This is a genomic window from Empedobacter sp. 225-1, from assembly GCF_030328185.1.
Classification (GTDB): domain Bacteria; phylum Bacteroidota; class Bacteroidia; order Flavobacteriales; family Weeksellaceae; genus Empedobacter; species Empedobacter stercoris.
The window spans coordinates 1-41,478 of sequence record NZ_JACALO010000030.1; the positions used below are offsets into that span (position 1 = coordinate 1).

Below are 41,478 nucleotides of genomic sequence, written 5' to 3' on the forward strand. Positions count from 1 at the left end.
AATGAGCCCGATACAATATCGAACTCATTTTTATAATTATTAATTTTTAATCTGTCCAAACTTTTGGGGGCAGTCTATATTGAAGTGGCTTTATATATCCATTGATTTTTATTAGCTAATTCTTATAGGATATCCTGATATTCCTTCAATTACAATTTTTGGATTTTGTTTTAACAAAACGATTAATTGTCTTAATTTTTCTGCATTTGTATCAGAATTAAACATATCATCGTGCATCAAAATTACCAAATGATTTTTTTCAAATGTTTTATTTTGATCCAAACGGTTTACAATACCATTGTAGATATTTTCGGGAGAAGTTAAGCCCTCTTGGTTGCGGTTCCATTCATAATCCCAACCATAAATATAATATTGATTTTTGGCGATTAAATCAGCAGTTGGAATTGCATTTTTCATAGGGTCGTCTCTTTTACGTTTATTCAAACGCCACGTATTGCGTGCAGGCAAACGAACCCAGCGCGAATGTATGTCCAAAACCACTTCATTTTTGCGAATATCTTCATAAACTTGTTCCGGTATGCTGTAAAAAGTTTTGTATTTGTTTCGTGCATGAGAAAAAGTATGATTGGCAATTTCTACATTCGGATTTGCTTTATAATCTTCTACATTTTGTTTCAAATCTTTTGTAAAAGCATTAAAACCAACCAAGAAAACAGTTCCTTTTACATTTTCTTCTGTTAATATTTTATTGATATTTTTACTTCCTTTGTAAGGACCATCATCAAATGTTAAATAAACATATTGTTTTGTCGAATCAACTTTTTGCAGTTTTTCAGCTTTAACAATTGTGTCTAATTGTAACAAAGAAGAGTCAATTTTTACGGTATAAATAGAATCGACATCATCTTGCAAAATTTCTTTCGGTTCAGAAATTGAAGTTTGATTTTGAACGGAATGATTTTCGTTTTTACACGAAAAAATGACAAGTAAAAAGGCGATTACGAAAACATTTTTTAGATGTTTATTTGTTTTGAACATTGGTTATTTAGGTTTTTTGCGAAATTAATAATTTAATGTGATTTGAATGTTAAATAATTGATGTTATTTATAAGATTATTTAGTATTTACGGTTTTTAATTGTTGTAGATATTGTTTAATTATTTGATTTACACCATCTTCATCATTTGAAGGAGCGCTAAAATTTGCAATTGCCTTAATAGAAGGATGTGCATTTTCCATAGCAAAACTATATTTTGCCAAATTTAGCATTTCGTAATCATTCATAAAATCGCCAAAAACAATGATTTCTTCAGACGAAATATGTAATTTATTCATCAATGCTCGTAATGCGACACCTTTATTTGATTTTTTGTTCATAACATCTAACCAAACATCACCTGAAACAACTACTTTAAGGCCATGTTTTTCAAAATTGATTAATCTTGGAAAAACATGATGTTCTGTTCCTCCTTGATGATTTACCGCTATTTTAATGAATTGTTCGTTTTCGATTTGTGTTAAATCTTCAACCCAAACATTTTTGTCGTAAAAATTTTTAAAATATTCTAAAAACGTTTCATCTTTCGATTCAACATAAGCGGCATTTTTTCCTGCTAAAACAAGATGAGCACCATCAATTTTTCGAACTTCTTCAATGATTTCTTTTATTATAGATTTATCCAATTCATCAACAAAAACTTCTTGACCTTTATACGTTACATAAGTACCGTTTTCGGCAATAACCGCTAATTCATCTTTTATATGCTCAAAATAGTTGATTATGCTATAATATTGGCGTCCACTTGCAGGCACAAATAGGATGTTATTTTGTTTTAATTCTTCATAGATTGTATAGAATTCAGGATTTAATGAATGATCTGAACGTAATAAAGTTCCATCCATATCAGTCACTATTAATTTTATATTTTGCATTGATTTTATTGAATAAAAAAGGCCTCTTAGTTGAGGCCTTAAAGATAGTTATAAATTCTTGTTTTGTTCTTCTGCATCGCCAACCATATTTCGAATAACACCAGGATTTGAATGTTTTTTCTTCATTCTCAAATTTAAGAATTCAACCAAAACTGAGAATCCCATTGCGAAATAAATGTATCCTTTCGAAATGTGTTGATCAAATCCTTCTGCTAATAGCGAAACACCGATTAACAATAAGAATGATAATGCTAACATCTTAACTGTTGGATGATCATTTACAAATTTAGAAACAGCGCTTGCCGACAACATCATTACAGCTACTGCGATGACAACTGCAGCAATCATTACTTCGATATGTTCTGCCATACCAACTGCTGTAATCACCGAGTCTAAAGAGAAGACAATGTCTAAAATTAAGATTTGAATAATTGTACCAGCAAAAGAATGTACTTTTACTTTTCCTTCGTTTTCTTCTACGCCTTCTATTTTGTGATGAATTTCAACGGTTGATTTATAAATTAAGAATAGACCTCCAATTAATAGGATCAAATCACGCCCAGAAATTGCTAATTTCTCTACCCATTCAATTGATGTTATTCCAATCCAATCGCCAATATTAAATAACGGTGTCGTAAGACTCATCACCCAACTTAGCGAAAACAATAAGATAACACGTGTAAACATGGCTAAGAATAAACCAAGTTGTTGTGCTTTTTTCTGTTGATGTGCAGGTAATTTTCCTGATAAAATAGAGATAAAAACAATATTATCGATTCCTAAAACAATCTCTAACATCGTTAATGTAAACAATGCAATTAATGCATCGGGTTGTAAAAAAATACTAAAATCCATTGATAATTTTTTAAAAAAAAACGAAAATACAACGAGATTGATATTTAATTTTATGTAAATAATTATTTAATGTTAATTTAATGTTAATTTAATGTTAATTTAATGTTAATTTAATGTTAATTTAATATTGACTTCATAATAGAGTTTTATTAGTAAATAATTCATTCAAAAAGCTATTTACAATCAAGAATTTAATTCTACTTTTGCCAAAAAGCTAAAGATGATTTCAAACGTGCAGTTCCGATTACAATTTCTTGTCTTATTGTGGGGATTTACAGGTGTTTTCGGTAAACTTGTAACCATGAATGCTTTGCCTATGGTTTGGTATCGCGTTTTAATTGCCGCAATTGCAGTTTTTGTTTACATGAAATTTAAGAAATCTGATTTTCAAGTTTCTAAAAAAGAGTTGTTAACACTATTGGGAATTGGAGGTATTGTAGGTATACATTGGTTTACGTTTTATTTATCTATTAAGCTTTCAAATATTTCTATTGCATTGAGCACACTATCAATGGGCGCACTTTTTAGTGCAGTATTAGAACCTATTTTTTTCAGAAGACGAATTAATCTCCTCGAAATTATCTTAGCAATTATTGTTTCAGCCTGTGTTGCTGTTATTTTTAATGCATCACCAGATGATTATAAATTAGGGATTATCATAGGTATTTTATGTAGTTTTTTATCCGCATTATTTGCTGTTCTTAATTCGAGATTACCAAAAAGCATAAAACCTACAAAAGTTACATTTTTTGAAATGGTTGGAGGACTCATCACACTTTCTTTGATTATGGTACTGTTACAACCAGATGCAATTACGGAAGTTATAAATGTAAGTTGGTCAAACTTAGGATGGTTAATATTACTTGGAGTTATTTTTACAGCATTTGCACAAATTGAATCTGTCGCTTTATTGAAACATGTAAGTGCTTTTACCATGATGTTAAACGTAAATTTGGAACCTGTTTACGGCATCTTTTTAGCAAGTCTTATTTTTGGGGATTCAGAACTTATGACACCTGTCTTTTATATTGCTACAGGAGTAATGGTACTTTCTATCGTTATGAATGGAATCTTAAAAGCAAAGTTTTTTAAATAATTTGTTGTCATAAAGACGTAATTGTTTTAAGAAATGGTTATCATTTAATACATTTGTTTTAATTGAAAAGTAAACCATAAAAAATGATAAACTCTATTATAACAGGTGTCGGACACTATGTGCCAGAACGTGTAGTTACAAACTTTGATTTAGCTGAGGTAATGGACACCAATGATGAATGGATTCAGGAACGTACAGGTATAGTTGAAAGAAGACATATCGAAACTGGCTCTAAAATTTCATCTACAGATTTAGGTGTAATTGCGGCTAAAAATGCATTAGAAGATGCAGGAATCACAGCACAAGATATCGACTTTATTTTATTTGCAACTTTATCGCCAGATTATTACTTCCCAGGAAATGGAGTGTTGGTTCAGAAAGAATTAGGATGTCGAACAATTGGTGCGATGGATATTCGTAACCAATGTTCTGGTTTTGTGTATGCCTTGTCTACAGCAAATGCTTTTATAAAAGCAGGTATTTATAAAAATATTTTAGTAATTGGAGCAGAAGTTCATTCATTTGGTTTAGATTATTCTGATGAAGGACGAGGAGTTTCTGTTATTTTTGGCGATGGAGCAGGAGCGGTAGTTGTTTCGGCTTCAGAAGAAGAAGGTCGTGGAATTTTATCAACAAACTTACATTCAGAAGGAGAATTTGCGGAAGAATTAGCCGTTACTTTCCCAGGAACTAAAACAGGTTGGTCAGACGAATTGTTGAAAGATAATCACGGATTAACAAAAAAAGAGATTTACCCGTACATGAACGGAAATTACGTTTTCAAACATGCGGTAACTCGTTTTCCAGAATCAATTGTAGAAGCATTAACTGCTGCAAATAAAAAGCCAGAAGATTTAGATTTATTTATTCCACATCAAGCCAATTTGCGTATTTCTCAGTTTGTTCAAAAACAATTAGGATTACCTGACGAAAAAGTCTACAACAACATTATGCGCTACGGGAATACAACAGCAGCATCTATTCCGATTGCATTAAGTGAAGCGAAAAAAGAAGGTAAGATCAAGAAAGGAGACTTGGTGATGATGACTGCTTTTGGAGCAGGATTTACATGGGGATCTGTGTTAATAAACTGGTAATTATTCGATAGAAATTAAAATTAATTTAGATGATATACAAAACCCTTCGCTATAAAGTGAAGGGTTTTGTACTTCTGTAAAATCATTATCAATTCTTTAAAAAATAGGATACATATTGTTTTAAAAACTTTTATATTATTTATAATAGACTAAATTGATAAAATTCATTACAATTTTATAACGCAAATATATTCGGGATTAGTTATATTTGTGGAGTTTAAAAAATTATAATAACAAAATCAAAATAAAACTATATGAGTTCTTATGATGTAGCCGTAATTGGTGCTGGACCTGGAGGATATGTTGCTGCAATTCGTTGCGCACAATTAGGATTTAAAACAGCAATTATCGAGAAAGAAAGTTTAGGTGGTACTTGTCTTAATGTTGGATGTATCCCATCAAAGGCTTTATTAGATTCTTCTCATCACTATTACGATGCAGTAAATCACTTTAAAGAGCACGGAATCGAAATTGAAGCTCCAAAAGTAAACTTCACTCAAATGATTGCTCGCAAAGCAGGTGTTGTAGATACAAACGTAGCTGGTATCAAATACTTGATGAGTAAAAATAACATTGATGTGTTAGAAGGTACAGGTGCTTTTAAAGATGCAACTCATATTGTTGTAACTGCTAAAGACGGTTCTACTCAAGAAATCGAAGCAATAAATACAATTATCGCAACAGGATCAGTTTCATCTGAATTACCATTTGCGCCAACAGATAAAACTCGTATCATTACTTCTACAGAAGCGTTGGCTTTAACAGAAGTTCCTAAACACTTAATCGTAATTGGTGGTGGTGTTATCGGATTAGAGTTAGGTTCTGTTTATTTACGTTTAGGTTCTCAAGTAACAGTTGTTGAATATGCAGACCGTGTTATTCCAGGTATGGACGGTGCTTTGTCTAAAGAATTGACAAAAGTATTGAAAAAACAAGGAATGAAATTCCACACTTCTACAGGTGTAACTTCAGTTGTAAATAATGGAAACGATGTAACATTAAAAGCGGCTTCTAAAAAAGGAGAAGAAATTGAAATTAACGGAGATTATGCTTTAGTTGCAGTTGGTCGTCGTGCTTTCACTGGTTCTTTAGGTTTAGAAAATGTAGGAATCGAAGTAGATGAAAGAGGACGTATCAAAACAAACGATCATTTACAAACAAACGTTTCTAACGTTTACGCAATTGGAGACGTTGTTGCCGGTGCAATGTTAGCACACAAAGCAGAAGAAGAAGGTGTATTGGTTGCTGAGCAATTGGCAGGTCAAAGACCTCATATCAACTATAACTTAATTCCTGGCGTTGTGTATACATGGCCAGAAGTTGCTGGAGTTGGAAAAACAGAGGAGCAATTAAAAGAAGAAGGAGTAGAGTACAAAGTTGGTTCTTTCCCATTCAAAGCTTTAGGTCGTGCACGTGCTTCTATGGATACGGATGGATTTGCTAAAATTTTAGCAGACAAAAATACAGACGAAATCCTAGGAATGCATATTATTGGTGCTCGTGCTGCTGATTTAATTGCAGAAGGAGTTACAGCAATGGAATTCCGTGCTTCAGCAGAAGACTTAACAAGAATGTCTCATGCACACCCAACATTTGCAGAAGCGATTAAAGAAGCTGCTTTAGCTGCTACAGACAATCGTGCAATTCACGCTTAATCAATAGATTTAAGATAAATTCAAAAAGCTGTTCGTAAGAACAGCTTTTTTTATTATTTTTAAAATTAAATACAAATCAAAATGGATCATATAAGTACACTATTCAAAGAACATTGGGACACCATTTTAATTACGGTTTTATCAATTGTGATTTTTCTTCTTGTTTTAAACAATAAACGCAAGAATCCAAGAAGATAGGTTAAAAATAAAGTGGATTTGGAAATATAAATTGGTAATTCAATTCGTTGATAATTTTATCCGACGAGATGATTTTACCTTTTTTTATTTCAGAATTTATTATTTTTTGATGTTGTTGATAATTCAAAATTTCTTCTTTTGTAGGATGTTTTGGTGCAACAATATTATAAATAGATGAAGTTTTATTTTGTTGAATTAATTGTGCTATAATTCGACAAACATCTTCAAAATGAACATGATTAACAACTTGATTCAAATGAGGACGTTCAAAAGTTAAATAGTTTGATAAACGGCGATTATCGCCCATCAAACCTCCTAATCTTAGGATATTAAGCTGCGGAAATTGCATTTGCAATTTGTTTTCAATAAATAAATAAGGTTGATTTAGCTTATCTTTTTCCAACGTATTTTCGCTGATAATTTTTTCTACATCTGGATAAATTCCAGTACTACTTATCAAAAAAAGTGGTCGACTATATGTTCCGATAAACTGAATAATTTGATTAAATCTAATTCTCAACTCATCTGTAGTATTGCGTTTTCCAAAAGGAATGGTAATAATAATAAACTCGAATATACTGGTATCGATACGTTGTAATGATGTTTGATCGAAATTGATCGAAAGGCAATTTGGAGCATCAGACTGTCGTTTGGTTGAAGTAATTTGATAGTGTTTTGCAAGATGTTCTTCTAAGCGACTTCCCAACCAACCTTTTCCAATAATTAATCCTTTCTTCATATTTTCAAAACATTCGATAAATATAAATATAATAAATACTATTTACAATGATTAATTATGTTATAAATTAAATTTATTTATGATATTTTTAACAAAACTTAAATTATGTCGAACAAAACAATTTTAAAAATTGCATTTGTACCCATTTGGTTACTGTTTATATTGTTTGCTATTCAATATATATTTGGATTAATTAGCGAACCAAATACACTGCATGTTGTTATAGGTGTCGTATTGTTAAGTATTTTAATTTTTACAACTTTAATTATTTTCAAAAAAATCTATTTTACGAATGAATAAAAATTTAATCAAATTAATTGCAGGAGGAACACTTTCATTATTTTTATTAGTTGTTGCAATAGCTTGTACAGAACGCATTGATGCTGGTCACGAAGGTTTACTTGTCAAAATGTACGGATCAGACAAAGGTGTGCAAGATGTTGCTTTAGTAACGGGTCGAGTTTGGTATAATCCTTTGACAGAACAAGTGTTCGAAATTCCAACTTATGTGCAGACTATCAATTATGAAGCATTCACAGTTAATGCAAAAGATGGTTCTGTTTTTACGGTTGACCCTACAATTTCGCTTAAAGTTATAGATGGAGAATCGCCAAAAATTTTCAAAAAATATCGTCGTAATATTAACGAAGTTTTACAGAATACTTTAGTTAATCATATCAAAGATGTTTACCGTATCGAGTTTAATAAATTTACTACAGATCAAATTATTAGCAGCCGCGAAGCTTTTGAAAATGGAGTTCAGCAAAAAATGAATGCATTTTTGAAACAAGAAGGATTTATTTTAGAACAATTGACAAGTGGAATTCAATATCCTGAAGCAATTACAAAAGCCATTAATGCTAAGAATGCCGCGATACAAGAAGCACAACGTGTAGAAAACGAATTAAAAGTTGCGGAAGCAAATGCTAAAAAATTAATTGTACAAGCCGAAGCTGAAGCAAGAGCAAATGAATTGAGAAAAGTTTCTTTAAATCAATTATTGATTCAACAACAATTTATAGAAAAGTGGGATGGAAAAACAGCTATTTATGGAAACGCTCCTTCGTTTTTCAAAGCAGTTAATTAACATTATCTACATAATTATTATTCAAAAAGAGATTTATTAAACCAAATCTCTTTTTATTTTTGCTTAATGTTAGAAATTCTTTACCAAGACGACTATATTATTGCCATTAATAAGCCAAGTGGTTTATTGGTTCATAAATCTTTTTATGCGCGAGATGCTTCTGTTTTTGCAGTTCAAGAGTTGCGCAACCAAATAGGAGGGCAACACGTTTATCCCATTCATCGTTTAGATCGCAAAACATCTGGCGTACTTTTATTTGCTTTAGATAAAGAAAGTCTAAAAATTATGAATGACCGTTTTGCCACACGTGCGGTCGAAAAAAAATATTTGGCGATATTACGTGGTTGGGCACCAGAAGAGCTAACAATAGATTATGATTTAACCAATGATGATGGTGTAAAACAAAACGCAATTACTTACTTTCATCGCTTGCAAACAGCTGAAATTGAATTGGCTTTCAATAATCATCCAACTTCTCGTTATTGTCTGGTTGAAGCAATTCCAGAAACTGGTCGAATGCATCAATTGCGAAAACATTTTCGGCACATTTTTCATCCTATTTTAGGAAGTCGTCCACATGGCTGTAATAAACAGAATAAATTGTGGTTAGAGAATTTTGGATTGAAAGGAATGATGCTTCATGCCCATGAGTTAGTGTTTAATCATCCTGTTTCAAATAAAAAAATCACGCTTCATGCGAAAGTTAATGAGGAATTTACTAAAGTTGGAGAAATATTGAAATTGGATTTGAAAAAATACCTATAATTAGGGAGTGTTAAATTATTGAAATTGAGTGTTATATTTTGTAAATTAGGTAATTAAAATCTACAAGCTTATGAAACATTACATTTACTCACTTTTTACATTTTTATTCTTCTTTAATTGCACCGAGAACAAGTCAGAAGTTAAACAGCTTACAACGTTAGAACTTTCTGAAACATCAGAATTTAAAGATGCTTCTGAGGATAAAAAACAATTATTTTATGAAATTAAAGCATTTCAAAAAGATTTACAAAGTAAAGAATCAATTAAATTTCCAGACTATTTAGATTGTCCAAAACGTGTTGAAGAATTAGACTTGAGCACAAAAAATACGACGATTAGAACAGATGTAGAATCAAATTCTTTTCGTTTGTCAACAAATTTGGTAAAGGATAATTTTGAATTAATTTACAATGAATTGGATTTAAATATTATTAATGAAGTGATAAAAGCAATTCCTGAAACAGAAATATTAGCGAATGACTTTGTTTCGACAAATGTAAAAATTGGAGATTGTGATTACCACACTTCAATTTCGATGAAGGGAAAAGAAGTCGCATTTGATATTAAATCAACGACTGAAAAAAATGAATGCAAAAAAGATCAAAAATGGAAATTTGTCTCAAACGGAGAAATTTTAGTTTTAGATCATCGAAAAATGTTATAATAAAAAAAAAGAAGTTCAAATTTTGAACTTCTTTTTTTTATTTTAGTGCGAATGTACATGCATAGAAACGGTTAAATAAGCCAATAAAAATCCAATTATAATTGAGCCAAATTTTTGTAGATTAAATTTGTGTCCTTCGTTACTTTCGAATAAAATGACCGTTGAAATATGTAAAAATATTCCAGAAACAATTGCGCTCATTTCTAATGAATAGTTCGAAATAATGGTGTGTTTTCCTAAGAAATAACCTATTGGAGCGGCTAATGCAAACAAAGACATAAAGAGAAAACGTTTTGCGTTAGATTCTGTATGTTGACACAATGCGCTAAATAAAATCATCGAAACAGGAATATTATGTACAAAAATTGCCCACATAAAATCATGCGAAGCTGCATTTGCAACGGGAATTCCTTCGATAATAGAGTGAAGAAATAATCCTCCGAAAATTCCGAATGGAAACTGCTCTTTTTTATGCAAATGTATATGCCCGTGCTCGACACCCTTGCTAATTGTTTCTAAAATATATTGCACAACAACTCCTAACAAAACAAACAAACCAATCGAATGATGACTATGATGATCTGAGGGATGTCCGTAAACTTGAGGTAATATTTCTAAAACGGTCATCGCTAAGAAATAAGCACCACTAAAGGTGAGCAGTAATTTTGAGTTGTGTTTGTTTTTGAGTAAAATTCGAGAGAATATCACACCAATTAAAACACTTGAAATTAAGATTAAACTTTCTTTCATTTGTTTAATACTAAAATTAATCGGTCGGATGTTTGTTCATCAAAATCATCCAAATTGTAATTCCCAAAAGCTTTGTCTAATACAAAACCTTCAGTTTCATATATTTTTTTGAAATCATTGAAATAAATCAATCGAACATATTCTTCGAAATGAAAAGTTTCGCCTTTATCTTCAAAATCAATTTCTTTTTTAATAAATCCATTTTCAATTGACTTTGTGATTTTAAATAAAATTCCGTCAATTACTTTTTCCTCATAGGGAATCATGTGTGAAACAACTTTTTCTGCATTCAGATAATCCAACACAAAAATTCCATGCGATTTAATTTGTTGTTTTACGGCTTCAAAAACGCTAAAATTATCTTCATATTTCTCGAAGTAACCAAAACTTGTAAATAAATTGAAAACAGCATCAAACTCGTTTGGATGATACACTTCGCGCATATCGTGTACTTCAAATTTTAAGTGTTCATTTTCATATTGTTTTGCAAAAGAAATACTTGCTTCGGCTAAATCTATTCCCAAAACATCAAATCCTAATTTATTCAACGTAATCGAATGTCGGCCTTTTCCACAAGCTAAATCCAACAGTTTTGCATGTTGCGGAAGTTGTAAGTAATGGGTGATTTTTTTGATAAAATCTTCTGCTTCTGTTAAGCTTCTGTTTTTGTATAAAATATGATAATATGGCGAGTTAAACCATTTTACAAACCATTGTAAATCCATTGTTGTTATTTTTGGCAATTTTGACAAGTTCCTGTAATGACACAATTACAATCTTGCATAGAGAAACCTTCGGGTAAATTAATTTTTATTTCTTCTTTCAAACAAATTAATTGATTGCAAGTTGTACAGCGAAAATGAAAATGATCGTGATGATGTTGGGTGTGTTCACAACTTGTTTTGCACATCGCAAAATAGTTTACACCATCATCGCCAACAACTTTATGCATCATTCCATCATCGCAAAAATTATTTAGAATACGATAAATTGTCGCTCTATCCATTTTTCCTTGCAATTGTGTCTCAATTTGTTCTTGATTCAATGCAGTAGAACACGAATTGAACAAATCAATAACCGCTTGTTTGGTTGGTGTATTTCGTCGTTTCATCTCTTAATGCAAATATGTTGCAATAATACAAAGAAAGTTAGAAAATAAAAAATCCTATTCATGCCGAATAGGATTTTATTTTGAATAGTTCCGAAACGAATTCAGTTAACGATTTATGTCAACGATTTATATCGCTTTACATTTCTCTTTCAACCAAGTTGTTTCTTTCTCATCTAAGAATGGAGAAATTTTTTCGAATACAAATTGGTGATAGTTATTTAACCACTCAATTTCTTGAGTAGTCATCAAATTGTTATCAATTAATTTTGTATCAATCGGAGAAACAGTAAGAATTTCAAACTTCAAGAAATCCCCAAACTGAGTTGACATCGCTGGTTGAACAACCATTAAGTTTTCGATACGAATTCCGTATTCACCATCGCGGTACAAACCAGGTTCGTTCGAAAGAACCATTCCTACTTTTAGAGGAGTTAAATTCTCTTCTAATCGAATACTTTGCGGCCCCTCGTGTACACATAAGAAATGTCCAACGCCATGACCTGTTCCGTGTCCGTAATTAAAACCATTTTCCCAAAGCGCTTTACGTGATAAAACATCTAACAAAGAACCACGAGAATTAACAGGAAAAACAGCTTCTGATAAAGCAATATTTCCTTTTAAAACCAATGTATAATCAATTTTTTGTTGAGCAGTTGGCTCACCTAACATCAATGTACGTGTGATATCTGTTGTTCCTTCTAAAAATTGTGCGCCCGAATCAATCAATAACATTTCCTCTTTTCCTAATGTATAAGCAGATTCTGGAGTTGCAGAATAATGATTCATCGCACCATGATCAGCGTAACCACAAATCGTTCCGAAACTTGCACCTTTAAAGTTTTCTTGTTGAGCTCTTAATTCGATTAATTTATCTGCAACCGTAACTTCATTGATATTTTGTTCGATATTTTCTTCTAACCACATGAAAAATTTCGTCAATGCAACACCATCTTTTACCATTGCTTGGCGGAAACCATCTAATTCAACTTCGTTTTTTTGTGATTTTAGATGTGTTACAATTGATGAAGCTAATTTGATCGTTGATGATGAAGGTATAGCTTCGTATAACGATTGATTAACTCGATTTCCATCTACCAATACATGCGATTTTTCGTTTTGTTTCTTTAAATAATCGTAAACCGCTAAATAAGGTTGAATTGTAATTCCTTCATTTGCTAAAGCAGTTTTTGTTTCTGGAGTTACTTTTGCTTCATCTATAAATAAATACGCATTTTCTGTATCCACAGCGGCATATGAAATTGTCAATGGATTATAGTTAACATCATTTCCACGAATATTAAATAACCACGCAATTTCATCCAACGAATTCATGATATATACATTGGTATTTGCTTTTTTCATCTCATTGCGCACTTCCGAAATTTTTTCTGAAGCAGATTTTCCAGCAAATTTTACATCATAAATATAGAATGGATTCTCTGGTAAAGCAGGACGATCTTGCCAAGCTAAATCAATTAAATCAATATTTTTAACTGAAAGTTGATTGAATGAAAACTCGTTATAATTTTCTGCAAAAGCATTGTGTGCAAACATCTGTGGATTAAGACCTACAGTTTCACCTGCTTTTAATTGAGAAATAATCCATTCATTAATTGAAGGAGTTTCAGGCATTTTCATTTTCATCAATTCGAAAGTGGTATCTTTCAATTGATCTTCTGCTTGAATAAAATATCTTGAATCTGTCCAAACAGCAGCTTTTTCTAACGTGACAACTGCCGTACCAGCCGAACCATTGAAACCTGAAATCCATTCACGTTCTTTCCAACGATTTGGTAAATATTCGCTTCCGTGAGGATCTGTACCTGGAATAATAGTTGCACTTACACCATTTTGTTTCATAACTTCTCTCAAGGCTGAAAGACGATCAGTGATTTTTTCCATTTTATATCGTTCTAAAATTTGACTTTTTTACGGGCGAAAGGTACGAAGAATGAAAAATAAAATCTCGATTGTTTTAAAATCTTGAAGCAAGAAAGTTTAGAAAATTGAAAATCGATTATTCCTTTCTCAATTTCCTTTATTTCCCGTACTTTTGTAAAAATTTTATTTCCTTGGAAAATTTCAGAATGATTGCGAAAACCTTTTTTGGTTTCGAAGAAATATTGGCGCAAGAATTAAGAGCGTTGGGTGCAGCAGATGTAAAAGTTCAAAACCGAATGGTTGAATTTAATGGCGATTTAGGTTTTATGTATAAAGCCAATTATAGCCTGCGTACAGCATTACGTATACAAAAACCAATTCTTACATTTTCAGCGAAAAATGATCATCAATTGTACGAGAAATTCAAGAAATTCCATTGGGAAAATTATTTGAATGTCGATCAAACTTTTATGATTGATCCAACTGTTTTTTCAGATTATTTTACACATTCGCATTATGCAGCGTTAAAAGTAAAAGATGCTATTGTAGATCGTTTTAAAGAAAAGGATGGTCGTCGTCCGAGTATCGATAAAGACTTTCCTGATGTACGTTTCAACTTACATATTTCGCACGACAAAATTACATTGTCTTTAGATTCTTCGGGAGATTCTCTGCACAAACGCGGTTATCGTGAAGAAACTGGACCAGCACCAATTAATGAAGTTTTAGCAGCAGGTTTGTTGTTAAAAGCGGGTTATGATGGAAAAGGAAATTACCTTGATCCGATGTGTGGTTCGGGAACTTTGTTAATCGAAGCAGCGATGATTGCAAATCATATTCCACCACAAATTCATCGTAAGCATTTTGCTTTTCAGAATTGGCCAGATTATGACGAAACATTGTTTACGCAAATTCGTAACACACGTTTAAATCGAATCAAAGAATCAGAATATAAAATCGTTGGTTATGAAATTTCGCCAATGATGGTGAAAATTGCACAAGCAAACATAAAATCTGCAGATTTAGAAGAGTTTATTGAAGTTAGAAATCAAGATTTTTTTACATCTAAAAAAGAATTATTCCCAGTTTTATTGGTTTTCAATCCGCCTTATGATGAGCGTATCGAAAATAATAACCAAGAATTTTACAAACAAATTGGAGATACATTAAAATCGAGTTATCCAAATACTTTGGCGTGGTTTATTACATCAGATTTACAAGCCAAAAAATATGTCGGTTTACGTCCTTCGAGAAAAGTAAAAGTATTTAATGGTAAATTAGAATGCGACTTTTTACAATATGAAATGTACGAAGGAAGTAAAAAAGCTAAAAATCAAAATTAAGAAAAGTGAGTCAATTTATTAAAGAAATCTGTCAAGATCAAAAAGTATATATTTTAACTTCAGAAGAAGGTTTTGCTGTTTCGTACTCAGAGGAATTTGAGTATGAAGATGGTTCTAATTTAGAGGTGATTTGCTTTTGGTCGAATACAGATTTAGCTAAAAATGCGAAACATAATCAATGGGAGAATCATAAAATTGATTCAATCGATTTGAATACTTTTTTAGAAGAATGGTTGTTCGGAATGATTGAAGAAGTTTCTTTGGTTGGAATTAATTTTGACGAAACTTCAAAAGGAGAGGAGCAAAGTCCTTTGGATACCATTTTGGCAATTGTTCACGAATTAAATCAAACGAAATCTACTTTCAAACTGAATCATTTTAAGAATTTAAACGAAATTCAGCAAGTAACGTTGGAATTGAAAGAATCATTCAATCAATAATTTATTTTGGAAAAAGAAGATTTACAAATTTCGATAATTATTGCGGTTTACGAACGTCAAGATGAATTGACAGAATTATTGTCAAGTTTAACAAAACAAACGGATAAGTCATTCGAAATTATCATTGTAGACGATGGTTCTACAAATAAATTGGATGTGGTTTGTGCTAAATTTGATTCTCAATTAGATCTTCATTATTACTACAAAACAAATTCAGGTCCAGGAAAATCGAGAAACTATGGTATGGAAAAAGCGAATGGAAATTATTTCATTTTCTTAGATTCTGATACCATTATTCCATCAACTTATATCGAATCTGTAAAAAAGGAGTTGATAACTAATTTTGTTGATGCTTTTGGTGGACCAGATGATGCAGATGAATCGTTTACAGATTTGCAAAAAGCCATTACGTTTTCGATGACTTCTTTTCTGACAACAGGTGGAATTCGTGGAGGTAAAAAACAAATAGGTAAATTTCAACCACGTAGTTTTAACATGGGGATTTCTCGTGTAGCCTATGAAAAAACGGGAGGATTTGCAGATTTACGTGTTGGAGAAGATCCAGATTTATCGATGCGTTTATGGGAAAATGGTTTTGACACTCGTTTGTTTCAAAATTCGAAAGTGATTCATAAACGTAGAACTTCCTTGAAAAAATTTGCTAAACAAGTCTATCAATTTGGGGTTGCTCGACCAATTCTTAATCGACGTCATCCAAAATACATCAAACCAACTTTTTGGTTTCCGAGCTTATTTTTTGTCGGAACAATAGCTGCTTTTCTTTTGTTAGTATTGAGTTTTATCGTTCCAGCGTATAAATTTATCCTGCAACTTCCTTTTGTTTTGTGGTTAATTTATATGTTTTTAATCTTTATATTTTCAACCATACGATTCAAATCTGCGATTGTAGGTTTACTATCTATTCAAACGACTTTAATTCAATTTTTTAATTACGGATATGGATTTTTAGAAAGTCAATTCAAATTAAATCTACTTAAGCAAAATCCTGAAAAGGCTTTTCCAAGTCATTTTCATATTGATTAATTTTTGACTTATTATTCTGGGTATAAATTATGTTTATTCAGATAAAATGATGAGTTGAAAACCTTCTATCATGAATTTGTTTCATAGAATAGTTTTTATTTTAGGCATTTATATCACTTCCAATTAATCTTTACGGGTAGTCTCTTAAAAATTTTGTAATTTTGCACACTTAAATTATAGTAATGCGTACGAAATCGACTGGGAAAAAGAAAATAAATGTAATTACGTTAGGGTGTTCTAAAAACGTATATGATTCTGAAGTATTAATGGGACAATTGAAAGCAAATGGAAAAGAAGTAGTTCATGAGCAGTCAGGAGAAATTGTTGTGATTAATACATGTGGTTTTATTGATAATGCGAAAGAAGAAAGTATTGATACAATTTTAGACTATGTACAACGTAAAGAAGACGGTTTAGTAGAAAAAGTTTTTGTGACAGGATGCTTATCTGAGCGTTATAAACCAGATTTATTAGAGCAAATACCAGATGTTGATCAATATTTTGGAACACGTGAGTTACCATTGTTATTAAAAGCTTTAGGTGCAGATTATAAACACGAATTAGTAGGGGAGCGTTTAACGACTACACCTCGCCATTATGCGTATTTAAAAATTGCCGAAGGTTGCGATCGTCCATGTTCATTTTGTGCAATTCCCTTGATGCGTGGTGGAAACGTTTCTCGTCCAATCGAAGATTTAGTTACGGAGGCAACTAAATTAGCGAAAAATGGAACAAAAGAATTGATTTTAATCGCACAAGATTTAACCTACTACGGATTAGATATCTATAAAAAACGCGAATTAGCAAGTCTTTTAAAAGAATTGGTAAAAGTAGAAGGGATCGAGTGGATTCGTTTACATTATGCTTTTCCAGCTGGATTCCCAGAAGATGTTTTAGATGTAATTCGTGAAGAACCTAAAGTATGTAATTATTTAGATATTCCTTTGCAACACATATCGACAAACATTTTGAAATCGATGCGTCGTGGAACAACAAAAGAAAAAACGAATGCTTTATTAGAAGCTTTCCGTTCTAAAGTTCCAGGAATGACCATTCGTACGACGTTAATTTGTGGTTATCCAGGAGAAACGGAAGAAGATTTCCAAGAAATGAAAGAGTGGGTTCAAGCTCAAAAGTTCGATCGTTTAGGATGTTTTACTTATTCTCATGAAGAAAATACACATGCTTATAATTTAGTGGACGATGTACCAGAGGAAGTAAAACAACAACGTGTGGAAGAAATTATGGAGATTCAATCTCAAATTTCTTACGATTTGAACCAAGAAAAAATCGGTCAAACATTTAGAGTGTTGATAGATCGAAAAGAAGGTGATAATTTTATTGGTCGTTCTGAACATGATTCGCCAGATGTTGACAACGAAATTTTAATTTCTGCAGTAGATACTTATTTACCAATTGGTGATTTTGTTAATGTAGAAATTATCGAAGCGTATGAATTCGATTTAATAGGTAAAGTAATTGATTAACTCAATCTATATAACAATAAGAAAACCACTCGATTGAGTGGTTTTTTTATGTTTAGTATAAAACAATTTAATAATTGATTTTATAAAATCATTTCAGGGATTTCTCCTTCAATAATTAATTTTCCTTCAGTTGCATTTTTAATTTCTTCTACCGAAACACCTGGTGCGCGTTCTAATAATTTGAATCCACCTTCTGGTAAAATTTCTAACACAGCTAATTCTGTCACAATTTTTTTAACACAATTAATTCCTGTTAAAGGTAACGTACAACTTGGTAGTAATTTAGATTCTCCTGCTTTGTTTACATGTTGCATGGCAACAATAATATTATCTGCAGAAGCGACTAAATCCATTGCGCCTCCCATTCCTTTTACCATTTTTCCTGGAATCTTCCAATTTGCAATGTCTCCATTTTCAGAAACTTCCATTGCGCCTAAAATAGTTAAGTTAATTTTTCGAGCTCTAATCATTCCAAAACTCATTGCCGAATCAAAAAAGGCTGAACCAGGTAAAGTGGTGATTGTTTGTTTACCAGCATTGATAAAATCAGGATCTTCTTCACCTTCAGTAGGGAAAGGTCCCATTCCCAATAATCCATTTTCTGATTGCAAAACAACATTTACATTTTCAGGAATATAATTGGCAACCAATGTTGGAATTCCGATGCCTAAATTCACATAATATCCATCTTTAACTTCTTTCGCAATACGTTTTGCAATTCCATTTTTATCTAACATTGCTTTTATGGTTTAGGTTGAACAGTTCTATTTTCAATTCGCTTTTCGTATTTTTCTCCTTGTAAAATACGATTCACATAAACACCTGGTGTATGAATTTGATTTGGATCAAGTTCACCGACTTCCACCAATTCTTCCACTTCAGCAATGGTAATTTTTCCACACATCGCAGCTGGATGATTAAAATTGGCAGTTGCACCACGGAAAACTAAATTTCCTGCTGTATCACCTTTCCAAGCTTTAACTAATGCAAAATCTGGTTCGAAAGCATATTCTAACAAATATTCTTTTTCGATTCCATGAAACGTGAATTTTCTAATTTCTTTTCCTTCAGCGACTTCAGTTCCAACTCCTGCAGGCGTAAAAATTGCAGGCATTCCATAACCGGCAGCCATCAATCGTGTAGCTAAAGTTCCTTGCGGAATTAATTCTACTTCTAATTCACCAGAAAGCATTTGGCGTTCGAATTCTGCATTTTCACCAACATAAGAAGAAATCATTTTTTTGATTTGTTTTCCTTGCAATAATAATCCTAAACCAAAATCATCAACACCAGCATTGTTACTAATACAAGTAAGGTTGTTGATTTTTTTGTTGACTAATCCCTGAATCAAATTTTCAGGAATTCCAGAAAGTCCAAAGCCTCCAACAGCAAGCGTCATTCCGCTTTCTACACCTTGTAGTGCTTCTTCGATGCTGTTTACTTTTTTGTTTATCATTTTTGTTGTGTTTGATTGAGTATATTTCTATACGCTAAAGATAAATAAAAACCTCTCATATTTCAATTATCCGTTATAATAAATCTTGTGAAAAGATAAAATTTAGCCACTTTATTAGGTCTTTTTCTGTATTCGTACAAATGAAAAAATTCAAAACCATAACTATTTTACATAATCAAATAAACCCAAATTCTCTTAATTGATTAGATGGAATTTAGAATTCTTTTTACACGAAATATTTTGCTGTAATTTTTTAAAACTTTACTTCAATCATTAGTTTTTAATCTATTATTGAATACAAAAAATAAAATCCATTCAGAATAAAATTATATATTTGGATTAAATAAAATTTCCTGCTGTTTGACTTATGGAAATTCGATACTTGATTTATTCAGCGATTAAAAAAACGAAAAAATGGAACAAAAAGTACAAAATCGAGTAATCGAAAACATCTTTTTTTCTAATTTTTTTTTAATTCTACTTTCAATAGCTTTGAATATTGAAACGAATATTAAAATTGGTTTACCACTTAATTCGATAGCGTATTATTCTTTTATTAGTTCCATCACGGTTTTATTTTATTTGTACGCTTATCGTGTTCCAAAACAAGTAAAAGCATCTCAAAATCCTCGTATTCAATTCTATATTGATCACCGAAAAAATATTCGATATTTTACTTATTTTTTACTTGTTGTCGCTTTTTGTTCAGGCTCAATTTTGGCAATCAGATGTTTACCAAATTATGATATTTTATCTTGGAAATGGTTTTTTGTTTTATTCTTTACAGCATTGTTGTCTTTCGGTTATTATGATTTGAAATTGGGAATTTCGTTGAGAAAAACGATGTTATTGAAACCTTTTTTAATTGGTTGGACATGGGCAATTACGACTGTTTTTTTACCTGTTTTATTCTTGATGTTAAAAAATAAAACACATTATATGATCGATGCAAAATTCTATTTTCTATTTTCTCAGACTTTTATGTATTGTGTTGTAAATGCAATTTTGTTTGATTTGAAAGATTATGAAGACGATAACAATCGAAATTTGAAAACATTTGTAGTGAAATATGGTTATCATTTTACATTAAATCGTATCATTTTACCTTTGATCTTTTTAGGTTTTTTAAGTTTTGTCCTTTTTGGTATTTGGTATGATTTGCCATTGCATCGAATTTTATTTATGTTAATCCCGATAATTTGTTTGGCAATTTTTGCAGTGAGACTTCATCGTCCAAAACCTATTTTGTATTATTTAATTGCGATTGATGGAATGATTTTTTTCAAAGCAATTTGTGGAATTTTAAGCGTAATTTTATTTGAATAATGAATTACAATTTTATTGCACCATATTATCATTCGTTGAGTCAGTTGTTTTTTTTGAATAGGCAACATCAAGCTCATTTTTTGATTTTAAAACATTTAAAAGATGGTGACAAAATTCTGTGGATAGGAGGAGGAGCTGGAAAGTTTATTTCAGCGTTAGAACAACACAACTTGAAATTAGAAATAGATTATATTGATTTTTCTTTTAAAATGATTGATTTAGCAAAAAAAGTAAACACAAGTAATTTGAAAATCAATTTTATTGTTTCAGACATTTTTGAATTTAAAACGTCAAAAAAATACGACGTAGTGATGACCACTTTTTTATTTGATCATTTTTCTCAGGAAAGAGCAGAAAAATTAGTTGATCAATTGAATGATAATTTGAAGCCTAAAGGAATTTGGTTTTATGTAGATTTCACTCAAGATCAAAACGGTTGGCAGAAAATAATAACAAACTTTATGTTGAGATTTTTTAGAATTGCTATAGGTTTAGATATAACTCAATTACCCAAAATGCAACAAGTTTTCGCTAAAAGATATGAGAATATTGATAGTCAATTTTTTTTCAAGAAGTACATCGAAAGTAACGTTTATCAAAAGAAATAAAAAAAGCGATTCTTGATTGAATCGCTTTTTTTATTTTACATATAATCGGTGTCTAATTTTCCTTTTTTGAACTGAATAATATTTAGTTTATTCATTGCCCAGATACATGGATACATCGGATCGAATTCCCATTTTTTAACGGCGAAATTAGGACGTCCACCAAATTTATGGTGATTGTTGTGCAAACATTCTCCCCACATTAGCCAGTCTATCGGCATTAAATTTGTAGAAGTGTCTCCAACATCGTAATTACGGTAACCTAATTTGTGTGAAAACCAATTGATGATTACACCATGTAATGGACTCATCAAAGCTTGTAGTGGAATAAACACAAAATACGTCCATAACGGTGCATCGACTGCTATATAGATTAAAATGTAAATAATTACCCAAGCTAATCTCACCGCATTATTTCCTGCGAAAGCATCCCAAGATCTCCAAGCTGGAACCCCTTTTTTGAACTTTTCTAAAACTTGTGCTTTATCATGATCAATTTCGTTATAAACAAGTCGAGTTCTCCACATCATTGCAAAGAAGTTAGGATCATATTGTGGTGAATGAGGATCTTTTTCTGTGTCGGCATACGCGTGGTGATGTCTATGCATAACACCGTAAGTATATGGACTTAGATAAGATGAACCTTGAAATATCCAAGCTAAAACATGAAATATTTTTTCCCATGTTTTAGACATCGTAAACATTGCGTGAGAAGCATATCTGTGATGAAAAAAAGTTTGGAAAAATAAAGAAGCATACCAATGTATGATGAAGATAATGATTACTGCTGTCATTACTAATTTTAAAATTTCTACAAATATAGGGTTTTGTATTGTGTTTTGGACTAATCAATATCATAGATGTTAAATAATATTGGATTATTTATAATGAAAAAAAACATGAAATACTCTTCATCTAAAAGATTTACCTATTTAATTTTAAACGATCAGATTCTTAGTAGAAAAATATATGATTTGAATAAAAATAAAAAAGACTATTATTTTATTTTTTAACTAATAATTTTCAGAATAGTTATAGACACACAATGGTTTAGCTAATCGTTAGGTTTTAATTACCATAAAAAGTAAGGCTGTTTTTTCAAGAAATTTGAATAAGCTTTATATTTAATGATTAAAAATTAATGAAATTATTATTAAATATTTTTTTTATAAATTAAAATTATTATGGAGTGACTTAAATCATGTTAATATTTTTAATTTTATTAATTAAAGACTTTTCAACATTTTATCCGTTTATTAAATGGATAAAATATTGAAAAGTATTGCTATGTAATTCATGTTGCAAATTAGGGTTATTCTATTTTATACCTTTGCATTGGTTTAGTTAATAATAAATTTATGAAAAAAGTTTTACTTGCAATAGCATTTGCTCTACCTACGGCTTATGTTATGGCTCAAGTTGGAATTGGAACAAGTGATCCTAAAACAACATTAGATGTTACAGCTGTTAAACCTACTGGGAATCTGGAAACAGTGGAGGGAATTTTAATACCACGTGTAGATAGAGAAAGAGCGCAATCTATGAGAAATATAGAAAAATCTACTATGATTTTTGTAAATGATTTTACTACAGGAACTACAGGAACACAAGAAGATATAGCTAAAAATATTGATGCTGAAGGCTTTTATTACTTTGATGGTACTGTTTGGGTAAAACTATCTTCTGGAAATGCTAATCCAAGCTTCTTTTATATGCCATCAGTTTTACTACCAACACTTATTTCTGATGAACGTTTAACCACTCCAAATTCAGGATATAAATTCAATGATACAGAAAAGGTATATGAGGTGGATTTATATAAGTTATTCAAAGATCAATTTGGGACGCCAATTTCAGTAAGTAATTCTCAATCGAATTTGAATGGGTTTATTTTAGAAGCAAATGAATATGACTATTTTATTACATTTGCTGATAAAACAGTTTTTAATTTAGGTGATGGAACAAATCCTTCTACTGTAGAGATTTCTCCTGAAGGTATATTAAAATATAAAATATTACCTGAAGCGATTATTAGAAATGGTTCCTTTATGAATGTTGTATTAAAAGTTAAATAATCTTTTGAATTCAAATATCATTAGAAAGAATTGTTTAATGCTAAATAATACAAAATGAAAATCATACATAAATTAAAATATACACTTCTGTTACTTTTTGGTATGTTCCAAATGGTTTCAGTAAAAGCTGCCTTTAATGAAGATTTTAGTTCATCTTCATTAAAATTGCCTGCAATGTTTGTATCAAAAGTTGCGATTGATTACAAATATTTTAACACAAATAATAGATTAAATGCTTTAAATAATGTAGTTGTATCACCAACAAAAAAAATAGATGATTCGGATAGTTGGTGGAAATGGAAGTCAAATGTAAATCAAGATGATTCTGTGCTGCTAAATACTTCAATTGAAGGAGTAGTTAAAGCAAATGACGATCATTTTACTTTTCAATATTCTACCTTTAATATTGCATCAAATGATACTTTTGACGGTAAAACAGAGGCGTTAATACTTACAGGTGCTCATCAAAATGCGACAATTTCACCATTAGGAGTTTGGCCATTAGGAATTAAATTAGATGCAACAACAGGTGAAATTACGATTGCTCCAGGTACTTCTTTACCTAAAGAGCCGTTGATGTATAATTTATGTGTCTTCAATTCTTCTACTTGTAGTACTGCAAATATTACGTTTGATAATCAATCTGTTTCTATTGATAAAAATGATATGTTCTCTCTTTCGAGTGAAATTTCAACTATTTGTTATTCAGGTAATGCACAAAGTAGAGTTGTAAAATACACATTAAAAAATATTTCAGGTAGAGCAATTAAAATATCAGGAGAATCTAAAGGATCTGGTGTTAATAACAAAAAAATTAGATTTGTAGGAGGAAATATAAATGTAAATTCATTACGCGTTATTTCTGGTGATATGCGTTTTACTGGAGCATTAGGATATGTTGGTCCTAAGACTTTTGCTATAGATGAAGAGGTCGTTTTCGAATTGTCCTTTAAGAGGTCTACTGATGCTGAAATTTCTGGTGAATTAGAAATGAGATATGGGAATTCTTCTGCTTCTGGGCAAATGGTTAATCCCGATTTTCGTTTAAACGTTTCTAATAAAATTTCTAGGATACCTGATAAACAAAAAAATTTCACAAAAGTACTAAATCCAGAAGGATCATATACAGTAGACCAAGCATCTGGTTTAACTGATGCAATTGTAAATTTCAAATTTTATGACCCTTCTGGTAAAGAGGTTGCTGGAGATAGCCCAATTGATATGAGTTTTGAAGGTATTTTAAATTACTCGTATAGTAAAGTATCTGCATCAGGTTGTGAAGGTGAAAGAGGTTATATAAGTTTTTCTAAAACTGATATCGAATTACCAGATCCAGGTAAAATATCTTTGTCAGAAGGCGAAGACGAAGACTCATTATTAGAATCAATAGACATATGTTTTGATGATAATGATAAAGAATTTAAAATTTATAATAATCAAGATGGTAAAGGTACTCTTGTAGCATTAGGACCTGCTCATTATGCCTTAAAATATTCGTGGGAGTCTAGTTATGATGAAGGGTTAACTTGGTATCCGTATGAAGATAACGGAAATGCTAACACAGAAACTGATTCTGGTTCAAAATCAATGACTTTAAAAGGTGTTCAAAAATCATTTTGGTTAAGACGTAAAGCGCATGAAAGACCAACAGGAACACGACCTAATAATTTTGCATATTCTAATGTAGTTAAAATTAATGTACAAAAAAATGAAGTTACAATAGCAGGCGGAACACAATTTTCACGTCCATTGTTTGCAGTAAATTCACCAGAGAGTACTAATAATCATTTTCTAATACCGTCAATTACAACTAAGTATCCTAGTACAATTGAGGTTTTTGATATGAATGGTGTTAAAATTGAAAATAATCGATTCGATTTTACAAAAGAAGGAACCTATGTTTTTACTGTTGTAGCCACTTCTACAGGAGCAAATGGAACTGTGAAAGATTGTGTTAGTTATGCTACAATTACTTTAAATGTATATGATCTTGCAAAATGTCGTGTGGTTACAGAACGTGTTGTTGCAACTGCAGCTCCTTCGGGAAGTGGTTGGGGTACAACTTTAGCAGGAGTGGTTACAAATAAAGAATTGGCCTATGATAATGATTTGTCAACCTATTCTACGATTTCATCTGTAGTTGCTTTACTTGGTTTAGGTACGACTTGGCAAAATATTTATTTTGATCATGTTGTTCCAGCAGGTACACCTTTAAAGGTTAAATTAGGACAAGAGTATAGTGGATTACAACTTGGTGGAGGTATAACAGTAGTTGGTTTAGATGAAAAAGGAAATTCAATTGGACCTATTAAATCTGTTGGTGAAGGTGCTTTACTTGATTTGTTAGTAGGTGATAATGTATTTGAATATACCTTTGTACCAACAAATGCACGTGGTAAAGCAGTCGCTTACAAAGGAGTTCGTGTTATTGTGGGAAGTTTATTAGCTGTCGCAAATAATGCTGTATTATATGGAGCGTATTACGAAAAAGATAGAGTTTTAGCAGAAAACGAAACAGTTCCTGAGGAAACTATTTATGCGAAAGGTGCAAAGTTACCTGCATCTAACACTCAACCAAATAAATTGAAATATATTGTACCAAATTCTCCAGAAGATATTGTCGTTTTAACTCCTCAAAATGAAACAACAGGAATTAAATTAAACAATTACGTAAATGACGTGACTTGGGGAGTAGAAGACGCTGGCTTAGGTGTTGCAACATCATTATCATCAGTTGTTTATCCATATTTAGCGGTAGACGAAGATCCTTTTACTTATGCTATTTTTAACAAAACAGTTGCTGCTCTTAACCGACAAAAATTGACGGTTAACTTAAGAAATACTGCACGTCCAGGTGATGAATTAGAGTTAATCATGACGAGTGAAGGAGTAAATATATTATCGCTTGATTTAGGAGCTAGCTTTAAAGTTCAACGTTACATGGATGATATACCTGTAGGACCTGTTGTTGCAAGTAACCAATTTAAAGTAATTAACCTTAATTTGTTTTTATTTAAAAATCCAATTCCACGTTTTAGAATTACAGGAATCGATCAACCTTTTAATAGAGTAGAGATTACTTATTTTAGTCTTGTTCAAGCAAACTTAGGTAACTATACTTATTTACATGATATTTCGATTGTTCCTCAATCTGTCTTTGGAAACACAATAGATGTCAATAAGACATTAGAGATTTGTGCAGCAGATTTGATAAAGATCAAAAAACCTTCAGTGTGTACTGATTTTAAACTAAATTTTGTATTAGGAGAAATTGTCGAACAAGAAGTTTTTGATTATGATGAAAACGGACAATTAGTTTCTAAAATTGTAAAGAGTTATAAAGAATTAGAAGGAGAATCAAATCAACTAAAAGACAATGTAGTAACTCGAGTTCATGAAGACGCAAATACTGCTTATTATGAAATCAAAAAATTATATGAAATTAATAATCCTAATCAAATTTTATTAGTTAAAGTACAAGCTGTACAAAATGGACAAGATTATGGTGCTCCACAATATATAAGAGTTGAACTAAAAAATTGTCTTGATAGTATGGTAAATCCAGTAATTAATTTAGATACGAAAGATTTAATTAATATTAAAGATTTTTCTGCTTCAAATTAGAATTAAATTATAAGGCTATATTTTTTTCATAAAAATAGATAGCTATACTTAAAAACCAGATTAATTTAAATTAATCTGGTTTTTTTTAAAATCAATGATATAAACCTATTATCTGAATCTAAATATTGGTAGAAAACTCAACAATTTGCTGAGCAACAAGTTTTAATTTAGGAGTTTTCGAACTTGTTCTTTTTTTTACTCGATCTTCATACAACTCGATTTTGATTTCCTTAATTCCTTTTGGAATAGTATAGGTTTCTTCTTTCGAATAGTTATAGCCTCTTACATTAGCCCCTTCTTTTCCTGCGACATAAACGATTTCTACATAATATTTTAATAGGATACTATGTTCAAGTGACTTCTCTTTTTCGAAACGAATTTTTCTTACTTTATGTATAGAATGTCCACCAGAATTAATATTTCCTTGCAGTGAAAACCTTAATTTTTTTTCATTCTTTTCGTGCATTACAATCGCAGGTTCTAAACGTTGTGTAATCGTTACAAAATTCGTTTTTTGATACTTTCTACCTGTTTCAGGATCTTGTGCAGTCACTATTTTTGGTGTAGCTAAGATGGTTTCAACCTTTAATTTGGTTTGAGCAGAGCAACCGACAAAGGCGAATAAAATAATGATATAATGCCATTTCATTTTTGTTTTAAAAATACTGCATAAAAACTATTTAATTCATCACTGCTTTTAGCTATATTGAATAAAAAATCGCTTGATTAAAGAAATGAAGCGATTTTTTAAAATTGTAGTTTTAGTTAATAAGAATCAGTTAGTAATCTTATTGCGAATGTAAATGGTGATGAAATTTCTGTTTTATAACGACAAAGTTGAGAAATTTTGGCACCATATAATATCCCTATTTATAGTTATTTTTTAAGGTTTTGAAATTAAACCATATTCTATTGCAGTGGTAATTGCCGAACTTAGGTTAGAAGTCTTGAACTTTTCGATCAAGTTTTTTCTATGACTATCAACTGTATGCGTACTGATAAATAATTTTTCTGCAATTTGTTGAGTCGTTAATCCTTGCGCTGCTTCAATCATAATTTCTTTTTCGCGTCGTGTAAGTTTCGGAATGGTATTCAACCCATCTTTTTCCTTTTTACTCAATACATTTTTTGTTTGTGAACAAAGAAATTTCTTTCCATCAAAAATTGAGTTGATTCCTTCTAAAATTTCATCAACAGAAGCATTTTTCTGAATATATCCCGAAGCACCTTCTTCCAAACAACTATTTATCACCGCATATTCGTTATGTACACTTAACATGATGATGTGCATTGCGGGGTATTTTTTCTTTATAGGTTTTATCAATTCAATACTATTGGTATCCGAAAGATTGATGTCTAATAAAAGAATATCAATTTCAGTTGATTTTAACGCTTCTTGTAATTGTTGAGCAGAAGTGTAACAATCCACAACTTGTAAATTAGATTGATAACTTAAAATATTTCGTAATCCTTCTGATAATAAAGGGTGATCGTCTGTAATTGCTATATTAATCATAAATTATTGTTTAGGAAATTGGAACTCTATAGTGGTTCCTAAATCGATTTCTGAGTGTATATTTAAATGTCCTTTTAAAAACTGAATACGGGATTGAATGTTATGCAAACCTGCTGATTGTGTGAGTTTAGTATTGTTTACATCAAAACCTTTTCCATCATCTTCAACCGTTACAGTATAATTGGTATCATCTTCGACAAATTGTATAATTATTTGTTCGGCTTTAGCGTGTTTTATGGCATTGTTCACCAACTCTTGAATAATTCGGTACACCAATAATTGATTTTCTTTGTTTAATGAATTGGTAAATCTCAAAAATTGAACATCAATATCCAATTGTTCGTTTGCCATACGAATGGCATATTCTTTTAAAGCTTCTTCCAATCCATATTTCAGTAACAAATCGGGCATTAAATTATGTGCAACGCGGCGCAATTCATCGACAGCTCCATCCAATTGATGAATAGATTTTTCCATGTCTATTTTTGAGTTTTCGTCAATTTTTTCATTCAAATGAGTTAACTGAATTTTAGTTCCCGAAAGTAAACCACCCAAACCATCATGTAAATCACGAGCAAGACGAGTACGTTCTTGTTCTTGACCATCGAGAAGTGCTGTTAAAGTCGAAATCTTAGAATTTTGTCGTTCTTGTTCAATCTCCAAATTATGCAATTCTTCTCGTTGTTTTAAATGCTTATTTCGCTGTTTTAGTGCATAAAGTAATAAAGCAAGTAGGACGATAAAAACAACAATCGAAAAGATGTAATAGTTATTTAATTTATTTTTGAAATTAAGTTCTGCGATATAATTCACCAATTCGTCTTTACGATTTTTATTCTCTAAGTTAGATAGTTTTAAATTTTGTTGAGAAATGGTTAATTCTTGTGACCTTTTGTCCGCTTCTAAACGTGATAATTTTAATTGTTTTCGTTGGAAATTCTCGCTTAGCTTGGTGTTTTCTAACTCTTGTTTTTGCTGAATACCTAACGAATGCATCAATTGAATTTGTTGCTCTTTTTTCTCTGTTTCCAATTGCATGCGAATCATTTGTTGTTGCTGACGCTCTTTATCAAATTGAGCTTCTAAACGTTTACTGATTTGCGCTTGCTCGTTGTCATAGATTTCTTTGTACATCGATGTGTACAGCTTATGGAACCGCAGTGCTTCTTTAAAATTTCCTTCTTTAACTTCGATTTCGGATAAGCTTAGGTACAACGATTGTAAGATATTTTTGTCGGGAATAGCATTCTCATTGACTTTTATGACCGACTGCAAGAGATAGTTTTTAGCAGTTTGAATGTCATTTTTTTGTATTGCTAAATCAGCTAAAATTCCGTTTGCAGCAGCAACATGATTTGCTTGATCTGTTTCAATTCCTATTTCTTTTGCTAATTCTGCATAGGTTACAACTTTATTTTGATAGGTTTTTGGATAAAAATTAAGGTAAAGATTCGCTAAATTGATTGCTACAAAAGATAAATCTGTAGGCGTTATCATCTCTTTTTTATTCTTGTAATAGGTATCAATCGCTTTGGTGTAATATTTTTCTGCTAAATCTCGGGTATAGATATTTTTTTTATTTTGCATAAACTTTTGCTCGTACATATAACCAATAGACATGTACGCAGCAAAAATGAGATTTGGATTATCTTGTTTTTTCGCTACTTGTAAGGCAAGTTTGCTGTATTTTTCTTGTAATTCATAATCATCCCAACGTGAATAAATACCCGTCAATTGATTATAAACCGATGTCATTCTTGTTAATACAACTGGTGTTTCTGGCGATTTATCAAAGAATTTTAATGCCTCAATAAAATTCTTAACCGCTTTTGCATCTTCATTATTTCGTAAATTTAGCCAACCTTCACAATATTTTACATAACCTTTTGTTGAATAGTCATTAGTGCGTCCACTATAGTAAATTGCTTTTTGTAAATCATGTTTAGAAGTCGTACTATTATTTTCAATTCGATTATTCATTGCAGAAATACAATACAAATAAGCGGCATGTTTACCATCTTTTAGCTTTTCTGAAGCAAGAATATTTTCTTTGAGAATAGCAAATGCTTTTTCTTTCTGATGATTAAAGAATAACGCTTGCGCATATTTTCCTGTAATTTCGTAACGTTCAGAAGAGTTTAGCTTTGTGTTATTATATTGATTTTCATAATTTGTCAATACCTCTTGTGCATTTATTATTCCACTTACAAGAAAAAAGAAGAGTAGAATACGTTTTTTTAGAAGATTTTTCAAAGCACGTGTACTTTTAGACATGATAGAAAATTATATTTTGTAAAGCGAATATAAAGCCTTTTCGTAAAATGAAATAATTAGAATAAAATCTATAAAGCCTTATAGGAACTGGTTTGAAGCTTATATCTATTATTTCTCGAACATAATTTGAAGTGTAAAAAACTCGCCTTTCTGAAGAATTCCATCTAAGTTTCGGTCAATAATTAATGTAATATGCACTTGATTGTTATCGTAGATATTCCAATCCATTTCAGCATCATATTGAAAAACACCTTTTAACGTCCATTTGTGAATATCCCATTGTCCAGAAGTTCCTGATTTTTCAACCCGTTTGTCTTTATTCGGAACGTAATACAAATACTGGTGTCCATCAAGCGATAAGAAAGGGTAGTGTAGCAATTGATTTTCTTCGGCAGCAAAGCCTGTACCAGCCTCAAAATATGGGATACTTTCTATTTCAGTTCCTTCATGTAAATTGATGTCAACCGAATGATCCGTTACCAATGCTTGCGCCGCATAAAATAAATTCTTTTTCTCTTGATAAGGCTTATTCAGATACTCGATACTAAATTCAGTAGGATTTAAGGTGATTGTTTGTTTTGTATCATAAATAGAGAAAACTTGATTGCCTTGCTTGATCACAATATTATCGGTGGTGTATTCTTGTGCATGTATAAAACAAGTAAGCAAACAGAAAACCGTAAGGAACATTGTATTTTTCATAGTCGTTGTAATTGATAGGCTAAAATTATCGTCTATTCTTGATAAAAAACTCACTATAATTATTGATTTACAGACTTTTTAAAACAATAAAAGCCAACCGATCGGTTGGCTTTTATTGTTTAATTATTTCGATTCATTTCTTTTATTCTGGCTTTGTTTCTATCGTCTAAAAGAGAGGCAACAGCCCAGATTGCAGCTGGTAACCATCCGAATAAGGAGATTTGTAAAACTAAGCAAATCACACCATGAATTATTTTTCCTCTTAGTATAAAGGATAACCATGGTAAGAGTACAGCTAATATGATCATTAAATTTTATTTTTAGAATTCATAATTTCGTTATAATACAATACAGAAACTTTTTCTGAAGTTGCGTGCACATCATTTTCGAGCAATGATTGCGCCACTTTTTCTGCTTCAATCGATTTGTATTTGGAGAGATTTCCAACCAAAAAAGGATTAAACAAAGGTAATATCTTAGCGCTGATATTTTCAGCCAAACGATATTCGACTCGATTGCCAATCAACAAAGAAGGGCGGTATAGAAACAGCTGTTTCACATTTTCATGTAGCAAAGCTTTTTCTGCTTCCCCTTTCATTTTGAGATAAAAGTTAGAGGTTGTAGCATTTGCACCAACCGAAGAAATATAATGAAACTTTGTCAACCCTTTTTTATTTCCTAATTGTGCAAATTGTACTGGAATATCTATTTCAATTTTACGATAGGCATGCAGATCAGGCGTTTTCTTACGTGTTGTTCCTAAGCAAGAAAAGATCGTATCAATTGTTTCGATATGATCTAAATTGATTTCTGAGTTGAAATCAGTTACAATCTCCATTATCTTCGGATGATTGAGCTGTTGAGGTTTGCGAACGATGGTAATTACCTTCGAATAATTAGGATCATTTAGTAACTTTTCTAAAAGCAACGAACCGATCAAACCTGTACTTCCTAAAATCAATGCCGTTTTATTCATGAACTAAATATTCATCAACAACCAATACCATGCACCATTTACGTCACCTTGTTCCAAAAGTTTTGCAGCTACTTGATGACGTACCTCAACCGACTTAAATTTCTCGATGTCTAAACGTTCTGTTAATTGTTCTTTGAAATGAAAAATCATTTCTTCTGTCGGTAATTTTTCTACATTTCCTAATTGACCTAAATTATTACCTGTTAAGTATTTAGAGTGCTTCACTTCATCTGGTAGTTGATCTATTCCTAAACCAACAGTACGGGTTGGTTTTTCAACTTCAAAGATTGATTCTGGAATGATACGGCAATAATAATCTCCACCCATACGCGCAACTAAATCCAAATCATAAGGGGAAACTTTATCATTTTCATCCAACAAGTTTTTGTGAATATGCAATCGCACTACTTCCGCAATAACTAAATTTGCTGCACCGGGTTGATCTGTTATCGAAATTACTTCGCGTACCTTACATTCTAATTGCACAGGCGATTCTGCAACGCGAGGAGGTTTTACCAATTCGGAAGGAAGTTCTGTAAAACCAGCTTTCACAAATTCGTTTACTCCTTTTGGGTATTCGACACTCGCCAAGGATTGTTGTTGTACAATATCATAATTTACAATATTAATCACACATTCTGGATGTTCCCAAATATTTTCTAACGTATGTTTTGTTGTTCCATCTCTCATTTTTCTTAACGGTGAAAAAACACAAATAGGTGGATTTTGTCCCATCATATTGAAAAAAGAAAATGGACTCAAATTTACATTTCCATCTTTATCCATTGTACTTGCAAAGCAAATAGGACGTGGAGAAATAGCATGTTTGAAAATATCATCGAACTGACTTGTGTTAGGTTCAAAGGATTTTGTGTGTTGCATAAATTGAGATTATTGGTTATAAAGATGAACAGAATTTACTAATTTTCCTAATCCTGTGACAGACATTTCGATATGATCATTTGGTTGTAGCCATTGTTCTTTGTAGTTAGGATTTTGGCGTTTTCCAGTTCCATTTAGTTCAAGAAAGCAACCTGTTCCAACTGTTCCAGAACCGATGATATCACCCGGATAAAGCTTCACGCCATAGGAAATTCGTTCGATGATTTCAGCAAATGTCCAATGCATATCTTTGAAATTACCTTGAGAAACTTCAACATCATTCACAGCACAGGTCATCGCTAAATCATAACAATTTCCGATATGACCATCTTTAGGTGCTACTTTGTAGCTTTCGATTTCATCTGGTGTTACCAAATAGGGACCAAACATTGACGCAAAATCCTTTCCTTTTGCAGGACCAAGGTTTAGTTTCATTTCATCCATTTGCAAAGCGCGGGCACTCAAATCATTCAGGATCATAAATCCACCGATGTATTCATCAGCATTTTCAGCTTTAATATTTATCCCTTCTTTTTTAATGACGATGGCAACTTCGAGCTCAAAATCCATTCGGTCGAAATGCTTCTCCATGGCAACTACTTTTCCAGGACCTTGAATCGCCTGATGATTAGAAAAATAGAAGACTGGAAATTGATCAAATTCAGGAATCATGTCTAAGCCTCTGTTTAAACGAGAAGTTTCGACATGTTGGCGAAAAGCATAGGCATCTCTAAAACTCGTGGGATGAGGTATAGGTGCTAAGATGTGAGGATTTGCTACAATAGCGTATTTGTGTTCATCACGTGAGATTTCCTTTGTAAGCTGTTGGCAGATTAAAAGTGAAAAATCATCATCAGCTAAAATATCAATTAGGGTAGTGGGTAAATTAGAATTAATTTTGGTCAAGTCATACACCGTATCTTGCCAAACAAGACCTACTTTTTCTTGTTGATTGTCTAAGAAAGTAACGAATTTCATTATTTGTTGTTTGAAAGGTGAAGATACAAAGATGATTTTAATCTGAAAATACTTTCTTTTAAACCTGTTTCATAACATGTTTAGTTGTTTAACAATATGGTTATCGAATAATTGATTTGGTTAAAATATAAGCTTGTTTAAACTTTCAGATAATGTATTTTAATTATTTATCTAATTTTCCTTTTTTAAAGATTAAAGAAAATGAAAATAATACGAGATTAAATAATTATATTTTCTGTTTCATCGTATACAAAACGTCTAATCACTAGTATATTTATTTTGTATCTGGTAATTTTTATCAAGAATTATAATTTCATAGGTAGTCTTCTTTAAAAAAATAGTAGGAATATCAGTATCAGTTAATACTTCATATACAGCTGTGGGTACACCATTTTGTTCAGCTTCACCTTTTCTGTAGAGCAATATCATTGCAGGATATGTTTTAATAAGATTCTTAGGAAGTATAATTTTTTTATATGCCTTAGATTTTTGAAGCAGAAGGGTAGTTCCTAGAAAGGAATTTGCAGGTTGAATGATAGAGATATCAGTTTCATAACTAGATGGATTACCTCTGAAAATGATACCCTTATCATTTATCAAAACAGTTGGAGTGGTTGTCGTGATTAATTTAGAAAGAGGTTGATTGTAACGACTTTCTCCTTTATCTGAATACTTATTTTGATCAATAGTAAAAGGATTAGTACCAGTTAACTCTGCTAAAATACCTGCCATAGACATGCCTCTACCGTTATTATCTCCTTCAAAAGCATGTCCTGCACCACAATAAATAAAATATTTACCATTGGTATTATTTTTCATAAAAGAATGGATATTCTTAGCTTGTGCAATCTCGCGATTTTTCCAGGGATCTTTGTCCCAATTATCTTTATCCGAAGCTTCATAACCAAATACTGTAAAACCTAAATCAAGCGCTTCTTTTATAAAGTTTCCAAAATTAGGCTCGGAAGTATAGAATCCACTTTCTACTGTTGCAAACTGTCTTTCATTTATCAATAAATCATCTAATGCTTCAAGACCTAAATAACGATATCCATTTGCGTAAAGATCCTTTAACAACGAAGTTGCAAACCATCTATGACTTGCATTATGATGCAGTTCATTTAGTATGACAATTTTTTCATTTTTACTTCTATCAATAATATAATCTTTTGCAGAAACAGCTTTACTGTTATGAAAAAATACAGAATCAAAAGGGGTTAGTTTTATTTCTTTTAAATCTGGACGTTGTTCATTCCAAGTTTTAAGGGCTTTACTGTAACTTCCTTGAAAAGCAAAGTCTGTAGCTGCTAATTGTAACGCAAAAGTATTTTCACTACTGTTTATTTTTGATTGTATATCTTCTGTAAACTTATAAGGGAGGTCTTGTGCTTGAGCAAGCTTTAAACTCAGAAAGAATAACAAAGAAAATAGTGAAATACGATTAGTAGTAATATTTTTCATATTCAATAGAAATAAAACATATATAGATTTTACTTTACTTTAACCAATTCTACACGTCTATTTTTTGCTTTATTTTCTTCAGTATCATTTGCTACCAATGGTTTTTCGGCTCCATATCCTATGGCAGATAAACGTGTTTTATCAATGCCTAAAGCAATTAGTTTTTGCATTACAGTATTTGCACGGTCGTTAGATAGTTTTTTGTTATGTTTAGCATCTCCAGAATTATCAGTATGCCCTTCAATTGATATTTTCATTGTGTTATCTTTCTTTAAGGCATTTGCAATTTCAGTCACAATCTCATCACCTTCTTGCGTGATTTTTGCTTGATCAACATCAAAATTTATATATAAAATAGATTTTCCATTCTTAGTCAAATCATTAGCAATATCGTCTGCTGTTACTTTGGTAATCGTCTGCTTAAAGTTTGCTTCTTGTAGTACATTAAGCGAAGCACCAGCATTGTTAGAAAGGTATTGTATATATACATTTCCTTTATCTTTTGTGCGTAATACCCAAAACTTCATATTTTGTCCAGCGTATCCCATATCGCCTTCACCTCCTTTATTTGGATCTTGTTTATTGTAACGCTCATATTCTTCTTTGGTTATTTCACCATCAAACACTTTAACAGCCCCGATAGATTGTAAATAATCAGCCATACTCTTTTCAAAGAAATGTTGCGAAAATTCTTCTCCTTGTTTAGGTGAAACAAAAGTTTTATATAATTTTCCTTCAAAAGGAGTCATAACACCGTTAATAGGAAAAAAACATATGTCAAATTCTTTTACCAAAGGTTTGTTCATTTCTTGTAAACCTTGCGAAAGATTTATGAAAGGAAAATCTCCAATATCAGCTGTCGAAAATGGAATTTTGTTGATGTCAAATCCCTTATCAGCAATCGTGTTTTCTTGATTCTGATTAGTATCTACTGCAACATTATTCGTTTTCTTTTCTTCTGTTTTGTTGTTACAAGAAACAATCAAAGTAGCTGCAATCGCTACAATAAATAGTTTATTCATCGCTGTTCAAATATTAATTTTATAGTATTATTTGAGATAAAAATACTATAAATTATTATCATACAGCTATTTATTTACGTAATTGTTTTAATCTTTAAAGTCATCCTCTTTTTTATTTTATGAATATTGAATTCACATGCCTTACGGGGAAGAGCATCCAAAAAAAAATTTGAAATTAAAAATTTGAAATTAAAAGGAGGAGCCACGGTATGGCTCAGGTATTCCTTTTCTTTATTTTCATTTCTTCCTTTCATTTTTTTATTCATTACTTATCTATTTTTATTGTCGGTATTCATATGCCCTTCGGGGAAGCTCATCCAAAAAACGAAACAAAAAAGATGCCGACAGTAGTCTCTCAATGATTCAACTAACTAAATTATTTCCATAAAGTTGGCAACTCGCTTTGCTCAAACACTCCAACTTTTTTTATTCCAATAATTTTGAGTTGAATTGCATTTCGATACTAAATCGTCGGTTTTTTAATTCCTGTTTCTATACTAAAATTCAATTTTAATACGGGCACTGAGGCACTCGAAGTGCAGAATCCCATTCAATATGTCATTTCGAGGTATCGAGAAATCTCTTTCTTTCATTTTTTAAGCGCAAAAAACGAAACAAAAAACGCTTGGCTGTAAACCTCTCTACTAAAAATGTTTTCATTCCACTAAAGATTTTAAAAACCCTACGGGCTAAAACCTTTTTAACGTTGCATTCAACCATTTTCTTAACGTGAGAGTTTTAATGCCAGTTTCTACGTCCTTTTTCTATATTAAAATTCGTTATCATTTCGATTCTAAATCGTCGGATTTTTTTAATTCCTTTTTCAATATTCAAATTCACCTTTAATAAGGAATTAAAAACCGTTATTGCTGACAAGTTGATATTGCTGTAAATAAGAGTGTTAAAGCCGACATACGATTTGCAGAGGAGATTCAATCCATTGGATGAGAAACTGAAATAAATTCAGTTTGACAGATTACATTTCAAATACTTATTACTTTTTACATAATACATACTACTTTTTACTTAATACTTATTACATTGTACATCTAAAATCGTTTACATACATTCTACTGCCACTATGTTGCCTTTATCTTGCCTTGATGTTGGGAGTATCCTGCCATTTGGAATTGTCTATATTTTACGGTTAACTTTTTTATTCTTATTAATATTCAAATTCTTTTTTACCAATGAATTTTGTCATTCTGGGCTTGTCTCAGAATCGCATTCAATATGTCATTTCGAGGTATCGAGAAATCTCTTTCTTTCATTTTTTAAGCGCAAAAAACGAAACAAAAAACGCTTGGCTGTAAACCTCTCTACTAAAAATGTTTTCATTCCACTAAAGATTTTAAAAACCCTACGGGCTAAAACCTTTTTAACGTTGCATTCAACCATTTTCTTAACGTGAGAGTTTTAATGCCAGTTTCTACGTCCTTTTTCTATATTAAAATTCGTTATCATTTCGATTCTAAATCGTCGGATTTTTTTAATTCCTTTTTCAATATTCAAATTCACTTTTAATAAGGAATAAAAAAAACGTCATTGCTAAAGAGTATTGATTGCTGTAAATAAGAGTGTTAAAGCCGACATACGATTTGCAGAGGAGCTTTAATCCATTGGATGAGAAACTGAAATAAATTCAGTTTGACAGATTACATTTCAAATAGTTATTAGTTTTTACATCTAAAATCGTTTACATACATTCTACTGCCACTATGTTGCCTTTATCCTGCCTTCATCTTGCCTTGATGTTGGGAGTATCCTGCCATTTGGAATTGTCTATGTTCTATGGTTAACGTGATACGTTTTTTTTCTTTCTTGCTGTCACATTGAGTAAATTTTCGTTTCATAAAAAAAGAAAATTGTATCGAAATGTCTTTTCTATGTCAGTTCTATGTACCTATGTGGTGAATATTCTTTTTTGTCATTTCTTCCTTTCATTTTTTTATTCATTACTTATCTATTTTTATTGTCGGTATTCATATGCCCTACGGGGAAATGAGCAAAAAAGTAATCAAAAAACTCTTGTCTTTGATTTTCGACGGTCAAAATTAGTTTCAGCCATTGAATGTTTTTAAATCATTATCATTCTTTCATTTTTTAAGCGCAAAAAACGAAACAAAAAACGCTTGGCTGTAAACCTCTCTACTAAAAATGTTTTCATTCCACTAAAGATTTTAAAAACCCTACGGGCTAAAACCTTTTTAACGTTGCATTCAACCATTTTCTTAACGTGAGAGTTTTAATGCCGTTTTTCTAATTCAAGTTGATTATTAATAAAGGATTCTAAAGTTGATATACGATTTGCAGAGGAGCTTCAATCCATTGGATGAGAAACTGAAATGAATTCAGTTTGACAGATTACATTTCAAATACTTATTACATAATACATACTCATCTCAATTCAAAAATCGTTTACATACATTCTACTGCCACTATGTTGCCTTTATCCTGCTACTACTTAGAGATGAAAATGTTGTTTACGTTTTTCTATTTAATCGTCTTTGTTTAGATTGAATTTCAATTGTTTTATGTATTCATAAGGGCGAAATGAAGTCACTTGAAAGAATACATTCGAAAATTGACGAGAAGATGAAAAACCTACTAATTCTGCTAAATCACCAATTGAATGTTGATGATACTGATCTGAATCCATTAGGAGATGAAGAACATAATTTATTCGAAGTCGATTGATGTAATTTGAAAAATTAGTTCCTTTTTCTGAATTAATAATCTTTGATAAATATGCAGAATTGGTTTTAAATGATTTTGCTAATTGAGCTAAGGTTAAAGTTTTCTGTACAAATAAGTGATTCATTTCAAAATCATTCAACTGATTCAAAATATGATTTACAACTTCAGTCGGAATCTCAATAACGGGAGGTTCTTTTACTTTCTTTTTATCTCTCGTAAGCTTTTTGAAAAAACGTTTGTAACTATACAATACCCCTATTGAACATAAAATGATCACAAAACCTATCAAAATAGGGTAAATGGTGATTTTGAATTCAACATTTTTCTTCAACTTCAATAGTTCTTTTTCATCATATTCTTTTTGGAGAACGGGAGATAGCTTTACTGTATTTTGCTGAGTCAAATGATCTAGTTTTAGTAACTGATTGATATAATACAATTGATTTGGGTAATTACGATTATTTTCAGAATTATGGATTAAGGCATCGTAAGCAGCACGAACATCGCTATCCAAAAACTCATATTCATTAAAAAGTTGATCTATTTTTTGAAAATATATAATTGCTTTTTGTACTTCATTTATTGTCTCGTAAGATTTACCAATATAAAAATAAGCCAAACTAAGTGAATTAGCATCTTGTTGATTTTTTAAATAATCTAATTCATTTGTTAGTATGGCTATAGATTGTTGATACTCTTTTTCTAAATAGAATTGAATTCCTTTTAAATAGGTAAAATAATGAATAAAATAGTCGTTTTGAGAATCTTGACTTAATTTCAAGCCTTTATGATTGAGTTGATTAGCTTCGGTGTATTTATGTTGAGCCTGTAAAATTTGAACAGAATAATAAAGGCTATTTAAATAATAAGCTTGGTGATTGACATCTGAACTATTATTTTCAAAGTAAATAATGCATTTCTGAAACAATAGTTCCGCTTCACTAAACTGTTTTAATTGAAATTTAATTAAAGCAACATTAAAAAGGACTTTATGCGTTAAATAGTTGGATGATTTCTTATTCAATTTCTTTTCAGCCCATAAGTAATTCGTTAAGGCTGGTTGAAATTTCTTGAACTGATAGTGAACCAATCCTTTCGAAAGAAAACTTTGAACAATCAAATCATTATTCTTTGTCTGTTGAGCAACAACTATCGCACTATCAGCATATTTTAATTTGGTTGAATAATCCTGTGAAAAGTAAATAGCTTCCTTATAGCCATAGCACAACGTTTCGCTATCATTACTAATCTTAGCCTTTAGGATATAAGCATTAATGTACTTCCAAACTTCGGGATTGTTCTTATCGGTTTGAAATGAATCAATTCTCTGAACTAGAAAGTCATTTGTTTCTGTGCTTAGTTGATCAATTGCATAGACATTTTCGATGTTGAAAATAAGCCATAAAAATCCAATTAGAAGGGGTATAGATGTTTTCATAAGCATTGTTTTTTTAGATGAAAACAGTAGTAGATTTTCATGTAAGTTACTTATTTTAATCGAATTAGGCTTGTAAATTACCACAAATCACTAATCGATTACACCATGAAATGTATGAATTTATAAATTTCACCCATTTATACAGCGTGTTAGGATATTTTTTTCATAGTAAATTAAAAAATTAACAATTGGTAATTTATTGTTTATTAATAATATAAACGATTACAGGTGACACTTTTATAAAATCAACATAGTCTTTATGTTTGTAAATCGTCAGCAAAAAGTGGACATCTAAGACCTAAAATTTAAGGTAGTGTTTTAAAAATCATTAACTTTAATTA

Annotated in this window: 37 protein-coding genes; 14 read left to right on the plus strand and 23 right to left on the minus strand. The window is 31.1% G+C overall.

Annotated elements, in window-relative coordinates; translation table 11 throughout:
* Positions 1-111 precede the first annotated feature (111 nt).
* From HX088_RS09695 to HX088_RS09705, 3 genes are all read right to left on the minus strand, one after another.
* A complete protein-coding gene (locus tag HX088_RS09695) occupies positions 112-999 on the minus strand; it encodes a polysaccharide deacetylase family protein (RefSeq protein WP_260542946.1) in 888 nt (295 codons plus the stop codon).
* A 75-nt stretch (positions 1,000-1,074) separates the two neighbouring features.
* The gene (locus tag HX088_RS09700) at positions 1,075-1,893 is read right to left on the minus strand and encodes an HAD family hydrolase (RefSeq protein WP_286484031.1); all 819 of its coding nucleotides are present in this window, start codon (positions 1,891-1,893) and stop codon (positions 1,075-1,077) included.
* 48 nt (positions 1,894-1,941) lie between these two features.
* Positions 1,942-2,748 (minus strand): TerC family protein, encoded by an 807-nt coding sequence (locus tag HX088_RS09705; protein ID WP_260542950.1) that lies wholly within the window; start codon positions 2,746-2,748, stop codon positions 1,942-1,944.
* A gap of 220 nt (positions 2,749-2,968) precedes the next feature.
* Between HX088_RS09705 and HX088_RS09710 the strand changes: the two genes are divergently transcribed.
* The 3 genes from HX088_RS09710 (at position 2,969) to lpdA (ending at position 6,596) form a co-directional block, all read left to right on the plus strand.
* The gene (locus tag HX088_RS09710) at positions 2,969-3,844 is read left to right on the plus strand and encodes a DMT family transporter (RefSeq protein WP_260542952.1); all 876 of its coding nucleotides are present in this window, start codon (positions 2,969-2,971) and stop codon (positions 3,842-3,844) included.
* Between the two features lie 83 nt (positions 3,845-3,927).
* Positions 3,928-4,941, plus strand: coding sequence for a 3-oxoacyl-ACP synthase III family protein (locus HX088_RS09715; RefSeq protein WP_260542954.1), 1,014 nt, complete (start codon positions 3,928-3,930; stop codon positions 4,939-4,941).
* Between the two features lie 254 nt (positions 4,942-5,195).
* Positions 5,196-6,596, plus strand: coding sequence for a dihydrolipoyl dehydrogenase (lpdA, locus tag HX088_RS09720; RefSeq protein ID WP_286484035.1), 1,401 nt, complete (start codon positions 5,196-5,198; stop codon positions 6,594-6,596).
* Positions 6,597-6,795: 199 nt separating this feature from the next.
* Here lpdA and HX088_RS09725 read toward each other — a convergent pair whose 3' ends face one another.
* The gene (locus HX088_RS09725) at positions 6,796-7,533 is read right to left on the minus strand and encodes a Rossmann-fold NAD(P)-binding domain-containing protein (protein WP_225539201.1); all 738 of its coding nucleotides are present in this window, start codon (positions 7,531-7,533) and stop codon (positions 6,796-6,798) included.
* Positions 7,534-7,825: 292 nt separating this feature from the next.
* On the opposite strand from HX088_RS09725, the gene HX088_RS09730 reads away from it, so the two are divergent.
* The 3 genes from HX088_RS09730 (at position 7,826) to HX088_RS09740 (ending at position 10,049) form a co-directional block, all read left to right on the plus strand.
* The gene (locus HX088_RS09730; protein ID WP_171622136.1) at positions 7,826-8,620 is read left to right on the plus strand and encodes a prohibitin family protein; all 795 of its coding nucleotides are present in this window, start codon (positions 7,826-7,828) and stop codon (positions 8,618-8,620) included.
* Positions 8,621-8,686: 66 nt separating this feature from the next.
* Positions 8,687-9,385 carry a pseudouridine synthase gene (locus HX088_RS09735; protein ID WP_171622135.1) on the plus strand — a complete coding sequence of 233 codons (699 nt, stop codon included), beginning with the start codon at positions 8,687-8,689 and terminating at the stop codon, positions 9,383-9,385.
* A 70-nt stretch (positions 9,386-9,455) separates the two neighbouring features.
* The gene (locus HX088_RS09740; RefSeq protein WP_286484037.1) at positions 9,456-10,049 is read left to right on the plus strand and encodes a hypothetical protein; all 594 of its coding nucleotides are present in this window, start codon (positions 9,456-9,458) and stop codon (positions 10,047-10,049) included.
* 42 nt (positions 10,050-10,091) lie between these two features.
* Here the strand turns inward: HX088_RS09740 and HX088_RS09745 are convergent, their stop codons facing one another.
* The 4 genes from HX088_RS09745 to HX088_RS09760 all read right to left on the minus strand — a co-directional run bounded on the left by HX088_RS09745 (position 10,092) and on the right by HX088_RS09760 (position 13,812).
* Positions 10,092-10,799, minus strand: a complete 708-nt coding sequence (locus HX088_RS09745; RefSeq protein WP_171622133.1) for a ZIP family metal transporter — start codon at positions 10,797-10,799, stop codon at positions 10,092-10,094.
* Complete coding sequence (locus HX088_RS09750; protein ID WP_171622132.1) at positions 10,796-11,524, minus strand: class I SAM-dependent methyltransferase; 729 nt, start codon at positions 11,522-11,524, stop codon at positions 10,796-10,798. The genes HX088_RS09745 and HX088_RS09750 overlap by 4 nt, the downstream gene beginning before the upstream one ends.
* A 5-nt stretch (positions 11,525-11,529) precedes the next feature.
* Entirely contained in the window at positions 11,530-11,910 is a 381-nt protein-coding gene (locus HX088_RS09755; RefSeq protein WP_171622131.1) for a Fur family transcriptional regulator, read from the minus strand.
* Between the two features lie 126 nt (positions 11,911-12,036).
* Positions 12,037-13,812, minus strand: a complete 1,776-nt coding sequence (locus HX088_RS09760) for an aminopeptidase P family protein (RefSeq protein ID WP_286484038.1) — start codon at positions 13,810-13,812, stop codon at positions 12,037-12,039.
* 164 nt (positions 13,813-13,976) lie between these two features.
* Here HX088_RS09760 and HX088_RS09765 point away from each other — a divergent pair, with 164 nt between their 5' ends.
* The 4 genes from HX088_RS09765 to rimO all read left to right on the plus strand — a co-directional run bounded on the left by HX088_RS09765 (position 13,977) and on the right by rimO (position 18,105).
* Positions 13,977-15,134: a THUMP domain-containing class I SAM-dependent RNA methyltransferase gene (locus tag HX088_RS09765; protein ID WP_171622253.1), complete on the plus strand. Its 1,158-nt coding sequence runs from the start codon at positions 13,977-13,979 to the stop codon at positions 15,132-15,134.
* Positions 15,135-15,139: 5 nt separating this feature from the next.
* On the plus strand, positions 15,140-15,574 hold the full coding sequence (locus HX088_RS09770; RefSeq protein ID WP_171622129.1) for a DUF2750 domain-containing protein: 435 nt from the start codon (positions 15,140-15,142) through the stop codon (positions 15,572-15,574).
* 6 nt (positions 15,575-15,580) lie between these two features.
* Positions 15,581-16,618, plus strand: coding sequence for a glycosyltransferase family 2 protein (locus HX088_RS09775; RefSeq protein WP_260542970.1), 1,038 nt, complete (start codon positions 15,581-15,583; stop codon positions 16,616-16,618).
* A gap of 182 nt (positions 16,619-16,800) precedes the next feature.
* A complete protein-coding gene (rimO, locus tag HX088_RS09780) occupies positions 16,801-18,105 on the plus strand; it encodes a 30S ribosomal protein S12 methylthiotransferase RimO (protein ID WP_171622127.1) in 1,305 nt (434 codons plus the stop codon).
* Positions 18,106-18,185: 80 nt separating this feature from the next.
* Here rimO and HX088_RS09785 read toward each other — a convergent pair whose 3' ends face one another.
* Positions 18,186-18,842 (minus strand): CoA transferase subunit B, encoded by a 657-nt coding sequence (locus HX088_RS09785; protein WP_171622126.1) that lies wholly within the window; start codon positions 18,840-18,842, stop codon positions 18,186-18,188.
* 5 nt (positions 18,843-18,847) lie between these two features.
* The gene (locus HX088_RS09790; RefSeq protein WP_171622125.1) at positions 18,848-19,561 is read right to left on the minus strand and encodes a CoA transferase subunit A; all 714 of its coding nucleotides are present in this window, start codon (positions 19,559-19,561) and stop codon (positions 18,848-18,850) included.
* 414 nt (positions 19,562-19,975) lie between these two features.
* On the opposite strand from HX088_RS09790, the gene HX088_RS09795 reads away from it, so the two are divergent.
* On the plus strand, positions 19,976-20,887 hold the full coding sequence (locus HX088_RS09795; RefSeq protein WP_284583591.1) for a UbiA prenyltransferase family protein: 912 nt from the start codon (positions 19,976-19,978) through the stop codon (positions 20,885-20,887).
* Positions 20,887-21,495, plus strand: coding sequence for a class I SAM-dependent methyltransferase (locus HX088_RS09800; RefSeq protein ID WP_260542976.1), 609 nt, complete (start codon positions 20,887-20,889; stop codon positions 21,493-21,495). Before HX088_RS09795 ends, HX088_RS09800 begins: the two co-directional genes overlap by 1 nt.
* Positions 21,496-21,530: 35 nt before the next feature.
* On the opposite strand, the gene HX088_RS09805 is transcribed toward HX088_RS09800, so the two are convergent.
* Positions 21,531-22,286, minus strand: a complete 756-nt coding sequence (locus HX088_RS09805; protein WP_171624015.1) for an acyl-CoA desaturase — start codon at positions 22,284-22,286, stop codon at positions 21,531-21,533.
* Between the two features lie 564 nt (positions 22,287-22,850).
* Here HX088_RS09805 and HX088_RS09810 point away from each other — a divergent pair.
* Together HX088_RS09810 and HX088_RS09815 are read left to right on the plus strand one after the other, a co-directional pair.
* Complete coding sequence (locus tag HX088_RS09810) at positions 22,851-23,567, plus strand: phage tail-like protein (RefSeq protein WP_286484041.1); 717 nt, start codon at positions 22,851-22,853, stop codon at positions 23,565-23,567.
* Positions 23,568-23,621: 54 nt separating this feature from the next.
* Positions 23,622-27,191: a hypothetical protein gene (locus HX088_RS09815; RefSeq protein WP_286484042.1), complete on the plus strand. Its 3,570-nt coding sequence runs from the start codon at positions 23,622-23,624 to the stop codon at positions 27,189-27,191.
* Between the two features lie 118 nt (positions 27,192-27,309).
* Here HX088_RS09815 and HX088_RS09820 read toward each other — a convergent pair whose 3' ends face one another.
* The 12 genes from HX088_RS09820 to HX088_RS09875 all read right to left on the minus strand — a co-directional run bounded on the left by HX088_RS09820 (position 27,310) and on the right by HX088_RS09875 (position 41,137).
* Positions 27,310-27,840 (minus strand): hypothetical protein, encoded by a 531-nt coding sequence (locus tag HX088_RS09820; protein WP_286484043.1) that lies wholly within the window; start codon positions 27,838-27,840, stop codon positions 27,310-27,312.
* A gap of 234 nt (positions 27,841-28,074) precedes the next feature.
* Positions 28,075-28,707 carry a response regulator transcription factor gene (locus tag HX088_RS09825; protein WP_188320081.1) on the minus strand — a complete coding sequence of 211 codons (633 nt, stop codon included), beginning with the start codon at positions 28,705-28,707 and terminating at the stop codon, positions 28,075-28,077.
* Positions 28,708-28,710: 3 nt separating this feature from the next.
* Positions 28,711-30,981 carry a sensor histidine kinase gene (locus HX088_RS09830; protein WP_286484045.1) on the minus strand — a complete coding sequence of 757 codons (2,271 nt, stop codon included), beginning with the start codon at positions 30,979-30,981 and terminating at the stop codon, positions 28,711-28,713.
* 108 nt (positions 30,982-31,089) lie between these two features.
* Positions 31,090-31,683 (minus strand): hypothetical protein, encoded by a 594-nt coding sequence (locus HX088_RS09835; RefSeq protein WP_286484046.1) that lies wholly within the window; start codon positions 31,681-31,683, stop codon positions 31,090-31,092.
* Between the two features lie 119 nt (positions 31,684-31,802).
* On the minus strand, positions 31,803-31,991 hold the full coding sequence (locus HX088_RS09840; RefSeq protein ID WP_188320078.1) for a YqaE/Pmp3 family membrane protein: 189 nt from the start codon (positions 31,989-31,991) through the stop codon (positions 31,803-31,805).
* Positions 31,991-32,659 (minus strand): NAD(P)H-binding protein, encoded by a 669-nt coding sequence (locus HX088_RS09845; RefSeq protein WP_286484047.1) that lies wholly within the window; start codon positions 32,657-32,659, stop codon positions 31,991-31,993. The genes HX088_RS09840 and HX088_RS09845 overlap by 1 nt, the downstream gene beginning before the upstream one ends.
* Before the next feature lie 3 nt (positions 32,660-32,662).
* Positions 32,663-33,541: a flavin reductase family protein gene (locus HX088_RS09850; protein WP_225542258.1), complete on the minus strand. Its 879-nt coding sequence runs from the start codon at positions 33,539-33,541 to the stop codon at positions 32,663-32,665.
* A gap of 9 nt (positions 33,542-33,550) precedes the next feature.
* Positions 33,551-34,519, minus strand: a complete 969-nt coding sequence (locus HX088_RS09855; RefSeq protein WP_225542259.1) for a fumarylacetoacetate hydrolase family protein — start codon at positions 34,517-34,519, stop codon at positions 33,551-33,553.
* A gap of 258 nt (positions 34,520-34,777) precedes the next feature.
* Positions 34,778-35,980 (minus strand): hypothetical protein, encoded by a 1,203-nt coding sequence (locus HX088_RS09860; RefSeq protein ID WP_286484048.1) that lies wholly within the window; start codon positions 35,978-35,980, stop codon positions 34,778-34,780.
* A gap of 29 nt (positions 35,981-36,009) precedes the next feature.
* On the minus strand, positions 36,010-37,002 hold the full coding sequence (locus HX088_RS09865; RefSeq protein WP_286484049.1) for an OmpA family protein: 993 nt from the start codon (positions 37,000-37,002) through the stop codon (positions 36,010-36,012).
* Positions 37,003-37,076: 74 nt separating this feature from the next.
* A complete protein-coding gene (locus tag HX088_RS09870) occupies positions 37,077-37,256 on the minus strand; it encodes a hypothetical protein (protein WP_286484050.1) in 180 nt (59 codons plus the stop codon).
* A 2,243-nt stretch (positions 37,257-39,499) separates the two neighbouring features.
* Entirely contained in the window at positions 39,500-41,137 is a 1,638-nt protein-coding gene (locus HX088_RS09875; RefSeq protein ID WP_286484051.1) for a helix-turn-helix transcriptional regulator, read from the minus strand.
* Between the last annotated feature and the right edge of the window lie 341 nt (positions 41,138-41,478).

Bases quoted from the DNA above. Each gene is read 5' to 3' on its own strand.
- HX088_RS09805 (WP_171624015.1), bottom strand. From the start codon at position 22,286: ATGACAGCAGTAATCATTATCTTCATCATACATTGGTATGCTTCTTTA.
- HX088_RS09760 (WP_286484038.1), bottom strand. From the start codon at position 13,812: ATGGAAAAAATCACTGATCGTCTTTCAGCCTTGAGAGAAGTTATGAAA.
- HX088_RS09725 (WP_225539201.1), bottom strand. From the start codon at position 7,533: ATGAAGAAAGGATTAATTATTGGAAAAGGTTGGTTGGGAAGTCGCTTA.
- HX088_RS09755 (WP_171622131.1), bottom strand. From the start codon at position 11,910: ATGAAACGACGAAATACACCAACCAAACAAGCGGTTATTGATTTGTTC.
- lpdA (WP_286484035.1), top strand. From the start codon at position 5,196: ATGAGTTCTTATGATGTAGCCGTAATTGGTGCTGGACCTGGAGGATAT.
- HX088_RS09695 (WP_260542946.1), bottom strand. From the start codon at position 999: ATGTTCAAAACAAATAAACATCTAAAAAATGTTTTCGTAATCGCCTTT.
- HX088_RS09735 (WP_171622135.1), top strand. From the start codon at position 8,687: ATGTTAGAAATTCTTTACCAAGACGACTATATTATTGCCATTAATAAG.
- HX088_RS09705 (WP_260542950.1), bottom strand. From the start codon at position 2,748: ATGGATTTTAGTATTTTTTTACAACCCGATGCATTAATTGCATTGTTT.
- HX088_RS09700 (WP_286484031.1), bottom strand. From the start codon at position 1,893: ATGCAAAATATAAAATTAATAGTGACTGATATGGATGGAACTTTATTA.
- HX088_RS09790 (WP_171622125.1), bottom strand. From the start codon at position 19,561: ATGATAAACAAAAAAGTAAACAGCATCGAAGAAGCACTACAAGGTGTA.
- HX088_RS09875 (WP_286484051.1), bottom strand. From the start codon at position 41,137: ATGAAAACATCTATACCCCTTCTAATTGGATTTTTATGGCTTATTTTC.
- HX088_RS09795 (WP_284583591.1), top strand. From the start codon at position 19,976: ATGGAACAAAAAGTACAAAATCGAGTAATCGAAAACATCTTTTTTTCT.
- HX088_RS09870 (WP_286484050.1), bottom strand. From the start codon at position 37,256: ATGAAAGGAAGAAATGAAAATAAAGAAAAGGAATACCTGAGCCATACC.
- HX088_RS09835 (WP_286484046.1), bottom strand. From the start codon at position 31,683: ATGAAAAATACAATGTTCCTTACGGTTTTCTGTTTGCTTACTTGTTTT.
- HX088_RS09860 (WP_286484048.1), bottom strand. From the start codon at position 35,980: ATGAAAAATATTACTACTAATCGTATTTCACTATTTTCTTTGTTATTC.
- rimO (WP_171622127.1), top strand. From the start codon at position 16,801: ATGCGTACGAAATCGACTGGGAAAAAGAAAATAAATGTAATTACGTTA.
- HX088_RS09825 (WP_188320081.1), bottom strand. From the start codon at position 28,707: ATGATTAATATAGCAATTACAGACGATCACCCTTTATTATCAGAAGGA.
- HX088_RS09740 (WP_286484037.1), top strand. From the start codon at position 9,456: ATGAAACATTACATTTACTCACTTTTTACATTTTTATTCTTCTTTAAT.
- HX088_RS09800 (WP_260542976.1), top strand. From the start codon at position 20,887: ATGAATTACAATTTTATTGCACCATATTATCATTCGTTGAGTCAGTTG.
- HX088_RS09785 (WP_171622126.1), bottom strand. From the start codon at position 18,842: ATGTTAGATAAAAATGGAATTGCAAAACGTATTGCGAAAGAAGTTAAA.
- HX088_RS09710 (WP_260542952.1), top strand. From the start codon at position 2,969: ATGATTTCAAACGTGCAGTTCCGATTACAATTTCTTGTCTTATTGTGG.
- HX088_RS09730 (WP_171622136.1), top strand. From the start codon at position 7,826: ATGAATAAAAATTTAATCAAATTAATTGCAGGAGGAACACTTTCATTA.
- HX088_RS09745 (WP_171622133.1), bottom strand. From the start codon at position 10,799: ATGAAAGAAAGTTTAATCTTAATTTCAAGTGTTTTAATTGGTGTGATA.
- HX088_RS09865 (WP_286484049.1), bottom strand. From the start codon at position 37,002: ATGAATAAACTATTTATTGTAGCGATTGCAGCTACTTTGATTGTTTCT.
- HX088_RS09840 (WP_188320078.1), bottom strand. From the start codon at position 31,991: ATGATCATATTAGCTGTACTCTTACCATGGTTATCCTTTATACTAAGA.
- HX088_RS09830 (WP_286484045.1), bottom strand. From the start codon at position 30,981: ATGTCTAAAAGTACACGTGCTTTGAAAAATCTTCTAAAAAAACGTATT.
- HX088_RS09815 (WP_286484042.1), top strand. From the start codon at position 23,622: ATGAAAATCATACATAAATTAAAATATACACTTCTGTTACTTTTTGGT.
- HX088_RS09810 (WP_286484041.1), top strand. From the start codon at position 22,851: ATGAAAAAAGTTTTACTTGCAATAGCATTTGCTCTACCTACGGCTTAT.
- HX088_RS09855 (WP_225542259.1), bottom strand. From the start codon at position 34,519: ATGAAATTCGTTACTTTCTTAGACAATCAACAAGAAAAAGTAGGTCTT.
- HX088_RS09850 (WP_225542258.1), bottom strand. From the start codon at position 33,541: ATGCAACACACAAAATCCTTTGAACCTAACACAAGTCAGTTCGATGAT.
- HX088_RS09845 (WP_286484047.1), bottom strand. From the start codon at position 32,659: ATGAATAAAACGGCATTGATTTTAGGAAGTACAGGTTTGATCGGTTCG.
- HX088_RS09820 (WP_286484043.1), bottom strand. From the start codon at position 27,840: ATGAAATGGCATTATATCATTATTTTATTCGCCTTTGTCGGTTGCTCT.
- HX088_RS09750 (WP_171622132.1), bottom strand. From the start codon at position 11,524: ATGGATTTACAATGGTTTGTAAAATGGTTTAACTCGCCATATTATCAT.
- HX088_RS09715 (WP_260542954.1), top strand. From the start codon at position 3,928: ATGATAAACTCTATTATAACAGGTGTCGGACACTATGTGCCAGAACGT.